The sequence below is a fragment of the Thalassoroseus pseudoceratinae genome (assembly GCF_011634775.1).
Taxonomy (GTDB): Bacteria; Planctomycetota; Planctomycetia; order Planctomycetales; family Planctomycetaceae; genus Thalassoroseus; species Thalassoroseus pseudoceratinae.
Genome location: NZ_JAALXT010000002.1, coordinates 865,072 through 922,742, shown reverse-complemented (window position 1 = coordinate 922,742; position 57,671 = coordinate 865,072). Strand labels below are relative to the sequence as shown.

Genomic DNA, 57,671 nt, shown 5'->3' with positions numbered 1-57,671 from the left:
CTGTGCCGGGAATTATTGATCTTTCCCAAGAACCAGAACACGTCCACCGCGCCTATGGTTTGGATCGTCAAGAAACAGCTGCGTTCGGCAAACAATGTCTCATGGCTCGCAAGTTGGTTGAGGACGGTGTTCGGTTTGTGCAGATCTTTGCCGGGGGTTGGGATAGTCATGACTATCTCGAACGTGGTCACTCTTCACGAATCGCCAGCGTCGACCAACCCATTGCGGCACTGATTAAAGACCTCAAAGCTCGTGGACTACTTGATAGCACGCTCGTCGTTTGGACTGGTGAATTCGGCCGAACGCCTGACAATAACTACCGGGGCGGCGTTACTGCTCTGGGACGAGGGCACAACGTGGACGCGATGAACATGTGGTTCGCAGGTGGGGGAGTGAAAGCAGGATCAATCGTTGGTGCCACCGACGAAATTGCTTCCGAAGCCGTCGATGTTGTGCACCCCATTCGCGATGTTCACATCACGATGCTGCACTTACTGGGTCTGGACGACAACAAACTAACCTACTTTCATGCCGGTCGGTATAAACAACTCTCGCAGTTTGGCGGCGAGCTTATTCCTGAACTGATCGCCTAAAGTACAGTGAATTCCCGAACATCGACAGCTACCAAGCCACTAGACCTCATCAAGACAGACATTACCGCCGCGGAGATTTAGACTATGCAGAGATTGTCGCTCGTTGCTTTTGCGTTATTGTGTTCGGTCAGCTATGCGAATGATCGCCCGAACATTCTTTATATTATGTCGGACGACCATGCGGCTCATGCGATTTCCGCGTATGGCGGTCGGCTAGCGAAAATCGCACCAACCCCGAACATCGATCGGCTAGCAACTGAAGGAGCGATGTTCACAAACGCATTCTGTACCAACTCGATCTGCTCACCGTCTCGTTCGTGTGTTCTCACCGGCCTATACAACCACACGAATGGAACATTTGATCTCAGTGGGAAGGTTGAGCCTGGTCAGCAAATGCTAGCAATCCAGATGCAAAAAGCCGGCTATCAGACAGCGATGATCGGCAAGTGGCACCTCAAGGCTGAACCGGCGGACTTCGATTACTACTGTGTGCTCCCGGGTCAGGGAAAGTATCACAATCCCGAATTTCGTGTGCGTGGCGACAAACCTTGGGGTAAGAACACAATTAAGTTCGAAGGTCATCATGTTACAGATGCGATCACAGACCTCACTTTGGATTGGCTCAAGACAGGTCGCGATCAGGAAAAACCTTTCTTCCTGATGCATCACTACAAAGCTCCGCATGACTATTTCGATAATGCACCACGCTACGAATCCTACCTTGCCGATGTCGAGATTCCTGAACCGCCGACACTTTGGAAGCGAGATGCCAAGTTTGGTTCGATTGCGACACGGGGAGCGAACGACGAATTGCTGCCTCACATCGGGACGTCAATTGGGTCACGCAACCCACGACGGTCGTACCTGCTTGATTTACCAAAGATGTACCCGGCAGAGTTCCCCAAGAACTACAACCCCGATCATTACAGTGATGAAGAAAACACAAGACTGGCTTACAACGCCTATCTCAAGAAGTTTCTTCGATGTGTCAAAGGCATCGATGACAATCTTGGTCGACTATTCCGCTATCTTGAGGAGACCAACCAACTCGACAACACCGTCATCATCTATACAGGAGATCAAGGTTTCATGCTTGGCGAGCATGACTACCAAGACAAGCGTTGGATGTACGAGGAATCACAACGTATGCCTTTCCTTGTCCGGTACCCGAAGACGATCAAACCAGGACAACGGTTCGACACGATCATCGAGAATGTTGACTATGGTCCGACAATGCTAGACTTTGCCGATGCTCAGATTCCATCAACCGTTCAAGGACGGTCGTTTAAATCTCTCCTCGAAACAGGGAAAGAACCGGACGGCTGGAAGCAAGAAGCCTACTACCGTTACTGGATGCATATGGCTCACCATGACAATCCCGCGCATCTTGGCATCCGGACAAAAACCCACAAATTGATCTACTATTACGGTTGCAACTACGACGGTGGCTATCAAACACCACCGGGCTGGGAGTTGTACGACCTGGTGAACGATCCGCACGAAACCCAAAACATCTTTCATGATCCCCAACATCGCGAATTAGTTGCGGACCTTAAGCAACGTCTATCAGACACCCGCAAGCGGGTTGGCGACGATGGGAGCCACTTCCCGGACTGCGAAGCAATTGTACAGAAATTTTGGGATTACGATGACGCCGATCAAGCCGAGGCGGTCAAAATCTCGCACCAATACTTGAGACGTCGACAGGAAGAACTCAAAGCTGGCAAAAAGTGGGTAACGACTTGGAAAGGAAACGTCACGGATGATGATTAAACCGTCTTGTAGTCTTTCGTGGTCGTGATGGCCCCTCGACAGTTATTGTCGCCTAGCGTCACCTCAAAGTTCTCGCGTGTTTAGAAGTCAAGGAGACCTAATGAGCCAAGAACGGCATAAGCGATGAAGAGCACATAGGAACCACAGAGCACAAGAGCTTTGGTGCGTGTTAGTTGGCGTTTGTGCCACATGATTCCTAATGTCGAAATCGTCAGCACGACAAGCAGTACTCGTAGTCCTACGAGGCCGCTAGCGGGGTGCCCGTCCTGAAGCAAACTGACGGGCTCCCAGCCAAGCAGGTACGAATTCACGAGCAGCGGAATCGACAAGCATACGCAAATGTCGAAGATGTTTGACCCAAACGCATTCGAGACCGCGCCTGAATCATCACCGCGCATCGCGGCACCGATCGCGAGCAATGTATCTGGCACCGAAGATGCCGCCGCCGCGATAATCACCGCCACAAAGAACGCGGGAACAGACAACACTTCTGCGGCTTGATAGGTTGATTCGACGAGAAAGTAACACGCCAACGCAGACACCAGCGTCGAACACACGATGATCGCCCAGGCCGATCGACCGTTCAAAGGCACGTCAAACATGCCGAAGAACACGCCGGCTGTCCGCGTCTGCTCTTCCTCCTCAATTCCTAATTCCCCTTCGGCGTGGGCATCGATGGAGCGTATCGCGGTCACACGTGACACGCGGTACCCCTCCGCCTTGACCGCTTCAATCACGGTTACATCTGTTGCGTCTTCACCGACCTTCTCAAGATGCCTTTGAATGGCTCGCACTTTGACACGATAAACCTGTGCATCATGGAACAGGTGATAGACGTAAACTGCATATAAGCCGAGCAAAACAACTGCCATCCACCAGGTGACAGCATCCTGAAAGAGAAAAACGACAAGAACTAAGTTGCACCCAACGAACCAAACACCGTCACGGGTGATCACCTCGTCGTCAATATCGATCGTGGGACGGCTCTGACGATAGAACGAGATGACCAACGCGCAAAACGCTGGTATCAAAATCATGTTATAGACGGCACTGCCGGCACAGGTCGCGATGGTTGATGCATACCCCTCGGCACCAGCTGCTTCCAAAGCCTTGGGGTCGCCAGGATCGACGCTCGTTAAGGCAACAATGACAAAAAACAAACCGCTAAACAGTTCCGGCATCGAACTGGCAACGGCGTCTAAAGTGGCACCACGCACGGAACCGGGAAGTTCGAACCGCTGGCCAATCCACTGAGCAGCATCTGCAAATGGATCGCAGGCTTGCCAAATTAGAATTGAGATCACGACTACGCTGGAGACTAAGAAACCAACTTCCCAACCGCCCGCGTAGCAGATGCCCAAAGTGACTAACGCAAGAACCGAAACGATGGGACCGATTGTTGAAACTTGTTCTTCGTCGGTCGGTTCAACTTCGTTCGGCATTCACTAACAATCCTAAGATGAAAAACGTGGAGTTCAGGTCACACCTGACAACTCCACTCACATGAAACGCGATGCATTAGGCGTCTTCAACACCTGACATGGTGTGGACGACGCTTGCTTCATTTGTTCTACCGAGCGACGGCGACGTTGCGAGTTTCCCGAAGAACGCTGACTTTGATCTCCCCCGGATACGTGAGCGTCTGCTCGACCGCTTTGGCAATGTCACGTGCCATCTTTGCGGCTTCACGATCATTGACCTGTCGTGCATCAACGACCACGCGAATTTCACGACCCGCTTGCACCGCATACGATTGGTTGACGCCGGGGAAACCATTGGCAAGCGCTTCTAGTTCTTCCAAGCGACGGATGTACTTTTCCAGTGTCTCGCGACGGGCACCGGGACGGGCAGCGGAAATCGCATCCGCAGCAGCCACGAGAACGGTGTAGATGTGCTCGACACGGATGTCGTCATGGTGCCCCAACGCGGCGTGAACCACTTCCGGGCCTTCACCATATCGTTTGAGCAATTCCGCCCCGACGGCGGGGTGTCCGCCTTCCATCTCATGGTCGGCAGCTTTGCCGATGTCGTGCAGGAAACCACACCGCCGGGCCAAAACCTCATCCAACCCAAGTTGCTGCGCGAGCATTCCTGTGAGATGGGCAACTTCGATCGAGTGTCGTCGCACATTCTGCGAATAACTGACACGGAAATTGAGCCGGCCCATCAAGTCAATAATCTTCTCATGCAATCCGGGAACGTTAGCTTCCTGAGCCGCCTCTAAACCCAGTTGCCGGATGTGTTCGTCCATCTCTTTCTGAGTCTCGGCAACGACTTCATCAATTCGGCTGGGGTGGATGCGACCGTCTTGAATCAACGTTTGCAGCGAGAGCTTGCCGATCTCACGGCGGACCGTATCAAACGCGGAGACAATCACCACGCCTGGCGTGTCGTCGACAATGACATCCACACCGGTCGCTTTCTCGAACGCTCGAATGTTGCGACCCTCGCGACCAATGATGCGGCCTTTCATTTCGTCGTTGGGAATGTCAACGCTGGAGACCGTCGTTTCCGACGTGTGAGCGGCCGCGTAACGCTGAACCGACATCACCACGGCTTCGCGGGCTTGCCGATCGCATGTTTCCTTGAGCTTGGCTTGATGCTCAAGAATCAACGCCCCGGTTTCGTTCGAAAGTTCACGTCCGAGTTGCTCCAGGAGCAACTCTTTGGCAGCATCTTGGCTAAGACCGGTAATTTTATAGAGCTGTTCTTGCTGGTCCTTGAGAACTCGTTCGAGTTCACGCTCTTTGGTTTCGACGACTTTGTTTTTCTCGTCGAGCCGGGTTTGCCGGGTTTCGAGCATCCGCTCTCGCTTGAGATAATCCTGAGCCTGCTCATCGAGCGTGGACTCCCGTTTCTCGAGTCGAGCTTCCAGCTTGCGGAGTTCATCTCGGGTTTGGTTGAATTCCTTCTCGACTTCTTTGCGGCGATCGAGCAATTCCTTCTCGAACGCAAGCTCCTTGCTCGTTCGTGTGTTGTTGGCTTCCGTCTCGGCATCTTTGATGATTTGTTCGCGTGTGCGATAAGCCTCTCCGCGTCGAGCCCGATCGAAGAAGTAGCCGGCGGCTCCTCCCACGATCAAACTCACAACGGCTGCGATGGCAATGTCCATCCCCATATTCCTTCAGTGTTGTTCACGAATCCCCGACCCGCCAAATCATTCTGGCAGGCATTCGTTACACCAAAAGAGAAGACGCATCAAACGGTTAAGATGGGAGGCTGCTTTCGATCGTCAGCGGCACTCGGTCGGACGAGGCGAAACCGCGTCGACGCGCGGTTCCCAAGAGGCGGAAGCGATTCCACAATTCGAAAAACGCCCCGCAGCACCGGCAAACATGCCGACGATCCTTCCCGATGTTGGGTTGGAAATGCGGATCGGGTTAACGTTGTTTGGGCGAAACCAGCCCAAACCCATTGGCGGAAGTCGGTCCTTTTCGTGAATCCTGATAGCTGCCCCTTTCCCGAAACCGGGAATGCCAACGGAGCACCATCACGATTGTTCAGCAAAAGACCCTTGCGTTCGTCCTCCATGACCGCCGTAGTGGATTGCGAGCATGGCTGGCCAAGCCAACCGTTGCGGGCAATCGCCCATGCCATCCCTATCGATACGCACGCCCACGCCGCGAAGGAAACGCGACCGTTGACGTGGAACTCCCCGCCTGCGATGGGGATCGCAAATGAATTTGTGTCCCCTCGCGTCAAATCCGTTAACCGTCTTGGTTGTTCAACGGAACCGTACATGTCTCGACTCGTACGACACAAGGCCGATCGTTTCGGAACCAAGATCACCAGACCTTGGTCCGCAAACCTACCGTCCCCGCATCAGTGCCCTCTCCGTCGTAGTGACGTGGAGGATTCCTGTCATTTTTTCTGTTGACGCCTTAGCGGTGAAGGAAAAGATAGGATGTCCGTCGGATGTCTTCGGGAGAATACGGCGTGTGACCACCCCAATTCGGCCGGGAAACAAACATCGGAAGAATAGGCCCGCTTTCTCCGTCACTGCGCAGGCAGAAACGCACGCGTATCGTATCACAGCAAACCGACTGGTCAACCGTCCGGACGGTTTCCTGCAGTTTGGTTCTTGACCTCTAACCATCGAAACCGTACGGAGAAGCGATTCCCCGCGAGGTTTCCAAAATCCCCATGATTTCCCAAGCGTTCGGCGAATCGTGGAGACAAGGTGCTCAGTATCCAGCGGCTTTTCCGTGTTTGCGGGGGTCGCTGGCTCCGCGTAGCCCGTCTTTTTTCCGCTGCGCCACTTGGCAGATGGCCAATGCGCTGCGGCGTTCTACAACGTGTCCTCGCTCTTTCATCGGGGCTTGGATTTCCGTCATCAATGGGGCTTCCGCGTAGAGAACGTCTGGCAACCATTGATGATGTACTCGCGGTTGCCGCACGGCCGCCATCGGAGCCAGCCCGAAATTCTCCACATTCAGCAGAACTTGCAACGTCGTACTGATAATTCGTGGACCACCAGACGCTCCCAACGCCAAACTTGCTTTCCCGTCACGAACGAGAATGGTGGGAGACATGCTCGAAAGCGGACGTTTCCCCGGTTCCGGGGAATTCGACTTCGATTGAATCAAGCCAAACGCATTCGGTTGGCCTGGAATAGCGGTGAAGTCGTCCATCTCATTATTGAAGACGACTCCCAAGGCCGGATCGACCACCATACTGCCGAAATACGTGTTCACGGTCTCCGTGCAGGCCACGGCGTTACCTTCGGCATCCATTACCGAAAAGTGGCTGGTGCCGGAATCGTCCCGCAGCCAGAACCGACCATAATGGGACGGCGGATAGGTTTGGTCGGTCGAAATTCGTCGTGCCAATTCCGCTGCATATTTCGAGCTGATCAGGGTTTGCGTCGGAACATCAACGAAATCGGGATCGCCGAGGTAAGCAGCTCGGTCGGCGTAGGCGTGCTTCATCGACTCCGTCAACAGATGCAAATATTCCGGACTGTTATGCTTCAACTGGTCAAGTTCCGTCTTGTTGAGCTTCGCGGCGGCGGACAGAAGATTCAACGTCTCCAACAATGCGATTCCCCCGCTGGACGGAGGCGGCATGGTGTGGACCTCAGCTTGGCCAAAGTGGCCACGGAGCGGTTTTCGGAGTTTCGGCGTGTACTTGCTTAGGTCGTCTTCACTGAGAATCCCCCCCGCAGTTTGCACCGTCTGACTCAACTGCACAGCGGTCTTGCCGAGATAGAACCCCTGGAGACCGTTCTCTGCAATCCTTTTCAACACAGTTAGTTGCGGCGAGAAAAACCTTGCATCCTTGCTCCAAATTTCCCCTTTGTTGAGATAGAGATCGTACAGCGGACGGAATCGGACTTTCCACGTCGGGTTCTCCTCAAATCGCTGCAACATCGCCCTTTGCACTGAACGCATGTGCTCATCGACTTCCACGCCTTCAGCGGCATAACGGATTGCGGGGGCAAGGACGGTTTTTCGATCGAGTTTCCCGTACAACTCATGAACGGTCAGCAAACCCGCAACAGTCCCCGGGACTCCGACGGCAAGCCCGCCATTGCGACTGGGAAACGGCACGGCCGCATTGTTCGCCAACGCATCGACGAACATATCCGGATGGCTTTTCGCGGGAGCCATTTCGCGGTAATCGTACGCAAAACTCTTCCGCTGCTTGGCATCATAGAAGACAAGAAAGCCACCGCCGCCGATGCCACAACTCGAAGGCCGAACGACAGATAACGCAAATGACGTCGCCACGGCGGCGTCGATCACGTTCCCACCTTTCTTCAACATCTCCACGCCAGCAGCACTGGCCAACGGGTGATCCGCCGCCACCACGGCATGTTGATAAACCGGTTCGACGGCCGATTCTTCCGCCGCCAGAACACGACGTGTGCTCAAAACACTGATCGTGGTGAGCACAATCAACAAGGTTTTGGTATTTCTACGATGCATCCAAATGCTCCGTAACAAAACTGAGAATCGGCTCAATTCCTTGGCCGAAGAAGATCTTTCCAACCACACGAACCTGTGCGGACGGTCATTCGCCGATTATACTCAACGCAGGGCGTGAACCGAACCCGGTGCCAAGACACTGCCCCTCAACGACGGCAAAGCTGCATCATGATGCAACGAATTGGGTAAATTGACAATGCTGACGGAAACCACGGAAACAATCGTAGAACCAAACACCGAACAGCCAACGTGTCGGATGGTAACGTTGGGCTGCAAGGTCAATCAGTACGAAACGCAGCTTGTCAAAGAGGCTCTCGTTCAGAACGGATATCGGGAAGCCACGGACGACGAACCGGCAGATTTGTGCGTCGTCAACACGTGCACGGTGACGAACACCGGCGATTCCAAGAGCCGTCAGGTGATTCGACAGCTCGCTCGACAGAATCCGGGAACACGCACGCTGGTCATGGGTTGCTACGCCACTCGCGACCCCAAAACCGTTTCCGATCTGCCGAACGTCTTCGAAGTCGTTACCAACAAACGCGAACTCCCGGACGTGCTGGATCGGCTCGGCATCCGCGATATGCCGGCTGGAATCAGCCACTTCGATGGCCGCAAACGAGCCTACGTCAAGGTGCAGGACGGTTGCATCCTCAAGTGCACCTATTGCATTATCCCGAGTGTCCGTCCGGGGTTACAAAGTCGGCCGCCAGAAGATATCGAGGACGAAGTTCGCCGATTGGTCGACAACGGCTACAAAGAAATCGTGATCAGCGGGATTCACGTCGGTCACTACGGCGTGGACACCACCCGCGGGAAATCCGGGTTGCCCCCGTTTCGATTATGGCATTTGTTCCGCAAACTCGATCGTATCCCAGGGGACTGGCGAATGCGACTTTCGAGCGTTGAGACGGCTGAGATCAACGACGATTTCATCAACGCCGCCGCCGATTGCGAACATCTGTGTCCGCAATTCCATCCGGCTTTGCAAAGCGGATCGGACACAGTTCTCCGCCGAATGCGACGCCGTTATTCCGTGGAACGCTTTCTCGACAAACTCGATCGCATGCGGGAAGTTCTCGGAAATGTCGCGTTCACGACCGATGTCATCGTCGGTTTTCCCGGTGAAACCGAAGAGGAATTTCAAGAAACAATGGCGGCCTGTGAACGTGCGAAGTTCATGAAAATCCACCTATTCCCGTTTAGTGCCCGCAAAGGGACAAAAGCGGTCGATTTTGACGGTCAGATCTCACCCGAAGTTCGAAAAGATCGGATGCAGCGGATTTCCACTCTCGAACGGGAGTTGGCGATGAGTTACTATACATCCATGATTGACCAACCACTCCAGGTGCTGGTTGAACGCCCCATTGCAGATCGACCGGGCTGGGTCCGCGGGACCGATCGGACGTACGTCCCGGTCGAATTGCCTGGAACCGACGACGATATCGGGCAATTTGTGATGGCGGTCGGTGACAAAACATGTCAAGATTCTCTGTACGCCAAACGGTTGGCATCACCCGATGCCAAAACCGAACAACGAATTGTTGTAACGTAACAGGACAAACCGTGGACGACTTTGGCAGCTTCGTTTCTCACTATTTCCGCTTCCGATTTCATCGCGATGGCGATGTGGTTGTAGCCGAATGCACCCAATCGAAGTTGTCGGAAGAGGAAAATATCGAATCAGTCGGACATGAACTGCTCACGCTGATCGAAAAATACGGTTGTCGCCAACTGATTGTCGACTTGAACCAGGTTCTGTACGTGACCAGTTCCATGTTAGGAAAACTCATTCGAGCCCATCGACAAATGCACCGGGTTAATGGTGAGATGGTCTTGATCGGCCTAACTCCCACTGTGTTGGAAACTCTCGACACCAGCCGACTGATCGACTATTTCAATGTCGCTAAGAATGACGAGGAGGCCCTCGAATTCTTCGATCAGATGGAGAGGGAACCAGACGAGAGTTCCGAACCAGCGGATTCCGAGTAAGGAAGTGTGGCAGTGCTGATCGCCATTGAAGGCATTGATGGGTCCGGCAAGGGTACCCAAGCGGCTCGCGTGACCGAGCAACTCCGTAAACAAGGCAAAACCGTTCAACTGCTGAGTTTCCCCCGCTACGATGCCACCTTTTTCGGGCGGGCGATTGGCGAGTTTCTCAATGGCAAATTCGGTTCGCTCGATGAAGTTCCGCCCTTCTTGGCTTCTCTGTTGTACGCCGGCGATCGCTTTGAATCTCGAGATGTTTTGAACGATGCGCTCGCGTCCAACGATATCGTTGTGCTAGATCGATATGTCGCATCGAATATTGCCCACCAAGGTGCGAAAGTCGAAGGGGAAGAGCGACAACGGCTCATTCGTGACATCGAGCATCTGGAATACGAAATCTACGGCCTCCCGCGATGCGACTGCACGATCCTTCTAGATTTGCCCGTCGGCGTCGCTCAGCAACTGATCGCCAAAAAAGCTCAACGCACTTACACAGAAAAAGCGGCTGACTTGCAGGAGGCCGATGGAAGTTACTTGGCGAAAGTGCGTTCGGTCTACCGAGAACTGACCCACAACGATCCGGCTTGGAGCGTCGTCGATTGTGTTTGCGAAGACAAACTGCGATCGTTGGAGGAAATCACGCAGGAAATCCTCGATCGGTTGTGATCGGCGATTCCTTCCATCACCGCTCGAATTGGGAACGCCATGAGAAAGTTCTCTCAACGGTCACGATTGACCGCCAGTCTGTGCATCGTGCCTATGTTGCTACTCCCCTGCTCGCTGACAGCAGCGGAAGCTACGAAGCCGAAAGTCGTCCGGGACATCGAGTTTGCTGTGGTCGATGGACACAGCTTGAAGCTTGATCTCCACATGCCATCAGAGACAGCAGATTCGCCGCTCGTGGTGTGGATTCATGGAGGCGGATGGCGAAACGGCAGCAAGGAACGATGTCAGGTCCATTGGCTAACCAAGCATGGCTTCACCGTGGCCAGTATCTCTTACCGCCTCTCAAGCAAGGGCACGTTTCCCGATCAAATTCATGACTGTAAGGCCGCAGTGCGGTGGCTACGAGCGAACGCGAACAAATATGGTTTTTCCACCGCTCGCATCGCAGTCGCTGGTTCAAGTGCGGGCGGTCACCTGGCAGCGTTGCTCGGTACCACTGCCGACGTCGAAGAATTGGAAGGCACCGTCGGTGGGAACCTCGATCAATCGTCTCACGTGGACGCAATTGTCGACTATTTCGGGCCAACCGATTTCGTTCTCCGCTCCAAGACACAACCTGACAAGACAACCAAGAAAAACGCTCCGGTACGACTGCTACTCGGTGGCCCGGTTGATGAGAAAATCGAATTGGCCCGATTGGCATCACCCGCGCTTCATGTCACCTCGGACGATCCGCCGTTGCTCATTTTTCATGGCAAGAAAGACAGGACGGTGCTGTTTGCACAATCCGAACGAATTGTCGAGGAGTACAACAAAGTGAACCGACTGGTGACTCTCCATGCACTGGAAAATGCCGGACATGCTGGTGGAGTGTTTTACCGTGAACCCAACCAGACGCGTTTGGTGAACTTTCTCGACAAGCACCTACGCCCAAAGAAAAAGTGATCAACCATCCTCGGCTGAAACCGTCACAATCACATTCTTGAACGCCGGCGTTTTTGAGAGCGGATCGACGGCTCGCGACACGAGCACATTCGATTCCGGGTAATACATCACCGCCGTTCCGCTTCGGACGTCGAAGGGGCGAACAATGATGTTCCGCATTTCACCCGTGTCGCTTTTGACACGGACTCGCTGATCAGCCCCAAAACCCAGGCGTTCGATGTCCGCCGGATTGAGTAGGATCACATCGCGTCGTTCTTGGCCGCGATAGAGGTCTTCCTCATCGTAGACGACCGTATTGAATTGCCCCTCGGAGCGGATCGACATGAGTCGAAACTCACCGTCAGCAAGGCTGTTTTGCGGCAACGGAACCGCGTGAAATTTCGCTTTTCCAGTCTCGGTGGGAAAGTTGTATTCCTCGACCGCTCGGCCGGGAACGTGAAACTCCTGTTTCGTCTCATCCACATTGCCCATGGCTACGTATTCGGGGATGAGTTCTCCCATCAATTTCCGAACGGCGGCATGACTTTCCATGTCCACCCAATCGACCGGCCCACCATCAGCTCCCAACAATCGTCGAGCGATTCCACAGAGAATCGAAACTTCGCTTCGAGGACCCTCGTATCGGGTTGGACCACCGTCACTATATCTCACAAAGCTGAACATCGACTCTTGCGTAGTCGGTTGCGGTTCCTCGTCGCGAGGCAGGACCGGGAGAACAATCGTTTCCCGACCGACTCCCCAAGCATGTCCGGTGTTCAACGTGGTGGAGAGATAAACGACCTGATCGATCTTCTCCATCGCATTGGCCGCGAATTGAGAATCTGGATTACTCCCGAACAGATTGCCGCCGAGACAGAAAGCGGCATCGATCTCACTTCGACCAGCGGCCTCCATACAGGCCATCGTATCGTAACCCGGCGACGAGGGCGGCGTGATGCCAAGTCGGTCTTCAAAGCGTTCGAGCATTGCTTTCTTGAGCGTGGGAGTCACACCGACAGACCCCATACCCTGCACGTTGCTGTGGCCGCGAATCGGCATTACCCCCGCACCACGTCGCCCGACCATCCCACGAAGTAGCAACAAATTGGCGATCGCTTGCACGGTCTGAGTGCCATGCAAATGATGCGTGACTCCCATCGCCCAGCCAATGACGACGTTCTTCGCCGACAGAAACTGATCGGTTAGTTTCTCGATCACCTCACGATCGACGCCACTCCCCGCCACAATCTCGTCCCACGAAATTTGTTCGATGTGCGAACGAAGCTCTTCAAATTGCAGGGTATGGTTTTTGAGAAACTCCGAGTCTTCCGCCCCGCGTTCGAGAACGGCCTTGGCAATTCCCGTGAGCAATGCCAGATCGCCGCCGCAATGCGGCTGAATGTAATCGGTTGCAATCTTCGAGCCGAAGAGCAAACTCCGCACGTCGCTCGGCACACTAAAGTTAATGAGACCCAACTCTCGGAGAGGATTGATGACAACGATCTTTCCTCCGTTTCGTCGAAGCTGCATCAACGATCGCATGAGTCGAGGATGATTGGACGCGGGGTTCGCCCCCATGAGAATGTAGAGGTCACAATGCTCCAAGTCCTCCAATCGAACGGTTCCCGCCCCCGTGCCGATGCTGCTCGAAAGCCCCACGCCGCTTGCTTGATGACAATAATAGGAGCAGTTGTTGACGTAGTTCGTCCCAAACAACCGTGCCATCAGTTGCAACAGAAAGCCGGCTTCGTTCGATGATCGTCCGCTTGCGTAGAAAAAACTTCGCTCCGGTCCGGAAGCCCGAAGTTTCTCGGCGATTTTATCGAGTGCTTCGTCCCAGCCAATGGGTCGGTAATTCTGTCGATCACCATCGAGAATCAGCGGTTGCGTGAGTCGCCCTGAGTTCTCCAATTGCCGCGGCGAAAGGCTTCGCAACTTAGGTAGCGAATACGTCTCAAAGAAGTCTCGGGCGATGGCCGGTTGTAAATCGGATGCCATTGCCTGGAAGGACTTTTTACAGACTTCCGGGAAATGGCCACCCTCGTTGACCATTCCACCGAGTTGTCCGCCCATACCAACCGCGCAAGTCTTACACGTGTTTTTTGAACGTATGCCGTCCCACATGCGTCGCCAACCGACGCGATTTGCCAGTTTCAAGCTGTAACGAATTGCTTTCCATCCGCCACCACGTTTGGGTGCTCTCATTGATTCCATTTCCTGGAGACGCTCAGAGAATCTCGGTTCTTCGGCTCGGGTTCAAACGAGGATTTCGTCGATCACACGGGCCGGCTCGGTGCCGGTTAGACTTTGATCGAGACCCTGATAACGGAAAGTCAGCCGTTCGTGGTCGATCCCCAATTGATGCAGAATCGTCGCGGACATATCGCGAATGTGAACCGGGTTTTCAACAATGTTGTAGCTGTAATCGTCGGTGCGGCCGAACTCGAAACCGCGTTTAATCCCGGCTCCGGCCATCCACATTGTGAAGCTGCGACCGTGATGGTCCCGGCCGTGATTGTCGGCCGTCAGTTTGCCTTGTGAGTAGATCGTCCGTCCAAATTCTCCACCCCAAACCACCAGCGTATCTTCGAACATGCCCCGTTGTTTCAAGTCTTTGATCAGTGCAGCCGCACCCTGGTCGATGGTTTCGCATTGCCCGCGAATCAGTTTCGGCAAACTGCCATGTTGGTCCCAACCCCGGTGGAACAACTGAATAAACGGCACGCCACGTTCGGCCAGACGGCGAGCGATGATGCAATTCCGCGTGAAGCTGCCCGGTTTCTTAGCTTCGGGACCGTAAAGATCGTATGTCGATTTTGGTTCGTCGGTCATTTCCATGAGGTCGGGGACCGACGTTTGCATCCGAAACGCCATTTCATATTGAGCGATTCGCGTCTGCGTCTCGGGATCGCCGAACTCTTCGTAATGCTGCTGATTGATCTTCGCGATTCGATCCAACATTCGGCGACGCATCTTCCGATCGATTCCTGGTGGGTCATTCAGGTACAAGACCGGTTCCGCCCCCGCTCGCAACGCCACGCCTTGGTGTTTCGACGGCAAGAACCCGCTGCCCCACAACCGAGAGTACAACGCCTGTTTCTGCCCGGGACCTTTGGAAATCATCACGATGTACGCCGGAAGATTCTTGTTCGGGCTGCCCAATCCATAGCTGACCCACGCCCCCATGGTCGCTTTTCCCGGTTGTTGGAAACCGGTGTTGATGTACGTGATTGCCGGATCGTGGTTGATGGCTTCGGTATGAACCGACTTGATAATCGTCATGTCGTCGACGACTTTGGCCACGTTTGGCAGAATCTCGCTGACCCATGTGCCATGTTTGCCGTGCTGCTTGAATTCGAACATCGGCGCAACGACGGGAAACGATTTCTGACCGGATGTCATCGTGGTGATGCGTTGATCGCCTCGCACGGAGTTTGGCAACTCTTTGCCATGATGTTCCCGGATTTCCGGATGGTAGTCGAATGTGTCAATGTGCGACGGCCCACCCGCCATGAACAGATAAATGACCCGTTTCGCCTTCGGAGCAAAATGCGGCAAGGACGGCAACCCACCGTTGGCTGCTGCCGACATGTTCGCTGGTGTTGCGGCCTGGGCTGCGGACACTCCAGCATTGCCCATGAGCGATGCAACTGCCGCTGCTCCCAACGGTCGAGTCGAGTTCATCAGCAACGAGCGACGCGTAAGATTGCGTTGGTATTCGAGAATTGGATTCATGATCAGTCCATCCGATTGTATGTCTTGTTTCCAACTAAGTTCTCGGGCCGTCTGCGGTAGACAAACCGGGATTAACCGCGGGTCACGGTTTGATCGAGATTGAGAATCATGCTCGTCACGATGGTCATTGCAGCGTGTTCGGCAGGCGAAAGTTTCTCATCGCGGGGCGCCTCGCCAACGGCAAGCAGTTTCGTCGCTCGCTCGTTCTCGCTGGTGAACGTAGCGAATTCTTCCTCGTAGGTATCTTGCAGCAACTTGAGAACTGAATCGGTCGGCCGCACACCAGTCGCCAAGCGGAATGCGTAAACGATTTGTTCGTCAACCGAATCGCCACCTTCGTGCATCGCCCGTTCCGCGAGCACCCGTGCGGCTTCCACGAACTGCGTATCATTGAGCGTTACGAGAGCTTGCAGCGGGGTGTTGGTTCGTGAGCGTTCGAGCGAACACTTCTCCCGCGTTGGCGAATCGAAAATTGTCATCGCCGGTGCCGGTGCCGACCGTTTCCAATATGTGTAGAGGCTACGACGGTACAAGTCGCTGCCGTGATCCTGCACGAACCGCACATTGCCGCTGAGGCTGACTTCATTCCACAGCCCCGGTGGTTGATACGGCTTCACGCCGGCCCCGCCAACTTCCTTCACAAGCAGTCCGCTGGCGGCAAGTGCGTTGTCGCGGATGAACTCCGCTTGCAGACGGAATCGTGGCCCCCGTGCAAGCAGTTTGTTTTCCGGATCAGCTCGGAGCAACTCCGGTGTGACCCGTGTCGATTGCCGATACGTGGCGGACATGACCATCATCTTGAGCATACGTTTGATGTCCCATCCACTTTCGACGAAGTCGACCGCGAGCCAATCGAGCAACGCGGGGTGTGTTGGCCAATCGCCTTGAGCACCGAAGTCCGCAAGCGTCTTCACAAGACCGCGTCCAAACAACATCGACCAATAGCGATTCACCGTCACGCGGGCGGTCAATGGATGCCGAGGATGAGTCAGCCATTGAGCCAACCCCAGCCTGTTCGCCGAGACGCCCTCCGGAAGCGGCGGCAACATGCTGGGCGTTCCAGGTTGGAGCGGTTCATCTTTCTTTGGCGAGGAATAATTCCCCCGGTCCAGCACGAAGGTCGGCCGCATTTTAGCGACGTCCTGCATCACCATCACATCGACTATCGGCTTCGAAAGTTGACCGATCTTCGCGTCGAGAGCAGCGACGTCGGCGGTCAGCTTCTGATAGGTTTTGTCAACACTTGTCAGATAGTGTTGCTTGAGAGTTTTGCGTTCGGCATCGGTACGTTCATCGGCGTTCTTCACCAACAACGGTGTGATGGGATCGCTCCCCGCGAGAGCTGCAACTTCGCTCTCGGAGAGAGTTCGCGGATAAATTCGCACGTCATCAATGAGTCCCTTGTAAGCTGAACCAGGATTGCGACGCCCTAAATACAACGGCACTTTCGTCCGAATGGTACCGGAGAGACGATCTTGTTCCACATCGAGCTTCTGTAACTTACCGTCAAAGTAAACTTTCACGCCGCTCGCTTTGCTGGAGCCGTCGTAAGTGACGAACACGTGTCGCCATTCGTTCGGTTTCAGTTTGCCCTTGGTGCGAACCTTCAGGGAATTCGACGGCCAAGTGTTGATCAAATGAATCTGGGCGACGCCACCGGCAATGTGCAAGTCGAAACCACGGTGCCCGTTGCCATCGTTCATGCGGGCGATTGGTGCTCCGGTCGGGTTGCCGTTGGGCTTGATCCAAGCACCGTAGGAGAATTGATCGGTGCGTTCAAAGTCGCCCACACCATCAAAGCCGATATAGTTCGATCCATTGCAATCGAACGCCTGCCCCGATTTTCCCTCGGCCCATTTGGTCGGTCCATGGATTTTGCCGGTCGTTTTTTCGACGACGAGATTGTCGGCTGCGTTGTCGAGCGACGAATGAAACGCCATCCCGCCGGGCAAAACCGGAGTTTCGCCAGCCTGTTTCGATGCCTCCGCCAGCCATGACTCGAACTTCGGTTGAACCTCGGCGGCGTACTGTTCCCGTTGTTTGACCAGAGCCTCTTTCTTCGGCTTGAGCTTGCCGGCCTCCGCAAGTTTGACGTCGTCGAACAAGTCGACCTTCGGCGTTTGATTGCCCTTCCGCGTTTGCATCCCGGGGTCAGCGGCCTGATTGAAGTACGCGAAGAAGCGGTAGTATTCCTTCTGCGAAATCGGGTCGTATTTGTGATCGTGACATTGAGCACACTCCATGCTCAACCCCAACCAAACCATCGACGTGGTCTTCACACGATCGACTGCGTATTCCACCCGGTATTCCTCGGCGATCGCTCCCCCTTCATCGGTGGTCGCGTTGTTTCGCAGGAACGCCGTTGCCACCTTCTGTTCCAATGTCGGGTTCGGCAGCAAATCCCCTGCGAGTTGCTCGACCGTGAAGTCTTTGAACGACTTATTGGAGTTGTAAGAATTGATCACCCAGTCTCGCCAAGGCCACATGTCGCGAGGGCCGTCTGCGTGGAACACGCTCGTGTCGCCGTAGCGAGCGGCATCCATCCACATGACCGCCATTCGTTCCCCGAACTCCTGGGAAGCCAACAGTCGATCGACGGCCCGTTCGTAAGCATCTTCCGAAGGATCTTTGACGAACGCATCCATGTCCTGAATACTTGGCGGCAGACCGGTGAGGTCCAACGAGACCCGTCGCAACAGCAACGCACGATCGGCTTCCGGACTCGGCTTCAAGCCTTCGCGTTCCAACCGTGCGATGATGTACGCATCAATCGGGTTTCGCACGGCTTCGGCATGTTCGACGTCTGGGACAGGCGGTTTGACTGGTGGAATAAACGACCAATGCCCTTCCCATTTTGCCCCGGCCGCAATCCACTTCTGGAGAATCTCGATCTCACTCGGTTCGAGTTTGAGATGCGAATCCGGTGGTGGCATTTTCATGAATTCGTCGTTGGACTGAATTCGCTCCCAGGCGGCACTTTTTTTCAATCCACCAGAGAACACCGTGCGGATTCCCTCTTCCGTATCAAGACGAAGATCGGCCTCGCGACTGGCCACATCCGGACCGTGACACGTAAAGCACTTCGAGGACAGAATCGCACGGACATCACGATTGAATCGGATCGCATCGTCTGTCGCTTGGCCGATGGTACCGGTCAACAGAACCAACGACGACGACAAAAGGAATTCGAATCGCATGAACATCTTTCCCAGCATTAACGTGAGATGAACGAATCTTTATTTTGCGAGACGCAAGGTCGCTTTGCAACCCGCTGTCATCTCCAGAGGTAAAGTCCCAACGCCACCAGCAGACACAAGCCAGCGACCAGATCGCGGGCGGTCCACTGATCGCTACGACGGTGAAACCGAAGGAAGCCCAACAGGGCCCCCGTCGGGCAACCGTATCGACAGTACGCCATCGGAACGAACAACGACGCCACGAGCCCCACCCCGGCGATCACCAGAGTTGCCACGCCCGCAATTTTCCAGAGGTATGCATCAAAGGGTTCGATATCGACGAGGCTGAACTCCAACTGCGACATCGCCACGATCACCACCCAGATCAGCAGTAAGCCAGGGATGATTTTCAACCCGCGTCTCAACCATTTCGGCAGATGCCATTGCCAGGGCAGACGGTTGCGAAGTAACTGCTGGGCGGCACCATGCGGACAAAGATGCGTGCAATACACATTCGATTTCGAAAACAGCGGAACGACAAATGCCGCAACGGTCAGAAAAAACAGCCCCGCAACCGCACGGATCGGCACGCCGTTTTTTGCCCAGCCAACTAGCAACGCTTGCGAAAGCATGTCGCCATTGGTCAAACCGAGATACCCCACCAAAACCAGCAAGAATGGAATTCGAATCCATGTTCGCCCCCGCAACGACGTCATTCCGATGACCAGCCCCAAAACGACGACAATCCCTGTTCCATAGTCGCGAATCGACGGGCTCCACGTTTGCGGTTCACTCGACTGAGTTTGAAGCTTTTCGACAGACTCCAAATACGTGTTTGCCGCCGTTTGCAAGCTCTGTGCAATCGCCTGGCTCGTCATCGTGGCCCCCGAGACTCCCTCGATCCCTTCGGCTTCGAGAGACATCTCAGCCAAATCCTTGAGCGTTTGTCCGTTGAAGGACTCCGGAAAGAAATAGTCTTCACGCACGTAGCCAACATACGGTTCGTTGTCGAAACTTTGTCCAATCACGAGTCCGATGACCTGATCTTCCAAGTCAAATCCGATCAATGACAACGTCGGTCCCTGGTATCCAATCACACCATCCGCAGCCGGCGACGTTCGCAAAACCCGACCGACATTCTGACCGGCTTCAACGACATGCCATAGCATCGACAAATTCGCGTCGGCTTCCAATTTGTCCGCATCGGGAAAGAGATGTTGAACTTGCTCAAGCGTCGGCGGCTCGGGGAACCGCAACGATGTTGGCTGATGACCGCCGAGTCGTTCGGAGATGGATTCCAACATGGCAACACTCGTGAGCGTGGCCCCTGAGACCGCATCAATGTCGGTAAACGGGACATCGTTCGCTTCTCGCCCGATCAATGCTTCGCGAAACGACTCATCCTGCATGATTTGTCCAACGTGTTCGTCAGTGTCGCCACTCGACAAAATCGCAATTCCGGCAATTTCATCGTCTGGGCCAAACCCGACCATGACATTTGTCGCGCCGGAGAACCCGATGTTGTCGTCTGATTCCGGAGCGGTTTGCAGCACGTACCCAAGTCGCTTGCCATCATGGGCCTGCACATCCCGCGTCCCATCCGGTGTGGTTTCCCCGAGCGAACTTGCATCGGGAAAGATGGTCCGCACGCGTTCCATCGCCACGCCAAACCGGGCCGCTTCGGCTTTCCGAGACGCATCGAATCGCGTTTGTTGCAAGTGGATCAAAATCACAACTGAGGCAAAAACCCCCGCCCGGACCATATGCACGATGAGACGCTGCACGAATGCCACCAACTCCTTGAATCGAATGAATCACCACTGCCAAACCAAAGTCCGACAGATTGCTTCAACTGCTCTCCGCCGATCAAGTTCTAGCCAAATTCTTAGTCCACGCCAATGACCAAGGCAAACCGTGATGCCACTGGACGGTGGATCGTTGCGGTTATATCCAACTGACAATCGGACGGCTCACCGATGAGAAGTCGTCCTACCCCGAGAGGTACTGCCAGGATTGACCTCTAGTCTTGCACGCCCCGTTTCGGAAGCCCATACTGCGAGTGACATGAAAACATCACGCCGTTCATCTCCGCCTATCTCCATGCGGCTCATTGTCACGAATCCAACGCCCCGTTCTCAGAACTCACCAGACCGATTTCAGGTTAGCGCTCATGAAAACTCGAAACATGTTTCCCAAGCTACTGTTGATCTGCCTTTCAGTCTTGTCGACTCAGGAACTCGCATCGGCTTTCGATCGTGATCCGATTCGTTTAACACATGGCCCGATGCTAGGCCGAGCGGACGCTCACTCGATGAGTGTGTGGGGACGTACCTCGGACCCCGGTGAATTCCTCGTTCGTTATGGTTTCGATCCAGACCGGCTTGATCAATCAAGCCAACCAGCCCAGACCACGTTAGCTCACGACAACACAGGTGTCGCGAAACTGACAGATTTAAAGTCGGATTCCAAATACTACTATCAGGCATGGGTCAATGGTCGTCCCCATGGTTTGCCAGGAACGTTTCGCACTCTTCCGAGTCCCAAGGACACTCGGAACGCGGAACACAATCCGGAAGGCCTCTACAACTTTCGTTTTCAAATCGGTTCCTGTGCCAATCAAAACCCACTCCACGGTGGTGGACATCGCCTACTAACATACGAACATCTCAACCGTGATTGGGCTGACAAAGTTCACTTTCATATCATGAATGGAGATTGGCTTTATGAGGAACTACGCGAGTACCCACCAGAGGCATGGCGACTCACTCAAGGAGTGAAAGACTATCCTCTTTCCGTCAAAATTATGCCTACGGTCGTTGGGGTGTGGGAAAACTACAAACTTTATCTCAGCCGAAGCGGCGAACTCTCAAAGTGGCATCGCAATGTTCCTAGTTACTTCACCTTCGACGACCACGAACTCGTCAACGACATCTGGGGATCATCCGAAGCCGGAAAACGCCATCGACGAACCGTATTCCGCGACATCGGCACCTATGCATGGTTCGATTACCTCGGATGGGCCAACCCCATGGAACACGAACACCCAATCCACTTCGGTCAAGGGACGATGAAATCCGAGAGCGACTTGCTAGTCGACCCGCAAACAGACTTTACGAAACTACCACTGAAAGAGATGCTAAACCTTCACGTTCACTGGGGAACACCAAAGGCGGGTGTCAACGACATTAAGTACGACAACGATGACGGCAACAAAAACTCATATGTTTACGATATCGTTGAAGTTGTTGACAAACACACTCTCAAACTACATATGCCTGCGAAAGTCGACGACAAGGTTAACTACTCGATCGGCCGTCGAAGCTATGGAAAGTTCCGTGTCTCGAACTGTGAATTTTATATGTTGGATACGCGTGGTGATCGTGACATGCACGACATTCGCCATCGAGACAAACCCGGTGTTTCGATGATCGGCAAACCGCAACGGGAATGGCTGCTGAAATCAATGCGAGAAAGCGACGCAGACTTTTTCTTTGTGGTTTCAACGGTGCCATTTATGATCCCGCACAGCGGTGCCGGTGGAGTGGCATTTAATGAAAGCAATAAAGAAGAAGCTTGGACGGGCTTCTTCGAGGAGCGTGAACTGCTCATCAATGAATGGAGCAAACTCGGCAAGAAAGTCTTCGTGATGACGGGGGATCTACATAACAGTTTCGCGATCAAAGTAACCGACGACATCTGGGAGTTCTGCTGTGGGCCGCACAATAGTGTGAATCACGTTCCCAAACTGGATGAGAGCGACCGACCCGCAACAGGAAAATGGAAATTTGGACCGCGAGAATGCGACATTCGCTGGAGTTCATACATACTACCCGACCTCCCAAGACTCGAACGCCTGTATCCACATTTCTGCGTGGTCCAAGTGAATAATGTCTTCAACATGCCCAAGAAACTTGGGGACAAACGGTGGGTGGCATACCCCCATCCACAAGTCATTTTCCAGTATTACGATGGACGGACCGGCGAACTCGACTATGCCGAAGCAATCTCAGTCGACCACTAACAACGTACTGGAATTGACCCTAGTTTAAGATCATCAACGTCATTCGAAAGTTGCCGAACTACCTCCGTAAAAAGTAGGAATCCTGTGGAACGCGGTAACGAACATCAAGGTGGGGTGTCGCTAGCCGACTTTGTCCCTTGGCGAGAGACTGTAAGCACGCTTCCACAAGGCCACTTGTCAATAGTGTCCGTTCTACAGGGTAAACTGCTTTTCCTGTGAGAAACATCGTTTCTGCATGAGCCATGAGTCCGGCCGAGTAAACGACGTTGGGCGTGGGCGGCAAATGAAACAACGTCGAGATCGGTTGTTCTGATCCTTTGAGTTTCGCAGCGAACGTAAAGTCTTCCACAAGACCATTCATCAACAACATTGTTGCCTTTGTTCCGTCGCGATATTCGATCCGGTACGCAACAGGTTCTTTGACCCATGCCCGAATCTCATCCAAATTCGGCAATTTATGACTAAACGTCTCTGGTGGACGCAAAGTCTGACTGCGTGACAAACACGCTTCCCACAATTTCGTGTCCCATCCACCACTTTTCCAATTTCCCTTGGCCATTGCCTGCCAAACTGCGTCGCCTTCCAATGCATGAACGGCGGCAACTCCAGTCTCGCCCCCGCGACGACGCTCCGCCATGCATTGCATCATTTCAAGTGCATGAAAATCGTAGATATCGGTTGGCCCATACGCGACGCCCATGATTTCCTCCACATCAGCCCCATGAGGAAGATCAATCGCTGGCATTCGCCAAGTCACCGGCAATGAGGATCCCCCTTGCAATGTGAAACCGAGCGACTTCGATGTGGCAACCATTTGCTTGGCCCATTCGAACTTCCACGACAGATGCTTGTCATTGAACACCGGGACCGACTTGCCATCCTCTTGAAAGACTTTGGCAATCTCTTGAAAGAACTCATACCTTGGGTACTGTTTCTGACCGTACTTGTTAATTGGGTAGTCACCGTGTTCGCCAATTACAAGCACGCCGTCCACGGCTAATTCTTCACCGCCGTTGCGTAGGGCATCCGCGATCGTCGGAAAGATCTTGAATCCATATCGTTGAGCACGATCGCGGCTTAAATCGTCGTCGCCAACTTGATCGACAAATGCGGAAACCACATCAATCGGCGGGGAATGCCAACCACCTTGACGCGGGTAGCCATGCATAAACCGTTCGGCCATGTGCCAAGAGTGCGAACGTTCTCGCCACACGGTTGTGACAACGGCAATCTTCTTCCGAGACTTCTTCGCATCGGCCGCAAACACGCTGCCCGTCGGTGATAGAAATAAGGATGCCCCGGTGGCGCCCACTATGTTGAGGAAATTTCGCCTGTGGATCGTCATGAGTCTTCCAGTCTAAGAATTCGTGCGAACTGCGTTCTTGAGAGTGAGCGCCATCGGAACTTCATTGTTCCGTTCCATCACAGCAGACTCAAGTCGCTCGACCGTCCTCATCAGAATTCGTATGGTACAAGAATTCCGCACAGAGCGTTTGCGTTCTATTCCGCCGCCCTCAGCAATGAGTCACCGTATGATCACATACAGAAAAACGTTTACGACATGGTTCACTGGACTATTGACCGGACTACTGGTCTCACTAACAACTCATCCGGGACTTGCTGAAGAGCGAGACTTGCTGATCGTGGCTGGTCAATCGAACGCGGTTGGATACGATGCCAAACCGAGTGAACTGCCGAGTGATGACAATGACTCTCGGATTCTGTTCTGGTGGCGAACAGGCGATCCGCCGCCCGATGTCCATGATTCAAGTAGCGGACAGAAATGGACTCACCTGCAACCTCAGTCACTCGGAAATCCGAAGCGTCCCAAAGAGGGGCGACAATACGGCAACTTCGCCCAGAAGGAGGGAGGATTTGGCCCGGAAATTGGTCTCGCACGCACACTGCAAACGCGGACGAAACGACCGCTCGCGATCGTCAAAGTGGCTTTTAGCGGCACGGGGTTGCGACAGGATTGGAATCCCAACGATCCCGGTGACGGCGGCAGTTGTTACCGCGCGTTGATTGAAGAAGTCCGCACTGCCATTGAAGCCGGTCGGGAGCAAGGTATCACACTGAAACCGAAGGCATTGGCTTGGGTTCAGGGCGAGAGCGATGCCAACTCCCGGGATGCGGCGAATTACGCCAATGCTCTCCGTGAAATGTTAGCCGCACTGCGTCGCGATCTTGAAACCCCAGACTTGCTAGCGTTAGTCGCGGTCAACACACGTTTCGGGAATGGTGAAAACCAATTTATGCCGATCGTTGTCGAGCAACAAAAGCGTGTTGCCGCGACTGATCCGCTCTGCGAATACATGGACACCTCATCTGCGACGATCGCCAACGCCGCTCATTTCGACTCGAGTGGGACGCTTGAAGTTGGCCGAATGTTCGCTGACTCGCTTCTTCGACTTGAATCAAAACTCACTAAGAATCACCGTCATCTCACAATCGTCACCTTGGGTGACTCCATCACCAAGGGAGTTCGGTCTGGAGTGACATCCGATCAAACGTTTGCCGCGTTGTTAGAGTCTCAACTGCCGGAAGGCGTTTCCGGTCAAGTTGTAAATGTCGGAATTGGCGGAGAGCGGACCGACCAAGCGATTAAACGTTTGGATCGCGTGCTCGCGAATCAACCGGACATTGTCACGATCATGTATGGCACAAACGATAGCTACGTGGACCAAGGGAAATCCGAAAGCCGAATTTCCGTCGAAGCCTATCGGAAAAACTTGACAACGATTGTCTCGGAAATGCTGCGTCGAGGTGTTCAACCGATTCTGATGACCGAACCGCGTTGGGCGGACGATGCACGTTCCAATGGTCTCGGAGAGAACCCCAACATCAAGCTTGAACCGTTCATGACCGCATGCCGAGAGGTGGCAAACGAATGGCGAGTTCCTTTGGTCGACCACTTCGCAAAATGGACCGCTGCCGAAACCGACGGTACAAACTTACGAGACTGGACGACGGATGGCTGCCACCCCAACCCCACTGGGCACAGGAAAATTGCCGCGACGATCAAACCTGTCCTTGATCGAGTCATTGGTCCCGCGTTGAAAACCCGTGCGAAGTTGATGGCGGGTGATCCGATTCGAGTCGTGTGTTTCGGTGATAGTGTCACAGGCGTGTATTATCACACCGGAAGTCGACGGGCCTATACCGACATGCTAGGAATCGCCCTGCAGCGAGTCCAACCAAGTGCGAAAATCGAGATGATCAACGCCGGGATCAGTGGCCATACCACTGTGAATGCCTTGGCTCGAATCGAGCGTGATGTCTTGGCCCGAAAGCCAGACCTTGTGACCGTCATGTTTGGACTGAATGATATGACGCGAGTCCCGATCGATCAGTATCACGAAAATCTGACACAGATCGTGACGCAATGCCGAGAGATCGGTAGTGAAGTGGTTTTGGCAACTCCCAACAACGTCGTCTCCACAGATCGGCGACCGACGCAAAAACTGATTGAGTACTGCGATGTGATTCGCGAAGTTGCACGTGAACTGAATGTGCCTATTTGTGACTGCTATCGAGAACTGGATGCGGTTCGTACCCATAGCGAGTTTCCATGGCGACTCCTGATGAGCGACGAAATCCACCCTAACATGGACGGTCATCAACGCATCGCAACAGCGTTGGCACAAACAATCACGGGGCTAAGAATTTCGTTAGACGACGTCCCCCCGCCGAAACCAGCACTCTCACACTTGCGTGCGAAACTCAAAGAAGGACAACCAATTCGAGTGCTCGCAATGGAACCGTTTGATCAAATAGTTGAGTCAGAATTGCGGGCTGTCTATCCAAAAGGCGAAATCACGGTACAACCGTGGTCAGTTGCCGATCAATCCTTATCGGAAATTCGAAGCGATGCAGAAAAGCGTGTCCGGGCAACGAAACCGGACCTCGTTGTGATCGCAGTTCCTCGATCAGCAACCGCGGCCTCTGATTTGGAATTTGCAAACTCGTATGCCTGGATCATGAATTGGTCACTGAATTTTGGCCCCCCAACCTGGGATTGTCTGGTGATACACCCATCCATCGGGGAACCACTTCCAGAACCGACTTCACACGATGAACTTATTCGAACGCTAGTGAACGCACAAGATCTCCACCTGCTCGACCGTCCAACTAATAGTCAAGAAAATGCCGAAACGATCATCAAGGATTGGTTCCGGCAAATGGCAATAGAATAGTATAGGAAGAAAGATCACTAGCTTCTCGAACATTCTACTATTTTTCTGAAGACGCATCGTTAATAAGCGTCTCGGCAAATGCTCGACCGATTCGGCCATAACACTTGTGGCTTCCCAAATAATGATAGGGGTAGTCGGACCCGACACGGTTCCATTCGTCAATGTGGTTCCGCCACCCCTTATCAAACACGGCTTGGGCTTCCCAGTCCCAGTACTGGTCCGTCTTGACCACGAGCACATTGTCACGAAACTCCGGCAACTTCGCCGGTGCGATTTGATTCGCTTTGAATTGCTCTCGCCGAGAGTCGGAATCATTATCGCGATCACCACCGACGCCTAGCTGACCAATCACAAAAGGCAGTTGGGGAGCCTGCAATTCTTGTCGCACGTCTCGAATGAAGTTTGCCATATGCTTCGGATAGGCTGCTGAGTACTGTTCATTGATCATATCATTGAAGCCCTGAAACCACACAAACCCAGCAAGTTCCGGCTTCTTGTTTTTGAGTTCCGGGAAGTGAGTCCCCAAGTTTTCGAGAGTATCTTGCACGTCGCTGATCATGAGTCGATAGTACTTTCCATACGACTCACGAACCTCTTGTTCCGAAGTACTAGGACGACGTTTGCGTGCACGTTCCAGGTCGTCAGCGAGAACACTTGCATCGGGCATCCCGGATGACGGCGGACGAAAATCTCGAAACAGGCTTTTGCCGCCCCATGCAGTTTTGATTATCAAGACCGGCTCGTCGTAGTGATCGCCGACTGTGAATCCAAACTCTAGTTCGACACCGCATCGTTTGGGGCTACCATAACCGACCGTCAAACGCCCCTTCCTTCCAAGAAACTTGATCCAGACGTCGTCACGCACTATGAACTCGCCATCACGGTGCAAATGGGCAAAAATACCCTTCGTTTCCGGTGCAGTAATTTGGTGTTGCAGGAGGGGTAACTGGGCCTTCCCCTCCATATTTGATTGCCCAGCGAGAATGAACACCTTCACAACATCCCCTGAAACCTCGTCGGCCCAGATCGTCTGCGTTGAGATAGCAACGAACAGTGACATGAAGAACACAAGAGTTCGACGCAACATTTGACTGACCTCTTCTAGGGTTGTGTTGCTAGTATCCAGAGATAGGTTGTGCTGTGAGCATGCAAGATGCCAGCTTGGATTAGTCGATGTAGACGAACTCATTCGAATTCAACACTGCCATGCATGCCGTCAGGAGGCTATCACGAAGCTGCAACTCGTCTTGACTAAGAACGTTGCAAAACCGATCGCGTTCCTGAGGACTCGGATGCCGTGACAGAGTGATCAGAAACAAGCGATCGACTAGCATTTGATATCCCGTCAATGAACGATCGAACTCAACCGCCAGTAGTCGATCACACAGTCCGGCCGCGGCTTGTAACGTTAATTCACTATTGAGCATTTGCAGCGACTGAATTGCCGTCGTTGATTGATTACGACGCGCACACGAAGCGCCGGCATCGGGTCGATCGAACACATCGAAAATTGGGTATCTAAGGTTTCGCCGTGCAAACACGTAGATACTGCGTCGATGATGACTCCGAGAATCAGAGTCGGTTTTCCATTGCCCTTTCAACAGAGTCTTCAGCAACTCGGGTGGTAGCGGTGGCATAACGCTGGGGCCACCAAATTCCAAGTTCAATTGCCCACTGACGGCCAAGAGTGCGTCGCGAATCACTTCGCCCTCTAAGCGTTTCCGTGGGAATCGACTATAGAGATTGTTGCTTGGATCGACTGAAAGTGCAGACTCATAGGCAGGTCGATCCGCCAAACGATCGGAACCAAGATAACTCGCTTGCTGATATATTGCCGATGTCAGGATGAGTCTGTGAAGATGTTTCAAACTCCAGCCACTTTCACGGAACTCCAACGCCAGCCAATCGAGCAACTGAGGATGTGACGGACCTACCGCAACCACTCCGAAATCACTTGGGTTTTCGCAAAGACTCTTGCCGAAATGATATTGCCAGACGCGATTGACCATCACTCGGGCAGTTAGTGGGTTGTCTTCGTGAAAAAGCCATCTGGCAAATGCTTTCCGGGGATGGTCGGTATCAAAAGTTTCATGAACACGCCCCAAACAAGCGATCCGCGGTGGCTTGGGTTCAACTTGCGGTCCTTGATTCGACAACTCACCGCGACGGTAAAGATAGGGTGAAACCGATTGCTTTTGTTTCGTCAACTGCAACACCGGGCGATCTCGTTTCATCACGGGAACTGCTGACTCGAAAATGCCTCGCAACCGATAGAAGTCGGCTTGGCTGATGGGGTCGTACTTATGGTCGTGGCATTGGGCACAGTGCATCTGTAATCCGAGCAATGTCGCCCCGATAGTCGATGCAATCTCATTGAGTTTGTCGTGACGACGAAGGTCTTGCTCATTGATATCCGGCATATCCGGACCTGCAAGACAAAACATCGTTGCGATGGCATCGTCTTTGTTGCCGGTTTGATCTCCCACGAGTTGCAGTTCAACAAACCGATCATATGACAGGTCGTCATTGAGCGCATTGATGACCCATTGCCGATATTTCCATGCACCGGTTCGGACCTTGTCGTGCTCAAAGCCATCGGTCTCGGCGAAGCGAGCTAAATCAAGCCAGTGCTGTGCCCAACGCTCTCCGTAGGCGGGTGAACTTAGGAATCGTTCGACGAGTCGGTGATACGCCCCTGGTTTCTGATCGGCCTCAAACGCGGCTAGTTCGTCTGGAGTGGGTGGCAACCCAAGGAGATCATACTTGAGCCGACGCAGCAATACGGTTCGGCTAGCTCGCGGTGTCGGTACGAGGTCGTTTTCTTCTAGTTGCCTTAGGATGAAGAGATCAATCGGATTCTCGACCCACTCACTTGCCTGCACCGTTGGTAGTTTAACGGGCTTTAGCGGTTGGAACGACCAATGATCACGGTCGAATTCGTCGATTTCCGGTTCCACGACTTCCTTCGTGGCGATGGATTCGTTCTCTGTCGCGACGAGCGATGCCGGTGATATCAAAGCAAATATCAAGGCGGTGATCTTTAGAGTCGAACGCTTCATGCGAGGATTTCCTGGACAGTTTCAACGTCGTCGGTGGGACCGATGAGGCGTTCATCGAGGCCGTTGTGATAGTATGACAGGGCTTCCGGATCGACGCCCAGAATGTCCAATAGCGTTGCGTGCAGATTGCGAATGTGGACAGGTTTTTCCGTTGCACGTAGTCCGACTGGATCGGTGGCACCGTAAGCCATTCCCCCTTTGACGGCACCACCCGCGAGCCAAATGCTATAGCCCCAGGGATTATGATCGCGACCGGTGCCGGATTCACTCATTGGCATTCGCCCAAATTCGCCACCCCACACGACGAGTGTGTCGTCCCAGAGTCCGCGTTGTTTGAGGTCTTTCAGTAACGCTGCGACTGGGGCATCGGTCGCGAGACAATGGCTGGTGTGGTTCGATTTCACATCCTTGTGAGCATCCCATCCATTGGTGTCGCCGGAATACACTTGCACGAACCGCACACCGCGTTCGACCATCCGGCGAGCCAGCAGACAGCGTTGCCCGAAGTCTCGTGTTTCCTTACGGTCGAGACCATAACTTTGCTGAGTTGCTTTGGTTTCCTGCGTGATATCGACTAATTCAGGTGCCGCTGACTGCATCCGAAAAGCAAGTTCGTAGGCTTGAATCCGAGCATTCAATTCGTCGTCGCCATTTCGCAGAGCTTGGTGTTCCCGGTTGAGAAATCCGGTCAATTCCAACGTTGCACGTTGCTGCCTCTCCGAGACCCCTTGTGGTGGCTTGAGGTGTAGAATCGGCTCGGCACCGGCTCGCATGGTCACGCCTTGATAACTCGCGGGCAGAAATCCGTTGCCCCACGCGGGTGGACCACCTTTCAATCCGCCTTTCGGATCAGGCAGCACAACGAACGCCGGCAAGTCTTCGTTATCGGAACCGAGCCCGTAGGACACCCAACTCCCAACGCTGGGACGCCCCATGAGAATGCTGCCGGTATTCATTTGGTACACCGACTGCGGGTGGTTCACGCTGTCGCCATGCATACTGCGAATCACGCATAAATCGTCGGCGTGTTCGGCGATGTTCGGCAGAAAATCGCTGATTTCGATTCCCGATTCTCCACGGGGTCGGAACGGTTTGATCGGACCGAGCAACGGGTTCTGCGCGACTTTTCGACGACTGCGGATCATCCCGAAACTATCCGGAACCGGTTGCCCCGCGAGTCGTTTGAGTTCGGGTTTAGGGTCGAACAAATCGACGTGGCTCGGTCCCCCATGCATGAACAGCCAAATGATTCGTTTTGCCCGTGCCCGTTGCGGATCGAACCAGGTTCGCTCTCCTTCGGTCGCCAACGCCGTCGGAGCGAAACCGTTGGGCTGCATTGCCGCCAATGCGACTGCACCGAAGCCGGAACCTGCGGTTGATAGAAATTGCCGTCGATTCACGGGATTCTCCGCCTGATTGTGAAGTTCGATTCGCAGTGACAGTAGCCCGACTTGGGGAAGCGGTTCAGCGGCAAAGACTGAAATCCAGCAGATATCAGTCTCGGTAGTCCTCACCGTTGAAACTATGCATGACTGACGTTTGCCAGCGGTGCAATTTTCCTGTCATCTCTTTGCCTGCGTTGACCTGAGCCCCAAGGATGTCGGTTGTTTCTTTGGGGTCGCTAGCGAGGTCGTAGAGTTCGTAACGAAACTGATTGCCTTTCGTGGGAATTCGATGAAGCTTCAAATCGCCCTCAATCCAAGCAGCATGGCCGGGGAATCGCTCGGGGAGTTCGATGGGTTCGATCTTCCCAGCATCGGCGTCGAGTTTTTCCGGGTCGTCAAATGCGGTCCCTGCTTGCAGTTCCTTCCGGTAGTCGACCAACATTTCACGACTCCGCCGTCCGTTGCCCCGCGTTGGATATTGCCAAAACCCAAAGCCCGGTCGCGATTGCTCGTTTCCGGAAATTGTCGGTTGCAAGCTGACACCATCAAGGACTGGAATTTGCTTTTCGATTTCACCGAGATCTGTGTCCACGATGTCGAGCAGCGTTGGAAAGATATCCACGGTGTTGGCTCGCATCGCAATTTGACGCGGTGACTTCACGACGGCTGGCCACTCGATGATGGCGGGCACCTTCAAACCGCCTTCCCAGACACTCCCCTTTTGACCACGCAGACCGCCCGTCGATCCCGGTTTCCGACCACCGTTGTCGCTGGTGTACCAAAGTAGCGTGTTGTCGGCGATGTTTAGGGAACGAAGTTGCTTGCGAAGGTGCCCCATCGCCTGGTCGATGCCGGTGACCTCGCCGTAATAGTTCTGTAATGCCGGTTTCTGTTTGGGGTACAGCTTCTTCAAATGATCCTGTGCCTGATGCGGAGTGTGCGGATTGCCGAACCAAATGACGGCCAAGAACGGTTGATCCTTCTTCGTCGCAGACTTCATGAAATTCAAAGCGAGATCAATCGTGACCATCGAGCTCTCGCCCTCGGTTTCGATGACGTCGCCGTTGTGGCTCAAGAGCGGACTGTTCTCGTAGAAGTTCGGGCTGGAGGCCCATTCGTCGAACCCACTCTGACCGGGATTGACCGGACTATTCTTTCGGACCGATCCCAAATGCCACTTGCCGAAATGTCCGGTCGTGTACCCCGCTTCTTTCAGTGCTTCGGCGATGGTGATTTCTTGCGGCCGAAGTGTGTGACCCCAGCTAAAACAACCGAAACGGTTGGGATGTCGCCCGGTGAGCACGCTTCCTCGCGTTGGCGAACACACGGGACAGGCGGCGTAGAAATTATCGAATCGCAAACCGGTTCGGGCCATTTCGTCCAGCACCGGCGTTTGCAGCACGGGATGCCCATTGTAGGCCACGTCGCCCCATCCTTGATCATCTGCCATGCAGAGGATGAAGTTCGGCCGAGAATTATTCTCTTCAGCCGCGACCGTCAGCGACGACTGCCCCAAGAACAACACGAAAAAACACGAGAAAAGGAAAGACTTGAACAGTCTACAATTCATACCAATGGTTCTCCGATTGCGGTCAATGTGTGTTCATTTCGCCAACGATCAGTGTAGCCTGATGGGTTAAGATGATGCCAGTCAGCAAACTGATTCAAACCGCCACTACGGTTGATGAATCGTGCCAATGGTGCGAAAACGGTACTCACGAATTCGCACATCCGTTTCGGATCGAACTTCTGTGTTCACATTTCCTCGTCCACGAAAGTGTCTCGCTCGATGAAGATATCACTGTGTTGGGCTCTGCTGCTGTCTTTGACGGCAAGTGCTGGTTTGGCGGCGGAACCGAGTGATCGGTTGGTCCTGGTTGGTGCTTCCTATGGGAAAAACGTGCTTGCTATTTGCGATATCGACGGAAACGTTTTGTGGAAGCACAAGACCGCCGGACCGAAACGCGGACATGCGGGACATCACGACGTCCATCTACTGCCGAATGGGAACATTCTGTTTCACGACTCTTGGACGAAGCTCAAAGAGATCACGCTCGGCAAAAAAATCGTGTGGGAATACGACAGTGCCAATGCAAATGGCAATCGCGATCGTCGGGTGGATGTGCACGCGTTTGATCGGTTGGCAAACGGCGAGACGGTGATTGTCGAAAGCGGTGTGGGACGAATCATCCACGTCGATCGCGATGGAAACTTGGTGAAGGAAATCCCACTGGGTGACGGCGGACGGAAACACACACGATTGATGCGAGTCTTGAAAAACGGTCACTATTTGGTGTGTGCAGAGAATCCTGGCACAGTCACGGAATACGACGAAGCCGGTGACATTGTGTGGGAGTACGAAATCGGCACCCGCGTGTTCGGTGCAATTCGCTTGGACAATGGCAACACCATGATTTGTTCGGGCAACGGCAACAGTGTCGTGGAAGTCTCGCCGGAGAAGAAAGTCGTCTGGGAGATATCGAAGACGGTCCCGCAGACCGACATCACGTTGGGGTGGATGACGTGTCTCCAAGAATTGCCGAACGGGAATATCGCTGTCGGGAACTGTCATGCGGGCGAGAACAATCCGCAGATTTTCGAGATCACGAAAGACAAGCAAGTCGTCTGGCAATTCGATGAGTGGGACCTCGTTGGCAATGGTTTGGCATGTTGGCAGATTCTCGATGCCAAGCAGTCCGCCCTGGTTCGTCGCCAATTGGAACAACTCGACCCATAGAAATTGACCACGATTATGTCACGGCTTTTCATCCAATTCGTTGTTCTCGTCGCTTGCTTATCGACAGCGACAATCGCGATGTCGGCGGAGATCGACTTTGTGCGGGATGTGCGTCCGATCTTCGAGAAGCATTGCTACTCATGCCATGCGGGAGAGAAACAAAAAAGCGGTTTTCGGTTGGATATCAAGTCGGAGGCGTTCGCTGGTGGTGATCTGTACGATAGACCGATTGTGCCAGGGAAAGCGGCGGCGAGTTATCTCATTCAGTTCACCCGCGACCAGGATGGCGAACTCGTCATGCCTCCCGACGGCGAAGGACTGAACCCGACCGAAGTGGCCACGCTCACCAAATGGATCGACAGCGGAGCCAATTGGCCAGACGGAGTTGACCTCGCCGAAGCGATCGACAAACGTGATCACTGGTCGTTCAAACCGATTTCCAATCCGACACCGCCGAGTGTCAAAACGCAAAGCTGGCCGCGGGATGAAATTGACCGTTTCATCCTGGCCCGCTTGGAACACGCCGGACTCGCACCGTCGCCACCGGCCCACCGAGCGGCATGGTTGCGTCGAGTCACTTACGACTTGACTGGTCTTCCCCCGACACCAGCGGAGTTATCGGCATTCCTTCAGGACGACCAACCACACGCCTTTGAAACCGTTGTCAATCGGCTGTTGGGCTCACCGAAGTATGGAGAACGTTGGGCGCAGCATTGGTTGGACGTGGTCCGCTACGCCGACACACACGGGTTCGAAGTCAACACGGAACGACCAAATGCGTGGCCGTATCGGGACTATGTGATTGACGCATTCAACCGTGACACACCTTACGATCAATTCATCAGAGAACAATTGGTAGGCGACCGACTCAGCCAAGACGCCGCCACAGGGTTTCTGGTGACGGCCTCCGTTTTGCTGCCGGGGCAGATTGGGAAGGATGAAGAATCGAAACGTCTTGCCCGCCAGGATTCTCTCGATGAGATCGTGACGAACATCGGGCAAACATTTCTGGGCATGAGCATCGGCTGCGCACGCTGTCACGATCACAAATTCGATCCGATCTCGCAGAAGGAATACTACGCGATGCAGGCGTTCGTCGCCGGTGTCGAGTACCAAGACCGTGACGCTCAGACGCCCCGAGCGAACAGGGCACGAACGCAGATTCGCGAGTACCGAAAACGGATTGAGGCAATCGATCGTGAGCTACAGTCTCTCGCTCCCTTGGCGAACGTGCAGTCCGCCCCAACCACCGACACACCAAAACGGCCAAGCATCAACTCGGAATTGAACATCGACCGATTCCTGCCAGTCGTCACTCAGAAAGTTCGATTCACGATCAACGCAACAAACCGGCTTGAACCATGCATTGACGAACTGGAGATCATTTCAACTGCCGGTGAGAATGTCGCGTTGACGAGTTTCGGAACCGATGTCCAAGCATCCGGCAGCCGCACTCAACCGAATCGGCATCAGTTGGAATTTGTGAACGATGGCCAATATGGAAACTCCAGGAGTTGGATGTCCAACGAGAACGGCGGAGGATGGTTGGAATTCACATTGCCCGAACCAATCGAAATCGAACGGATTCAATGGGGAAGAGACCGCACGAAAAAGTACAAAGATCGACTCGCGACGGACTATGAAATCCTCGTGTCAACTACCTCCGGCGAATGGCAACGGGTCGCCAGTTCGGGGGATCGTCAGACGTATAATCCAAGCGACAAGGGTTGGCAACTCAACCTGCAAATTCTCGATGCCGGTCAGAAGCAACACGCCAACCGAATCATTCGAGAGAAGACACAACACGAAGCAGCCATTCGACAGCAGAACAACTCGCTCAAAATCTTTGCCGGTCGATTCCGCGAGCCGGATGAAATCCACCTGCTGCGTCGTGGCGACCCCGAGCAACCGCTCGAGCCAGTGTCCGCCAACATTCCCGATGTCTTTGGAACGCTGCCGTCAGGTCAACCGGACACTGAGCACGATCGACGTCGTGCGTTAGCGGATTGGATCGTCGATCCCGCGAATCCGTTGACCGCCCGCGTGATGGTCAATCGAATTTGGCAATCACACTTTGGTATCGGGTTGGTCGATACGCCGAACGATTTCGGTCGGATCGGAACACCGCCCTCGCATCCGCAATTGCTCGACTATCTCGCGCGGGACTTCATCAAATCCGACTGGTCGATCAAAACTCTGCACCGTCGGATCGTGCTTTCGGCGACTTATCGGCAGTCGAGTTTGTCCCGATCAGAAGGTTTGGCTCAAGACGCAGACGTGCGTCTGTTATGGCGATACCCGACTCGCCGTCTCGATGGGGAATCCATCCGCGACTCGATTTTGCAAATTAGCGGGCAACTCAATTCCAAGGCGGGTGGTCCGGGCTTCAATCTGTTCGACAAACGTGGCGGACTCACGGGGTTTACGCCTGTTGAAGTGTTTCCCCCGAACGGTCTGCGACGAATGATCTACGCCCATCGTGTTCGACGAGAACGCGACCGCGTCTTCGGAGCCTTCGATTGCCCGGATGGTGGTCAAAGTGCCCCGAGACGACGAAACTCGACCACACCAATTCAAGCGCTCAATCTGCTCAATAGTCGGTTTGTGATCGATCAATCCAACGCGTTTGCGAAGCGAGTCGTTGCGACGTATCCAGACGATGTTGCCGAGCAAATCCGTGCGGCGTATGTATTGGCCCTTAGTCGGGAACCGAGCACCGATGAGGCCCAGGAACTTCGCGGCATCGTCGAGCAACACGGGTTGCACACGCTGTGTCGGGCGTTGTTCAATTCCAACGAGTTCTTGTTTATCCCTTGAGGTTTTCGTGTCCCAATCCAATATGCCCACCAATCCAATTTCTGGCCGAGCGTTCCTTGATCGCCGTGGTTTCCTGGGAAACGCCGCCACGGGATTGGGTTCGATTGCGCTCGCGAATTTGCTAGGGCGTGATGGTTTGTTGGCCTCGGATTCGTTGCAGATCAATCCCGATCACCCCTACGATTCCCGACCTGCTCATTTTGCTCCGAAGGCGAAGAACGTCATTGTGATTTTCTGTGCGGGAGCCGTCAGCCAACTGGAAACGTGGGACTACAAACCGGAACTGATCAAGCAAGACGGCAAGCCACTCGCCGATGGACCAGCGGTGACGTTTCAAGGTCCGGCGGGAAACTTGGCACGACCGCAGTACCGATTCCGACCGCGTGGCGAAACCGGGATGATGGTTTCGGACATGATCCCGCATCTTGCGGAACTCACCGATGATATTGCTTTTGTGCATTCGCTCACCAGCAAAAGCAACACGCACGGACCGGCGGAAAATTTCCTTTCCACGGGTTTCGTGTTGGATGGCTTCCCGAGTCTCGGATCGTGGGTGACTTACGCCCTGGGCAGTGAAAACCAGAATCTCCCTGCCTATGTGGCGATCCCCGATCCGCGTGGCGTCCCACAAAACGGTTCCAATAATTGGGGCCCCGGTTTTCTCCCGGCGGCATTTCAGGGCACAACGATGTCCTCGAAAGAACCGATCCGCCATCTCAAACCGAACGGCGTATCCCCCCAAGCCGACAAAGCAACACGGGCCATTCTCGATCGACTCAATCGTCGACACCTGGAAGAAAATGCCTCGGACAGCAAACTTTCCGCCCGAATTGCCAGCTATGAATTAGCCGCTCGCATGCAACTTAGCGTGCCGGAGGTGACGGATCTGTCGTCCGAACCGGCTCACATTTTGAAACTTTACGGAGCGGACGATACCGAAAACGAAACCAAAGCTGCCTTTGCCCGCAACTGCATTCTTGCGCGACGTTTGATCGAAAAAGGCGTGCGGTTCGTGCAACTTTTCAATGGGGCTTATGCCAGTGGTGGCCGATTGAACTGGGACGGTCACAGTAAACTCAAGGAGCAGTACGATGTCCACGCGGCCGTGCTCGATCAACCGGCTGCCGGTCTGATTCGCGACCTCCGCCAACGGGGATTGCTAGAAGACACGCTCGTCGTGTGGTGCACTGAATTCGGTCGCATGCCGATGTTCCAGAAAGGAGCGAAAGGCCGCGATCACAATCCCGACGGCTTCACATGCTGGCTCACGGGCGCCGGCGTCCGCCCCGGTGTTCGTCACGGACGCACAGACGATCTCGGTCGCAAGGCCATTGAAAATCCGCGTCCCCTGTACGATTTCAACGCGACCATTCTCCACCTGCTCGGTCTCGATCACGAAAAACTCACCTTCCAGTACAACGGAATCGAGCGTCGGCTCACGAACGTCGAGGGTGATGTGATTCACGAAATCCTGGCGTGACGAACGCCCCCATGCACTAGGCCATAGATATTTTTTGAACAGCCACTTGCATCCACAGCCTTTGATTTGTTACGGTGAATACACTTTTGAGAGATTCGGCGTAATGCGAAACGGGGAAATTCCGTATCTGCTGGTTGATAGATTCTCGGAAGTGACCACAACGAATATCAAAGTGCCCGCCTAATATCCTTCCACCGATCCCTCGAGGATCGAAAACTTCGATTGGGCCCAATCATGAGTTACGAATGGTTGGCAACTCCTCGATTCTTCTCGCTGCTGTCTGCATGCGTCTGGATTTCGGCGTGCGTACCGATAACTCGCGCAGACGACACTGCGGTGAGTTTCGTCAATGATGTCATGCCCATCTTCACCAAAGCGGGCTGCAACACGGGGGTTTGTCACGCGAAAGCCGGTGGCGGTCAGAATGGGTTTCAGTTATCGCTGCTGGGATTTGAGCCGGCTGAAGATTACGACAGCCTCGTCCGCGAAGCCCGCGGACGGCGAATTTTTCCCGCAGACCCCGCACAGAGTTTGATTCTACAGAAAGCCACCGGCCGCATGCCGCATGGTGGTGGTGTTCGATTGCAAACGAACTCCCCCGGCTACGACCGTTTGATTAGTTGGATCGAACAAGGAATGCCGTTCGGGAAATCCGAGGAAGCCGTATTGGAATCGGTTTCTGTCGAGCCGGAACGTGGTGTTATCGAACGTGGTCAGAATGTGCAGTTAAAGGCATTCGCGAAGTACTCCGATGGCAGTACCCGCGATGTCACTGATTGGGCCCTGTTTGAATCGAATTCCGATGCGTTGGCAGACGTCTCGGAAACCGGTCTTGTGCAGGTACACGACTTGCCCGGCAAAGTGGCGATCATGGTGCGATACCAAGGCCAAGTGGCTGTCTTCACCGCTGCGGTGCCGTTAGGCGCTCCTGTTCCCGATGAGAGTTTTCCACCTGTCAAGAACTTCGTCGACGAATTCGTCTTCGCGAATTTGAAGGAAATCGGGATTCCCCCGTCATCGGTTTGCGACGATGCCACCTTCTTGCGACGCGTTTCATTGGACATCGCAGGGCGTCTCCCAACTGCCGAGGAAACCGAATCGTTCTTGGCAAGCGAGGACGCGAACAAACGTGATCAAGTCGTCGATCGACTCCTCAAAAGCCCCGGGTATGCGGATTACTTTGCGAATAAATGGACGGCGTTGCTGAAGAATCGTCGGGATGACGCCAGCGATATCACATCGAACTTCGCGTTCCACGCCTGGATTCGGGACAGTCTCCTTGCAAATGCCCCATATGATCAGATCGTCCGGGAACTCTTGGCTGCCACGGGCACCGTGATCGCCAATCCACCGGTTGCCTGGTACAAACGAGTCAAAGACCCGAAGCAGCAGCTTGAAGATGTCTCGCAGTTGTTTCTTGGTGTACGGCTTCAATGTGCACAGTGTCATCACCACCCGTTTGAACGGTGGAGCCAAGACGATTACTACAGTTTGCAAGCGTTCTTCAGCCAAGTCGGTCGCAAACCGACGGCCATTCGTGGCGAAGACCTTATCTTTCACAAACGCGGCAAAGCGACCGCGAAGAACGTCAAGACCGGCGAGATGCTTCCCCCCGTGGCTTTGGGGGATGACGTCGGAACAATCCCGCCTGATGAAGACCCGCGACTTCGACTCGCCAACTGGATGAGCCAACCAGAAAATCCCTTCTTCGCCAAGGCATTAGTCAACCGGTATTGGAAGCACTTCTTCACTCGCGGCCTCATTGAGCCTGAAGACGACATCCGTGACACCAACCCGCCAACCAATCCCGAATTGCTCGCCGCTCTTGAAAAGCACTTCGTCGAAAGTGGCTTCGACCTGAAAGAACTCGTACGGGTAATCACCCAATCGAACGCGTACCAACTCAGCGCCTCACCAAACGAATTCAACTTGGTTGATCGTCAAAACTATTCACGATTCTACCCACGACGTTTGGAAGCCGAGGTGCTGTTGGATTCGATCAACGATCTCACCGGTGCCACCACATCCTTTGCGAATTTACCCCCCGGCACACGAGCCGTCGCACTGCCTGATAACAGCTACAATAAAGCCTCGAAATTCTTAGACGTGTTCGGTCGCCCAGAGAATCTGAGTGTCTGCGAGTGCGAGCGAGTGCAGTCGTCGAGCTTGGCTCAAAGTCTGCACTTGATCAATTCTTCCGAGATCAAGTCGAAACTCACAACTTCCAGTGGACGAGCTGCCGAGTTAGCCAAATCCGAATTGACGGACGAAGAAATCGTTCGTCAGTTGTATCAGTCGGCATTCTCACGACAGCCACGCACGGATGAACTTGAAACGGCGACCGCATACCTTCGCGAACCGTTGATCGATGCCAAAGGCCAACCGCTCAACGAAAATGCAGCGTTCCGTCAGAACTTGCAAGACTTGATTTGGGCGTTGATGAATACCAAGGAATTCCTGTTCAACCACTAAGCCACTGCATTCGTCTTCGCATCGGCACTGTTCCGAGATCTCCGGGGAAATGATGAAGATATCTCGCAAGACCTTCGACCAGAACATGTATCGAATCAGCATCCTTGCACTGGGGTGTTTGATCGGTTTGGCCGAATCATCGGCAGTTTGGGCGCAGGCGGTTTGTTTACCCGCCCCCCGGCTTCTGAACACGGTGCCGATGGGTGGGCAAGTCGGCACCAGCGTGGATGTCCGCATCAGCGGTGATCACATCGATGACGCAGATGTGTTGACCTTCTCACATCCCGGCATCACAGCCGAGCCCAAACGGGATGCGGACGGCCAACCGATTGCGAATCAATTTACCGTCACAATTGCGTCCGATTGCCCGCCAGGAATTCATGAAGCGCGCGTGATGACGCGGCTCGGTGTTTCGTCATCACGGGTCTTCAATGTCGGAACGCTGCCCGAGACAATCAAAACGAAACCCAATACATCGCTCGAAACCGCGATGCCCTTGGAAATTAACTCAACCTGTAACGCAGTCATGTCCGCCAGAGCGGTTGATTTCTACACCGTGGCTTTGCAGCAAGGCCAACGCATGGTTGTCGACTGCGCCGCCAAGGGAATTGATTCCAAGTTGAATCCCGTGATCATCGTCGCTGATGCAAACGGAAACGACTTGGTCGTCGAACGACGTGGTGGTGCTTTGAACTTCACGGCACCAGAGACCGCCCAGTACGTGATCAAAGTTCACGACCTGACGTTCAACGGTGGCCGCTTTTACTTCTATCGCTTGGTCTTGCAAGAAGCCTCCGAGGACGAAGTGATTGCCAGACTGCCCTCAACGCGATCAGTTAGTTCCTGCTCCTGGCCGCCAGTGGGTCTGACAGCCGTTGCGTCCATGACGGAAGCCGAACCGAATAACAATCACGAGAACGCACAGGCTATTACGTTGCCATGTGATATTTCCGGTCGTTTCTTTCCCGCGGCCGATGTCGACACCTTCGAGTTCACCGCGAAGAAAGGTGAAGTTTGGTGGGTGGAAGTCGCCTCGGAACGTTTGGGACGTCCAACGGACCCGTCCATCATCGTGCAACATGTCGGGGAAGCAAATGGCGAAGAATCACTCACGGATGTTGTAGAACTGACGGATATCGCCAGCCCCGTCAAAGTCTCAAGCAACGGGTACTCATACGACGGCCCTCCCTACAATGCCGGCTCGACGGACATTCTTGGCAAGCTGGAAATCAAGCAGGATGGCGTGCATCGGCTGCAACTTTCCGACCTGTTCGGTGGCACGCGAACTGACTCTCGCAATGTGTATCGACTCATCATTCGCAAAGCGGCCCCCGATTTTGCGTTGGCGGGTTGGGCGTTGCATATGAATCTCCGCAACGGCGACCGCAATGCATTGTCAAAGCCAATCGCTCTGCGAGGTGGTGCCACCATGCCGATTGAGGTCGTTGCAATCCGACGCGATGGTTTCAAGGGTGACATTGAACTCAAGATGGACAATCTTCCCGAAGGCGTGACCGCAACGGGGCTCAAAATTCCTGCCGGCCAAACGCGAGGAATGATGCTTGTCACGGCGGAGGAAAACGCTCCTCGTGGTTTGTCGCGAGCATCGTTTATTGGTGAAAGTCTCATCAACGGCGAGACCATCCGTCGCCCCGTGCAGCTGGCATCGATGGCTTGGCCTGTGAAGAATGCTTGGTCTGAAATCCCCAGCCCCCGCCTAGTCGCTGACGTTCCCGTATCCGTCAGCGATTCCGAGCAAGCACCGATCACCGTCACACCGGTGAGTAATGAGCCGCTCATCGCCACTGCAGGTGAGAAGCTCACCATTCCACTCAAGCAGATTCGTCGCTGCGATTTTTCGGGCACCAAACTGAAAGTGAAAACGTTTGGTGCAGGGTTTGATCGGAATCCTGCCTTCGACGTTGCACTCGACGCTGATGAGTCCGAAGCGGTGCTCGACTTGGCGAAGCTGAAAACCCCACCGGGTGATTACACAATCGCTTTTTGTGGAAGTGCGGTGGCAAAATACCGTGACAATCTGGCGGCGGTCGACTCAGCGAAAATCGCTCTGAAATTAGCTGAGGAAAAAGCGAAGACAGCCGCCATGGAAGCGAGCCAACTTGCCGAAGCAGCGAAAACGGCCACCGAAGAACAAAAGCCCGAATTGACGAAATCCGCTGCGGCTGCGGTGTCACGTCAGAAATCGGCGGAACAAGCCGTCAAGTTGGCACAAAAACAATTGCAATTGGCGACGAACAATGCCAAACCCAAAGACATCGTTGATATTGTTGTCTCGCGCCCAATCAACATTCGCGTCCAACCGGCGGAGAAAAAATGAGCAGCCATCCGTTTCACGCGTCCCAATCGCCTTACTGTCCGGGACCGCAAAGTCGACGTGGATTTCTGAAAATGGGCTTGGCGGGGTTCGCCAGCTTGAGCTTACCGGGTGTTTTGCGATTGCGGGCGGAAACCGCCGCAGCAAGCGATCGCAAACGGAACGCCGTCATCATGGTGTGGAAGCCGGGCGGATGCTCACACATCGACACCTACGACCCCAAACCCAACGCTGAGTCGGAATACCGCGGCCCGTTCGGGACCATCCCAACGGCAGTGCCGGGGATGCAATTCACCGAACTCCTGCCAATGCAGGCGAAAATCGCTGACAAGTTCACGGTTTTGCGGTCAATGCGACAAGGAGCCGGCGGGCATCCAGCCGGTTCGATGCAAATGCTCTCCGGCGATTCCGACCGCCGTGACAAACCAAAACCGAAGTATCCCGACTGGATGTCGATTGCAAACTACTTGCGGTCGAAAGAGGGTTCACGGGAAAACCCATTGCCTCGGTACGTGGGTGTCAACCCACCAACGACATACAACGGACCGGCATATTTGGGGGATACTTACTCGCCGTTTTCCGTCACCGGCGACCCGAGCAAACCAAACTTTGTCGTGCCGAACATCGGCTTGTCAGATGCGTCGGAAGTTCGTCATCTGAGTCGACGATCTTCGTTGCGGGAAAACTTGGATACGCTGGAACGCTCCTTCGACCAAGTTGGTGAACTACAGGCTCTCGATGAATTCGAAATGCAAGCGATGACCTTGCTGACGAATCCCAAGGCGAAGCAGGCGTTCGATCTTTCTTTGGAAGATGACCGCACCCGCGACCGCTACGGCCGAAACTCGTGGGGACAGCAACTGCTTCTCGCGCGACGGTTGGTGGAAGCGGGTGTCGACATTTTGACAACGAGTCTCCGCGGGCCGTTGTGCGGTCGTGTGAACAATTGGGATGACCACGCCGTCAATCACCATGTCTTCGACGCACTTCGTTTTCGGGCACAAGCGTATGACCAAGCCGTGTCCGCGTTGATCGAAGACATCTACGAACGCGGATTGGATGATCGAGTGTTGGTAGTGGTGACCGGGGAATTTGGTCGCACACCAAAAATTAGCTACCAGCCGAGCACCGGTGCGGGCAACGCCAGTGCTCCGGCGGGAACGCGGCAGCCAGGTCGCGATCACTGGCCGCGAGCATTTTCCAACATCTGGGCTGGTGGCGGAATCGAAACCGGTCGTTACATCGGAGCGACGGACAAACGCGGCGAAGATTCCATCGAACGCATCTGCACGCCTGGTGATTTTCTATCAACGATCTATCACCATTTGGGAATCGATTCGTCCAAAATCTTTATCAAGGACTTGAACGGCCGCCCCACGCCCATCGTTGACCATGGGCACCCGATTCCGGAACTCATGGGTTAACACTCACCAGCGAAGACTTTCCCGTGCGGACATCCACTCCGCCGGGATGCCTTCACGGCCAGTGTTCATCGCGACGATTCCGCCGATGATCGCGCAATTGGTATCAATGTCTCCGCCGATTCGTGCAGTTATCCACATCGCTTCGGAATAGTCGTCGATGAAGGCCGCTGCCATCCAAAGGCAAAACGGAACGGTGTCCTGAGCACTGATTTGCTCGCCACATCCAACTTGCGATGCCACTGTGAATGGCCATGTGTCCAATGCGTAGAAACTGGCCCATTCCAGTCGTGTCCGCACCTCCGATGGCTCGAGTTGCGAGAGAATCCAAGGCAGCAATTCGCTTCCGCTTGGTTTTCGACTGTCCATAGACCGGCGTGTTGTCCAACCAGCAGCGAGAGCCACTGCAATCGCACCGGCGATACCTTCCGCGTGAGTATGCGTGACTTCCGCGGACAATCGGGCTTGTCGAACGGTGGCGTCGACATCGTCGGCAAACCAAGCCCCAAGCGGAGCAACCCGCATCGCGGCACCGTTTCCATAGGACCCCGACCCGCCGAACATGGCGCGACTCTCATGCTGCCACGAGACACCATCGTTGATTCGGCGAAGAAGTTGTTGGGCTCCGGCACCGTAGGACCGATACGGATTCACCGCATATCGACTCGCAAAACGCTCGGCCAGTGAGTCCTGATCAATCTCTCCATGCTGCTCAAGCGTCTGCACCACCGAAATCGCCATTTCGGTGTCGTCCGTATAATTCCAGGGCGATGGTGGAAGATTGTCGCGTGTGGCGGTTTCCAGCGTTCCGGGGTAAAAGAACTGTTGGCCAAACGCATCTCCCACAGATAGCCCATCCAACGCCAACCGAGCCCGCATTCTAGGAGTTGTCGACATCGCAAATTCCCGTCGCCGATTCTTGTTAGATTGGTGAAATTCCGAGAAACGGAACGACACCAATTTGGCGAGAAGGTTCGCAGATTGGGACTCGCCCGATGTTACTTGCTCTTGGGTTTCTCAAGTGTTGGTTCACCGCTGAGCCACCCCAGTGATTCCAGAAACCGATCGGATGCCATCACGGTTTCGTAATACCACCGATTGCCGTCACGGCCATGATTGAAGAAGCCGTGCGGTTGGTTTTTGTATATGTGAATCTCACAGCGATTGCCGGCTTTCTCCATCTCGTCTTGAAACTTCTCGACCGTCTTGACGGGAATCAGCTTGTCGGCTGAACCGAGAAACACAATTGCCGGGGGATCGTCGGCCGTGATGTTGTGCATTGGAGAAAATTCTTGGTAGCGTTGGCCAACGCGTTTCTGTCCCCACCCGTCTGGTCCGTTGTCGAAGACAGGATTAAACAACAACATCGCATTCGATTTCGACGAGACAACGGTTTTTGCCGACGTGTCTTGAGCATGGTCGACCATCCCAACGAATGCCGCCAAATGTCCGCCTGCCGATCCGCCCGCTGAGGCGATCCGTTGGGGATCAATGCCCAACTCGTCGGCTCGGTTTCGAACCCAAATCATTGCAGCACGAGCATCCTCGATGCAGATGGTCGGTGGATCATTCGACTTCCGATCAAGCAACCGATATTGAACCTGGATCGCCACCATTCCACGGGAAGCGAAGTACTTGGAATGTTCGGTAAACTGCCCCGGCGCTCCTCCCACCCAACCACCGCCGTGAAAGAATACCACCGCCGGTCGTTGATCACTCCGTTTCCAACCATCGGGCTTAGTCACATACAGCGACAATTCTCGGTCATCCACAACTCGATAGATATGCCGTTTGCCAACCGGCTTCGCTGCCATCGCGAAGTTCACGAAGAAGCACGAAGTTAGCAGGGGCATCAGAAGTTTGAGTGAGCGTCGTCGTTTCATGGTTGGTCTCTGTGTCGAGGGCATCGTTGAAGGTTCACGCCCATATCTTGCGATGACTCGACCACAGTTCGCAACCGTCACACTAATTCGGGAAGCGGGCGGGCATTGCCGTCAACCAGGTATTGTGGTCGACCATTGAGGTCGGTGAGGGTGGTTGTTTGGCTGTCGATTCCCAAGTTGTGATACAGGGTGGAATAAATCATGGGGAACGTGACCGGACGAGACACCGCCTCGCCCCCGAGTCGATCGGTCGCGCCGATTACCTGTCCGGTCTGCATGCCGCCACCGGCCATCAGTGCACTGTTGACGCGTGGCCAATGGTCGCGGCCGACTTGGGCACTGATCTTTGGAGTTCGCCCGAACTCGCCCCAAATGATGACCGTGCAATCTTCCGCCAAACCACGGTCATGGAGATCGGTCACCAACGAACTCACACACTGATCGAAAATCGGGAAATCTTCGGCTTCTCGTTTGAAGATAGAATTATTCTTCCCGCCGTGCCAATCCCATTTACTGTAGTTGAGTGTGACGATTCGCACGCCAGCCTCGATCAATCGGCGGGCAATCAGCATGCTTTGTGGCACTCGTGGGGCACCGTTGCTGTCGATGAATTTCGTCGGGTCTCCCGTGCCGTAGCGTTCCACGTTTTTGGGATCTTCTTTGGAAAGATCCAACGCATCCGCGAGCTTGGAAGATGTCAGCAGGCCCATCGCTTGTTCGGTGTAGGCATCGAGACCGTCCATCATTCCCGATGAGTCAGCGGTTCGGCGAAAGTTGTCGACGTTGGAAAGAAGAGCCCGACGGTCCGCAAGCCGATCGAGTGTGATCCCGTTGAGCACCATATCCTTTCGCGTGGGTCCGGTCGGGCGGAATGGATTGGCTGCCGGTCCGAGGAAACCGGGGCCGGGTTCGTTGTAAGGCCCGTGCGTACATGGGTAGCAGAGACTCACAAACGGTGGTGATGTTGTTTCGCCACCGCCCAGGACTTTCGCAGCGGCTGAACCAAATTGCGGCCAACCGCCGGATGGTTTGGCCTGCTTAGGATCGAAGCCGTTGAAAACTTGGATTGCGTCGTGACCGCTTTGCGATCCCACGATGGAACGAATCGGCACGAACTTGTCCATCATTCGGGCCATCTTCGGGAACGCTTCGCAGATTTCAATTCCCGGAACATTGGTTTCGATCGGTCGCCACGGGCCGGCAATCTCCTTCGGTGCTTCCGGTTTGAGATCGAACATATCCTGATGTGGCGGCCCACCGACTAGGTAAATCATGATGACCGACTTTGGTCGCGACGATCCGGTAACCGATTCCGCCCGTAGTAACTGCGGCAGTGTCAATGCACCGAGTCCCAAAGTGCCGATGCGAAGAAAGTTTCGCCGCGAAACGCCATCGCAGAATTGACCAACACGATCCGACGAGGTGGGAATAGAGAGCATGCGACATCCTGCCTAGCAATGATCTACGGACGAGCAGTTCGATACCTAGAAAATCATATCAACAAAACCTGATGGAAACTAGCGGCAACTAAGAATCATTGTCAAATGACGTTCGCAAGTCGCATCGTCTCACGTTACAGTGAACACTGATATCTTCTCGTCGAATCGTTCGATCATTCCATGATTGCCGCAATGATTTCCACTTCACGAATACACTGCTTGGGTTCTGTTTCCCTTCGAATCTTGGCTGTCAGTGCGTGTCTGTTTTCCTTATTGGAGGGCATGGCCGAAGCCGCGGACTGGCAGAGAACGGAATTGGCCCGCGAACAGTTTGTCATCTCAGGAACGGAAGCCCGTAGCAATCCCCTCAAGCAACGACTCGATGCTCCCGTCGATGCGAATGAAATCTTCGTGCGGTATCGGCTCCGCTATGATGGTCGAACTCTCGACACGCCACCGAACGACGAAGGCGAATTCTTCGTGCTTTGGTTGGACGACGTGGACGGCGGCAATGCGAATAACCACAGCGGCGGTGTCCCCAATATTGGGGTGCATGTTTCAGGATCGAAGAATCGATTCATGGTGCGATACGCATCCAACGTCGAACGCTACGCAGCGGAACTCCAGGGCGACCGCGAATTCCTTCTGGTGGCTCGATTGTGGAAATCGAATCCTGGGCCAAAACAACCATTCGATCAATTGGATTTGTGGGTCAATCCTGCCGCCCATGCCGAGAAGTCTCCTGATGCCTCCACACAATCTGCGCGTGCCATCCATCGGGTAAGTTGGATCGGCTTCTCCACCGGTCGGAAGACCGAGCCCGAAGATCGCATCGTGGTAGGAGATATCAAGCTAGCGAAGACATGGCACGAAATTCTCGATCTCCCTGCACCGATTGTGCTGCCACCGGCGATGGCGGAGTCGGCGATTCATCCGACCGTCTCCTTTCACAACGACATCATGCCACTCTTAGAAGCACGCTGTTTCGCATGCCACTCGGGAGACGAACCAGACTCGGGCGTGCGGTTGGATGTGTGGGACGAAGTCATCAACCAAACCACGCCGCGGAATGCCCATGCCAGCCGTTTGTTTGATGTCGTTAAGACTGGTGAGATGCCGCCGGATGAATCGTTGTCCGATGCAGAGCTGCACACCCTTCAAGCATGGATTGATGAAGGCGTGGCCTGGGATGAAGACGAACTTCCCACACCGACACCAAAATCGACCCATTGGGCATTCCAGCCGATTCAACGTCCGTCGGTTCCAACCGTTCAAAACACGAATTGGGTGAGAACACCGGTGGATGCGTTTATCGCACGGCGACACGAGCAACTCGGCATTCAGCCCGCACCGGAAGCATCACCAGAGATTCTCGCACGTCGGTTGACGCTCGATCTCACCGGTCTTCCACCGTCGTCATTTGCAACCACGATGACCGTCGACGATTTGCTCGCCCATCCCGCCTACGGAGAGCGGTGGGGACGGCATTGGTTGGATGTCGCACGTTGGGCGGAAAGCAACGGCCATCAGCACAACCGAGATCGGCCGCACGCGTGGCGATATCGTGATTGGGTCGTGAAGGCGTTCAATACCAATATGCCGTTCGATCGCTTCGTCCGCGAGCAACTCGCCGGGGACGAACTTGCCAACGAGGGCAACGACAAGATTGTCGCGACCGGCTTTCTTTCGGCTGCTCGTTACAGCGGAAACGAGTTGGACAAAGAGATTCAACGAAACGATATTCTCGTCGATATCACCAACACAACGGCCAAGGCGTTTCTCGGACTCACGATGGAATGCTGCCAATGTCATACGCACAAATTCGATCCGATCTCAATTCGAGATTACTACCGCTTCCAAGCATTCTTCGCGAAGGGTCAGCCTGGAAATGTCGTGTTGGTTGAGGATGAATCGACACGAACTCTCATCGACGAACGCTGGCAAATTTTCAACGCCGTTCACGATCGGCTGGTGAACGTCAAACGGAAACAGGGCCATCCGGAACCGATTTATATTCTGCCGAAGAACGTCGTAAAGGCGATGAAGCCGGCGGAAAAATCCCGGTTTCAGCAGTTGGAACAACAAATCGCGAAGTTTCCGCAAAGCTGGAGTTTCTATCCCTACGTCAGTGGGGCCACTCAATTGGCAGTTGCTCCGCACGAGATGCGTTGGCCGTTGCCGCACAAACCTGCGACTCCCGGATCGGTACGCACGCACATGCTGATTCGGGGTGATGTCAAATCGAAGGGTCCACGAGTTCAAGCGGGATGGCCCGCCGTCTTCGGACCAACGCCGGATGATGTCAGTGGTTCTCGACTGCGGTTGGCCGATTGGATGACCGATGCTGAACATCCACTAACTGCGCGAGTCTGGGCCAATCGGATTTGGCAATGGCATTTCGGTCGGGGGCTCGTTGAAACCAGCGGTGATTTCGGCACGCAAGGCACCGAACCATCGCATCCGGAATTGCTGGATTATTTGGCGAGTGAATTGATCGAAAGCGGCTGGGACACAAATCATCTTCACCGCTTGATCGTGAACTCGTCGACGTATCGGCAGTCATCAACTATCTCGGAGGCGAATGTCGCGATCGATCCGGAAAACCACGCGATCTGGCGATGGACACCGCGACGATTGGAGAGCGAAGCCATCCGCGATTCGATTCTTGCGGCCAGTGGTCTGCTCGATCGACAAGCCGGTGGGCCGAGTGTTCCCGCGTCATCCACTCGACGCAGCTTGTACCTCCGCCAAAAACGGAACAGTTTTCCAGCACAGCAAACCCTCTTCGACGGCGCCACAGCTCTTGTGAGTTGTACCCGACGGGAGACGTCAACAACACCGATTCAACCTTTGTGGCTTTTGAATAGTTCCTTCGCTCAAGAAGCCGCGTCAGCGTTGGCGAAGCGAGCCGGTTCCGTAGCGACCGCGTTTGAGATTTGCTTCGGACGGACTCCACAAACGACGGAACTGCAACCGCTGCAAGAACTCGCCGACGAATACGGTTTGAGCAGTGCATGTTTGGCGTTACTGAACTCCAGCGAATTCCTGTATATCCCATGACCCACCATCGAACCAATCGACGGCAATTTCTGACTTCATCCGGCTTGGGTGCGGGAGCAGTCGCGTTGAATTCGTTGCTCGCCAGCGAACCATCGACGCCGTCCGACGCAAAGCGTCCGTATCATCCGCCGACTGCGGATCGAGTCATTTTTCTATTCATGGCGGGTGGCCCGAGCCAAGTCGACACGTTCGATCCCAAGCCTGAACTCGACCGCCTCGCCGGCAAAGATGTGCCGGAATCGATCGCGGCAAACGTGCCCAAAATCAAACGGGCTGGACTGAAAAACCTGATGAAGTCGCCGTGGAGTTTCCATCAGCACGGTGAATCGGGACTCTCTGTTTCGACACTGTTCCCCCAAGTTGCGCAACATGCGGATGATCTTTGTGTAATCCGTTCAATGACGCATCGAAACCCGGTTCACGGTCCTGGCGAATGCGTCGCACTCACGGGATCGGCCAACGGCGAACGACCAAGTCTGGGAGCCTGGTCCGTGTACGGTCTCGGTCGGGCTACCGACAATCTGCCCGCATTCGTCACGATGAACCTTCACAGTGATGGCATGCAATACCCGCAGGCAGCAGGTTGGAAAACGGGATTTCTCCCCGCACGGTTTCAAGGAACCGTTGTTGATCCCAGTCGCGGAATTCAGCACGTGCAGATGCCAAACGGAACCACGCCAAATCAACGTCGCAAAGAGTTGGACGTCATCGAAAAATTGAATCGACAGTTCGCACGTTCAACGGGTGGGCACAGTGAACTGGAAGCCCGAATTCATAGTTACGAAATGGCGTTTCGGATGCAGTCAGCCACGCCGGAACTGTTCGACATTGGCGGTGAAACACGCGAGACGCACGAACTCTACGGGCTTGCGAACAAGAGTTCGGCTACCGTCGGACGTGGCTGCCTGCTCGCCCGTCGGATGATCGAACGCGGTGTGCGTTTCGTGCAAGTTCGCGTGGGCGGATGGGACGCCCACGGAAACATCCAGGGCAACCACGAACGGATGGCCGCACGCACAGACCAACCGGTCGCCGCATTGCTGGACGATCTGCGTCGCCGCGGTTTGTTGGATCGCACGCTGGTCGTTTGGGGTGGCGAATTCGGTCGCACGCCGACCATGGAAGGACGTGGAAAAGGACGCGATCACTCCCCCGCCGCGTACTGTTGTTGGCTCGCCGGAGGTGGTGTGCGTGGGGGGCAAACCATCGGGCAAACTGATGCCCTCGGCTATACCGTTTCCGAACGCCCCGTGACTCCGCAGGATTTTCACGCCACGATTCTCCACGCACTCGGACTTAACTCCGATCATCTTGTCTTCAACCATCACGGACTACGCGAAACCCCACTCGGCGTTGTCGGTGGTGGCCCCGTCTTGGAAGCATTTCTCTAAAAAAGGCTGATCGCTGAACGGAAGCCAATCGACGACCGCCTCCATCTACTAATTTTCTAGTTGACATCTACTAAAGAATTGGTAGATTGATTGAAGCTTCGATTGAAAGTCTTCATTGAGGTCCAGTAATGCCGCGTCACCGACAGTCAACGCCCACCGATGTCGAGTTGGAAATTCTGCACGTTCTCTGGGAACACCAACCGATGACCGTGCGGGAGGTCGTCGATGTGCTGAATCAAACGCGACCGCGGGCATACACATCGATCCTCAGCATGTTGAACGTCATGTTTGAGAAAGGGCTCGTTCAACGGGAACTGCAAGGGCGTGCTCACCTCTATCGCGCTCAGAAATCGAAGGAGCGCACGCTGGGAACGGTCGTCAAGGATTTGCTCGGGCGGGCATTCCAGGGTTCGACGACATCGTTGATCACACACGTTTTGGAACAGTCGAAACCGTCTGCCGAAGAACTTGAAGAGATTCGGCGAGCTATCGAAGACTGGCAGGAGGGTGAAGAATGATCGACCCCCTATCCACTCCCGTCGCCACCGCCTTCGCTCAAACTTTGATTCACTTTCTTTGGCAGGGAATCCTGATCGCAGCCGGTTATTGGATCATCCAACGAGCACTCGGTGCTCGCTCAGCTCATCATCGGTATCTAGTCGCGTTGACGGCTCTTGGGGTGATGGCCGGTTGTCCGCTGCTGACGTTCTGCTTTGTGTACTCAACACCTGCTGCAAACCATGTGGACCGAGAATCAATCACGGCAACGAGTGGCGCGATTTCGGACAATTCCACACCGCTGCGACACAATGCCGACTCGACTCACCCCACGTTTAGTCATTCTGCCTCGATTGGCGAGAAACCGCATCCCGACGAAGACCGTTCGGCCGAGTTATCTTTGATGCTGATGTTTTGGTTAGCCGGCGTTGGGCTCTCCGGAACGCGACTGCTGGCGAGTTATTTCAGTGTCGCATGGCTACGGTGGGGACGAACCGAAGTGGACTCGCAACTTGCAGTTCGTTCGCGGTATTTGGCGGAACGCGTGGGGCTACATACCGCTCGAGTGTTCACAACGGATCGCATTCGTGAGGCGGCAGTCGTCGGGTTTTGGCGACCAGTGGTGCTGCTTCCGACCTCATGGGTCGCTGGCCTCCCCGCTGATATTCTAGAAGCGGTTATTGCCCACGAGTTGGCTCACATTCGACGACATGACGTCTGGATCAACCTGGTTCAGCGAATCGTCGAAACTCTGCTCTTTTATCACCCCGCCATGTGGTGGTTGTCGAATTGCGTGCGACTGGAGCGGGAAATGTGTTGTGATGAATTGGCCATTCAAGCCACCGGCGAACGCAAACTCTACGCGATCGCGTTGGAACGCATTGGACGACTTCAGCTGGATGGTAGTTACCGTCTGGCACCTTCTTTTCGAGGAGAGCGAAAGATGAACTTGTTGCGTCGTGTCAAGCATGTGTTGCAGATCGGTCAACCGGATCGGGAACCGACTTGGCTGATTGGTGTCCTTGCCGTCGTGGTTCCGGTGGCGTTTCTCTGTGCGTTGGGGGGAATTGGTGTCACCGAATTCCAAGCGGTTGCTCAGGACCGGGAAGGCGGACGATCGGCCGAAGCCGACGCCGGTCCACGTCGGTCGCCGGAAGCGGAAGCGGGCCCCCGGCGTTCCGCCGAACGTGACCGAAACGCGAGAGGCGATGAAGAAGACGAGAGTCGTGGCGAAGCTGACCGCCAACTCCGTGACTTCCGCCCACAAACTCCTCGGGAAGCCGCTCTGCTTCAGATGATCCAACAGCTACAACGCGAGATGGCTCAATTGCGACGCGAAGTTCGTCGTCCGGAACCTGGCGAGCGACTAGATCCCGGCGAGCGACCAGTGCGTCGTGACAGCGATCGAGATGCCTTCTGGGATACGGAGACACACCGATTGCCTGCCGGGTGGGAGCGTTCGAAGGCGGGACGCGTTTTCCAAGCCTATGATAAAAACAGTGACGGTATGGTCGTGCTAGAGGAGTGGTTGTCGATGACCAACGGCAACATCAACGATGCTCGTCGAGCACTCCAAACCCGGCGATTCCGGGATGCCGAGCCAAGTGGCGACGGAAAGTTCATGCCCGCTGAGTTCATTTGGTGGTACAAAATCGGTCGCTATGCCGACGTAGAAGGCGGACAGCGAGACCGAGACGGTGATCGTCCTCGACGCGGAAGCCGTGACGATGATGCTCGTGAAGGTGATCGACGGGACGGGGACCGCCGTGATCGCGAAGATGAAAAAGCCACCGACCGCGTGCAACGCGACAGCGATGTTGAGAAACGCGGCCCTCGCGATGGTGACCGCGAAAAAGCCGGACCTCGCAATGGCGAGCGCGAAAAAGCTGGTCCTCGTGATCGAGACCGTGACTAGAGATACGTCGCCCGACGCCATTGGGCGTGCGTGGATCAGAACTCCTGTTCTTCCCAGATAGAATGGTACGCCTGCAGAAGTTCGAAATAGGATAACAATGACGCATAGAAATCGTGTCCGCCGAGTGTCGCGCTATCGCCGACAATCACGAGCTTTCGGCGGGCACGTGTCAATGCCACATTCATGCGGCGGGTGTCTGCGAGGAAGCCAATCTCCCCCTTCGGATTACACCGGACACAGGAAATAATCACCGCTTCTTTTTCGCGTCCCTGGAAGCCGTCGACCGTATCAATTTCCAACTCGTTTCGGTTGGATTGCTCACGCAGCCAGCGGACCTGTGCCGCATATGGAGTGATGATTGCAATATCCCGTGGTGGCAATCCCGCTGCGATCAGCTGCTCGGCTTTCCGCAAAACGAATGCTCCCTCGTTCGGGTTCCGCTTGCTAGCTCCGTGCGACTCCGCTTCCTCATGCCAATCGGCACCGGCGGTGTCGATGTAGGTCAACGGTGTTTCCGTCAGCGAAGACGCTTGGACATTCGGCAAGTCGTTCAGCGTATGTGCTGATACCGTTTCATCGGCGATCAGTGAATCCTGATAAAACTCCTGGGACGAAAACCCCATGATGTCGGTATGCATCCGATATTGGACTTTGAGCTGCCGGGTGATGCACTCCCCAAAATTGGCGTTGAGTCGCTCGAGCAAGCTGGTGGTCAATCCTTCGCGGGCGGCGACTGCGGAGATCACGGTGGGGGGCAATTGACAGTGATCCCCCGCGAGCACGATGCGATCAGACTTCAGAACCGGAATCCAACATGCGGGTTCAGTGCTTTGACAGGCTTCGTCGATCACAGCCAGATCAAACCGGCGATCGCCTAATAGCGATTCGTCGAATGTTAGAGTCGCACAGACGACGTCTACACGATCAAGCACCGTTTTCACCGTTTGTTGTTCCAACAGACGAGCATCCGATTTGAGCCGCCGCGCCTCGCGACGCATCTCAGGCTTGGCTCCCGGAGCGGGCTTGGCTCGTGTGTAGCGTCCGGCTTTTCGGAACAACGAATCCGCCTCTCGTAACATATCCCGTGCGACGCTCATAAGCTCGTGCTCGGCAACTTGCGCATCAAGCGTGTAGCGACGGAGTTGCTCATCCACCCGCGCGGGGTGCCCCAACCGGACAACATTGTTACCGGACGCAACCAACCGCTCCAGAAGATTGTCCACCGCCGTGTTACTTGGGGCACATGCCAGCACTTTCTGCCCGCGTTTCACCGCTTGCCGAATCAACTCGACCACAGTGGTTGTTTTTCCGGTTCCCGGTGGACCATGAATGATCGCAACATCTTCCGCCGTCAGAGCGAACCGGATCGCGTCTTGTTGGGTGGCATTCAGCGAGTCCGGCAGTGCCATGTCGATGTCGTCTGTGAACTTGGGGTCACGCTGGCCGAGCAACAATTCTCGGAGTTGCCCTGTTCGCCCTGTTGCCTTCTGAACGCGATTGAGTGCCTTCTCTTGCCGTTTCCGGGTGACTTCATCGGTGGAGAGATCGAGTCGGAACCGTTCCCCTTCCGGCCAATCCGAGACCGCCACCTCGATGGAATCCCGATTCTGAGACGTCACCACGCCACGCTGTGGTTTTTCGCTGGCATCGTCCGTAGAGAGAACCACAGGCGACCCCACTCGCAATCGTGTCCATGGCAGTCGGAGCGTGCGATTGCGTTTCACTAGAGTTAGCAAGGTCTGCCCACCAACACCAGATTCGTGTTGAGTCACCACCAGATCCAACAGAGCTTCCCCGGAACGCTCTGCGTCTTTGTTTGAACCACGCCGCCGCCGTTCGTCGAGTTGTTGGGCCTCGGCTTCGGACTCCAACTTCAGCCATCTCAACAGACGCTGAAAATGTTCCTGGCTGTCACTCACGATATTTTGCTTTCAATAGCCATGATGCGTCGATGCCCCGCCCGACGAGAAATTGATTCGAACAGCAGAATACGTTCACTCGTTTGCGTCTGCAAAGCCGTGCCCCCTAGAATCTGCCAAGTCCCAAACCGAAATTCTGTTTTAGCCGAAGTGTCAGCATTCGCCACACGACGAAAGAAACGATGAAACATATCACACCATCAATCGCGATCAGTTGCCTTATCATCGCGATGTCTGCGGTTGTTGCTGCAGATTCCCCGTCCCGACCAGCGACGCCGGTCACACCGGAACGAATTGATCCCTCCACCTATGCCGAGTGGGTCGACGGCAACGAACGTCAGTTGGATACGCAACGACGCGAATTGGCTCCGCAATGGGTGCTGTGGACGGACGACCCTCGCACGACGCCAGGACATAGCGGCGTGGTATTTGGAGACTCCAAGTCGCCGGGAAAACGGCATCTGCGAATTGGGTTTCGAGAAGCCATCCCAGTCGGTTCGGTTATTGTCCGTGGCGGCGGGACCTTGAGTGTTCTCAAAAGTGACGCAGAATATCCTGGCGATCTCAGCGACGAATCCCAATGGATTCCCGCAAAACGACTCGTGGACGCACAGCCCACGCAGAAGCCGATTCTTGAGACTCGCGTTGGGAAATCGATCCAGCAGGGCGTTGGCATTTGGACATTGCCCCCGGATATAAAGACGCGAGCGATTCGGTTCACCCATGTGGCTCAGCCAGCTGATGCGAACTACGCCGGTCGTGTTGGCGGCGTGCTGGTGCTCAAGGACCGACTCTTCGATCTCGCACCATTGGCAACACCGGCGGCAGCATCGAATCAAAAGCATGTGGCGAAGATCGTC

At 54.5% G+C, this 57,671-nt stretch carries 36 protein-coding genes (2 of these 36 only partly in view); 19 read left to right on the top strand and 17 right to left on the bottom strand.

Annotated elements, in window-relative coordinates:
• Positions 1 to 593, top strand: partial view of a DUF1501 domain-containing protein gene (locus G6R38_RS09110; protein ID WP_166823210.1) — the end only. 796 nt of this gene lie to the left of the window's left edge; 593 of the gene's 1,389 nt are visible here — the last part of the coding sequence; its start codon lies beyond the left edge, outside the window; it ends in the stop codon at positions 591 to 593.
• Positions 594 to 677: 84 nt separating this feature from the next.
• The gene (locus G6R38_RS09105; protein ID WP_166823204.1) at positions 678 to 2,366 is read left to right on the top strand and encodes a sulfatase family protein; all 1,689 of its coding nucleotides are present in this window, start codon (positions 678 to 680) and stop codon (positions 2,364 to 2,366) included.
• Between the two features lie 80 nt (positions 2,367 to 2,446).
• Here the strand turns inward: G6R38_RS09105 and G6R38_RS09100 are convergent, their stop codons facing one another.
• The 4 genes from G6R38_RS09100 to ggt all read right to left on the bottom strand — a co-directional run bounded on the left by G6R38_RS09100 (position 2,447) and on the right by ggt (position 8,293).
• The gene (locus tag G6R38_RS09100) at positions 2,447 to 3,808 is read right to left on the bottom strand and encodes a sodium:calcium antiporter (RefSeq protein WP_166823195.1); all 1,362 of its coding nucleotides are present in this window, start codon (positions 3,806 to 3,808) and stop codon (positions 2,447 to 2,449) included.
• A gap of 128 nt (positions 3,809 to 3,936) precedes the next feature.
• Positions 3,937 to 5,484, bottom strand: coding sequence for a ribonuclease Y (gene rny, locus G6R38_RS09095; RefSeq protein ID WP_206028516.1), 1,548 nt, complete (start codon positions 5,482 to 5,484; stop codon positions 3,937 to 3,939).
• A gap of 80 nt (positions 5,485 to 5,564) precedes the next feature.
• The gene (locus G6R38_RS09090) at positions 5,565 to 6,107 is read right to left on the bottom strand and encodes a hypothetical protein (RefSeq protein WP_166823183.1); all 543 of its coding nucleotides are present in this window, start codon (positions 6,105 to 6,107) and stop codon (positions 5,565 to 5,567) included.
• 443 nt (positions 6,108 to 6,550) lie between these two features.
• Positions 6,551 to 8,293 (bottom strand): gamma-glutamyltransferase, encoded by a 1,743-nt coding sequence (gene ggt / locus G6R38_RS09085; protein ID WP_166823178.1) that lies wholly within the window; start codon positions 8,291 to 8,293, stop codon positions 6,551 to 6,553.
• 196 nt (positions 8,294 to 8,489) lie between these two features.
• Here ggt and mtaB point away from each other — a divergent pair, with 196 nt between their 5' ends.
• From mtaB to G6R38_RS09065, 4 genes are read left to right on the top strand one after another with little or no spacing between them, the layout of a single operon-like run.
• Positions 8,490 to 9,848, top strand: a complete 1,359-nt coding sequence (mtaB, locus tag G6R38_RS09080) for a tRNA (N(6)-L-threonylcarbamoyladenosine(37)-C(2))-methylthiotransferase MtaB (RefSeq protein WP_166823175.1) — start codon at positions 8,490 to 8,492, stop codon at positions 9,846 to 9,848.
• Between the two features lie 11 nt (positions 9,849 to 9,859).
• Positions 9,860 to 10,285 (top strand): STAS domain-containing protein, encoded by a 426-nt coding sequence (locus tag G6R38_RS09075; RefSeq protein WP_166823172.1) that lies wholly within the window; start codon positions 9,860 to 9,862, stop codon positions 10,283 to 10,285.
• A 12-nt stretch (positions 10,286 to 10,297) separates the two neighbouring features.
• The gene (locus G6R38_RS09070) at positions 10,298 to 10,948 is read left to right on the top strand and encodes a thymidylate kinase (RefSeq protein ID WP_240928128.1); all 651 of its coding nucleotides are present in this window, start codon (positions 10,298 to 10,300) and stop codon (positions 10,946 to 10,948) included.
• A 39-nt stretch (positions 10,949 to 10,987) separates the two neighbouring features.
• A complete protein-coding gene (locus G6R38_RS09065; protein WP_206028515.1) occupies positions 10,988 to 11,893 on the top strand; it encodes an alpha/beta hydrolase in 906 nt (301 codons plus the stop codon).
• Here the strand turns inward: G6R38_RS09065 and G6R38_RS09060 are convergent, their stop codons facing one another.
• The 4 genes from G6R38_RS09060 to G6R38_RS09045 all read right to left on the bottom strand — a co-directional run bounded on the left by G6R38_RS09060 (position 11,894) and on the right by G6R38_RS09045 (position 20,567).
• Positions 11,894 to 14,077, bottom strand: a complete 2,184-nt coding sequence (locus G6R38_RS09060; RefSeq protein ID WP_166823166.1) for an FdhF/YdeP family oxidoreductase — start codon at positions 14,075 to 14,077, stop codon at positions 11,894 to 11,896.
• 51 nt (positions 14,078 to 14,128) lie between these two features.
• Positions 14,129 to 15,607 carry a DUF1501 domain-containing protein gene (locus tag G6R38_RS09055; RefSeq protein ID WP_166823163.1) on the bottom strand — a complete coding sequence of 493 codons (1,479 nt, stop codon included), beginning with the start codon at positions 15,605 to 15,607 and terminating at the stop codon, positions 14,129 to 14,131.
• Positions 15,608 to 15,678: 71 nt separating this feature from the next.
• Positions 15,679 to 18,804, bottom strand: a complete 3,126-nt coding sequence (locus G6R38_RS09050; protein ID WP_166823160.1) for a DUF1553 domain-containing protein — start codon at positions 18,802 to 18,804, stop codon at positions 15,679 to 15,681.
• Between the two features lie 77 nt (positions 18,805 to 18,881).
• Positions 18,882 to 20,567, bottom strand: a complete 1,686-nt coding sequence (locus G6R38_RS09045) for an FMN-binding protein (RefSeq protein ID WP_166823157.1) — start codon at positions 20,565 to 20,567, stop codon at positions 18,882 to 18,884.
• Between the two features lie 500 nt (positions 20,568 to 21,067).
• Between G6R38_RS09045 and G6R38_RS09040 the strand changes: the two genes are divergently transcribed.
• A complete protein-coding gene (locus G6R38_RS09040) occupies positions 21,068 to 22,804 on the top strand; it encodes an alkaline phosphatase D family protein (protein ID WP_390881386.1) in 1,737 nt (578 codons plus the stop codon).
• Positions 22,805 to 22,862: 58 nt separating this feature from the next.
• Here the strand turns inward: G6R38_RS09040 and G6R38_RS09035 are convergent, their stop codons facing one another.
• Entirely contained in the window at positions 22,863 to 24,071 is a 1,209-nt protein-coding gene (locus tag G6R38_RS09035) for a hypothetical protein (protein WP_166823151.1), read from the bottom strand.
• Between the two features lie 265 nt (positions 24,072 to 24,336).
• Here G6R38_RS09035 and G6R38_RS09030 point away from each other — a divergent pair, with 265 nt between their 5' ends.
• Positions 24,337 to 27,000 carry a GDSL-type esterase/lipase family protein gene (locus G6R38_RS09030; RefSeq protein ID WP_166823148.1) on the top strand — a complete coding sequence of 888 codons (2,664 nt, stop codon included), beginning with the start codon at positions 24,337 to 24,339 and terminating at the stop codon, positions 26,998 to 27,000.
• Positions 27,001 to 27,037: 37 nt separating this feature from the next.
• Here G6R38_RS09030 and G6R38_RS09025 read toward each other — a convergent pair whose 3' ends face one another.
• The 4 genes from G6R38_RS09025 to G6R38_RS09010 all read right to left on the bottom strand — a co-directional run bounded on the left by G6R38_RS09025 (position 27,038) and on the right by G6R38_RS09010 (position 33,014).
• Positions 27,038 to 28,087, bottom strand: a complete 1,050-nt coding sequence (locus G6R38_RS09025; RefSeq protein ID WP_166823145.1) for a sialate O-acetylesterase — start codon at positions 28,085 to 28,087, stop codon at positions 27,038 to 27,040.
• Between the two features lie 79 nt (positions 28,088 to 28,166).
• The gene (locus tag G6R38_RS09020; RefSeq protein ID WP_166823142.1) at positions 28,167 to 30,059 is read right to left on the bottom strand and encodes a DUF1549 and DUF1553 domain-containing protein; all 1,893 of its coding nucleotides are present in this window, start codon (positions 30,057 to 30,059) and stop codon (positions 28,167 to 28,169) included.
• Positions 30,056 to 31,501, bottom strand: coding sequence for a DUF1501 domain-containing protein (locus tag G6R38_RS09015; RefSeq protein WP_390881385.1), 1,446 nt, complete (start codon positions 31,499 to 31,501; stop codon positions 30,056 to 30,058). The genes G6R38_RS09020 and G6R38_RS09015 overlap by 4 nt, the downstream gene beginning before the upstream one ends.
• Before the next feature lie 52 nt (positions 31,502 to 31,553).
• Complete coding sequence (locus G6R38_RS09010) at positions 31,554 to 33,014, bottom strand: sulfatase-like hydrolase/transferase (protein WP_166823139.1); 1,461 nt, start codon at positions 33,012 to 33,014, stop codon at positions 31,554 to 31,556.
• Between the two features lie 219 nt (positions 33,015 to 33,233).
• Here G6R38_RS09010 and G6R38_RS09005 point away from each other — a divergent pair, with 219 nt between their 5' ends.
• From G6R38_RS09005 to G6R38_RS08980, 6 genes are all read left to right on the top strand, one after another.
• Positions 33,234 to 34,181 (top strand): PQQ-binding-like beta-propeller repeat protein, encoded by a 948-nt coding sequence (locus tag G6R38_RS09005; RefSeq protein WP_166823136.1) that lies wholly within the window; start codon positions 33,234 to 33,236, stop codon positions 34,179 to 34,181.
• A 15-nt stretch (positions 34,182 to 34,196) separates the two neighbouring features.
• A complete protein-coding gene (locus tag G6R38_RS09000) occupies positions 34,197 to 36,998 on the top strand; it encodes a DUF1553 domain-containing protein (protein WP_166823131.1) in 2,802 nt (933 codons plus the stop codon).
• Positions 36,999 to 37,020: 22 nt separating this feature from the next.
• Complete coding sequence (locus G6R38_RS08995; RefSeq protein WP_166824143.1) at positions 37,021 to 38,478, top strand: DUF1501 domain-containing protein; 1,458 nt, start codon at positions 37,021 to 37,023, stop codon at positions 38,476 to 38,478.
• A 234-nt stretch (positions 38,479 to 38,712) separates the two neighbouring features.
• Complete coding sequence (locus tag G6R38_RS08990) at positions 38,713 to 40,950, top strand: DUF1549 and DUF1553 domain-containing protein (protein WP_166823127.1); 2,238 nt, start codon at positions 38,713 to 38,715, stop codon at positions 40,948 to 40,950.
• A 49-nt stretch (positions 40,951 to 40,999) separates the two neighbouring features.
• Positions 41,000 to 43,288 (top strand): serine protease, encoded by a 2,289-nt coding sequence (locus tag G6R38_RS08985; protein WP_240928125.1) that lies wholly within the window; start codon positions 41,000 to 41,002, stop codon positions 43,286 to 43,288.
• A complete protein-coding gene (locus tag G6R38_RS08980) occupies positions 43,285 to 44,709 on the top strand; it encodes a DUF1501 domain-containing protein (protein WP_166823121.1) in 1,425 nt (474 codons plus the stop codon). The genes G6R38_RS08985 and G6R38_RS08980 overlap by 4 nt, the downstream gene beginning before the upstream one ends.
• Before the next feature lie 3 nt (positions 44,710 to 44,712).
• Here G6R38_RS08980 and G6R38_RS08975 read toward each other — a convergent pair whose 3' ends face one another.
• The 3 genes from G6R38_RS08975 to G6R38_RS08965 form a co-directional block, all read right to left on the bottom strand.
• Positions 44,713 to 45,603: an ADP-ribosylglycohydrolase family protein gene (locus G6R38_RS08975; protein ID WP_166823115.1), complete on the bottom strand. Its 891-nt coding sequence runs from the start codon at positions 45,601 to 45,603 to the stop codon at positions 44,713 to 44,715.
• Between the two features lie 101 nt (positions 45,604 to 45,704).
• A complete protein-coding gene (locus tag G6R38_RS08970) occupies positions 45,705 to 46,589 on the bottom strand; it encodes an alpha/beta hydrolase (protein ID WP_240928124.1) in 885 nt (294 codons plus the stop codon).
• 77 nt (positions 46,590 to 46,666) lie between these two features.
• Positions 46,667 to 48,028 carry a DUF1501 domain-containing protein gene (locus G6R38_RS08965; protein ID WP_166823112.1) on the bottom strand — a complete coding sequence of 454 codons (1,362 nt, stop codon included), beginning with the start codon at positions 48,026 to 48,028 and terminating at the stop codon, positions 46,667 to 46,669.
• Positions 48,029 to 48,310: 282 nt separating this feature from the next.
• Here G6R38_RS08965 and G6R38_RS08960 point away from each other — a divergent pair, with 282 nt between their 5' ends.
• The 4 genes from G6R38_RS08960 (at position 48,311) to G6R38_RS08945 (ending at position 54,892) form a co-directional block, all read left to right on the top strand.
• Positions 48,311 to 51,088 (top strand): PSD1 and planctomycete cytochrome C domain-containing protein, encoded by a 2,778-nt coding sequence (locus G6R38_RS08960; protein ID WP_166823109.1) that lies wholly within the window; start codon positions 48,311 to 48,313, stop codon positions 51,086 to 51,088.
• Entirely contained in the window at positions 51,085 to 52,479 is a 1,395-nt protein-coding gene (locus G6R38_RS08955; RefSeq protein ID WP_166823106.1) for a DUF1501 domain-containing protein, read from the top strand. The genes G6R38_RS08960 and G6R38_RS08955 overlap by 4 nt, the downstream gene beginning before the upstream one ends.
• 128 nt (positions 52,480 to 52,607) lie before the next feature.
• Positions 52,608 to 52,997, top strand: a complete 390-nt coding sequence (locus tag G6R38_RS08950) for a BlaI/MecI/CopY family transcriptional regulator (RefSeq protein WP_166823103.1) — start codon at positions 52,608 to 52,610, stop codon at positions 52,995 to 52,997.
• Entirely contained in the window at positions 52,994 to 54,892 is a 1,899-nt protein-coding gene (locus tag G6R38_RS08945) for a M56 family metallopeptidase (protein WP_166823100.1), read from the top strand. The genes G6R38_RS08950 and G6R38_RS08945 overlap by 4 nt, the downstream gene beginning before the upstream one ends.
• A gap of 35 nt (positions 54,893 to 54,927) precedes the next feature.
• On the opposite strand, the gene G6R38_RS08940 is transcribed toward G6R38_RS08945, so the two are convergent.
• The gene (locus tag G6R38_RS08940) at positions 54,928 to 56,811 is read right to left on the bottom strand and encodes an AAA domain-containing protein (protein WP_166823097.1); all 1,884 of its coding nucleotides are present in this window, start codon (positions 56,809 to 56,811) and stop codon (positions 54,928 to 54,930) included.
• A gap of 182 nt (positions 56,812 to 56,993) precedes the next feature.
• On the opposite strand from G6R38_RS08940, the gene G6R38_RS08935 reads away from it, so the two are divergent.
• Positions 56,994 to 57,671 carry the start of an NHL repeat-containing protein gene (locus G6R38_RS08935; RefSeq protein ID WP_166823094.1) on the top strand. It continues 3,738 nt past the right edge of the window, so 678 of the gene's 4,416 nt are visible here — the first part of the coding sequence; its start codon is at positions 56,994 to 56,996; its stop codon lies beyond the right edge, outside the window.

Excerpts from the sequence above, each read along its gene's own strand:
- G6R38_RS09105 (WP_166823204.1), top strand. The coding sequence starts at position 678 with ATGCAGAGATTGTCGCTCGTTGCTTTTGCGTTATTGTGTTCGGTCAGC.
- G6R38_RS09100 (WP_166823195.1), bottom strand. The coding sequence starts at position 3,808 with ATGCCGAACGAAGTTGAACCGACCGACGAAGAACAAGTTTCAACAATC.
- rny (WP_206028516.1), bottom strand. The coding sequence starts at position 5,484 with ATGGGGATGGACATTGCCATCGCAGCCGTTGTGAGTTTGATCGTGGGA.
- G6R38_RS09090 (WP_166823183.1), bottom strand. The coding sequence starts at position 6,107 with ATGTACGGTTCCGTTGAACAACCAAGACGGTTAACGGATTTGACGCGA.
- ggt (WP_166823178.1), bottom strand. The coding sequence starts at position 8,293 with ATGCATCGTAGAAATACCAAAACCTTGTTGATTGTGCTCACCACGATC.
- mtaB (WP_166823175.1), top strand. The coding sequence starts at position 8,490 with ATGCTGACGGAAACCACGGAAACAATCGTAGAACCAAACACCGAACAG.
- G6R38_RS09065 (WP_206028515.1), top strand. The coding sequence starts at position 10,988 with ATGAGAAAGTTCTCTCAACGGTCACGATTGACCGCCAGTCTGTGCATC.
- G6R38_RS09060 (WP_166823166.1), bottom strand. The coding sequence starts at position 14,077 with ATGAGAGCACCCAAACGTGGTGGCGGATGGAAAGCAATTCGTTACAGC.
- G6R38_RS09055 (WP_166823163.1), bottom strand. The coding sequence starts at position 15,607 with ATGAATCCAATTCTCGAATACCAACGCAATCTTACGCGTCGCTCGTTG.
- G6R38_RS09050 (WP_166823160.1), bottom strand. The coding sequence starts at position 18,804 with ATGCGATTCGAATTCCTTTTGTCGTCGTCGTTGGTTCTGTTGACCGGT.
- G6R38_RS09040 (WP_390881386.1), top strand. The coding sequence starts at position 21,068 with ATGCTAGGCCGAGCGGACGCTCACTCGATGAGTGTGTGGGGACGTACC.
- G6R38_RS09030 (WP_166823148.1), top strand. The coding sequence starts at position 24,337 with ATGATCACATACAGAAAAACGTTTACGACATGGTTCACTGGACTATTG.
- G6R38_RS09025 (WP_166823145.1), bottom strand. The coding sequence starts at position 28,087 with ATGTTGCGTCGAACTCTTGTGTTCTTCATGTCACTGTTCGTTGCTATC.
- G6R38_RS09020 (WP_166823142.1), bottom strand. The coding sequence starts at position 30,059 with ATGAAGCGTTCGACTCTAAAGATCACCGCCTTGATATTTGCTTTGATA.
- G6R38_RS09010 (WP_166823139.1), bottom strand. The coding sequence starts at position 33,014 with ATGAATTGTAGACTGTTCAAGTCTTTCCTTTTCTCGTGTTTTTTCGTG.
- G6R38_RS09005 (WP_166823136.1), top strand. The coding sequence starts at position 33,234 with ATGAAGATATCACTGTGTTGGGCTCTGCTGCTGTCTTTGACGGCAAGT.
- G6R38_RS09000 (WP_166823131.1), top strand. The coding sequence starts at position 34,197 with ATGTCACGGCTTTTCATCCAATTCGTTGTTCTCGTCGCTTGCTTATCG.
- G6R38_RS08995 (WP_166824143.1), top strand. The coding sequence starts at position 37,021 with ATGCCCACCAATCCAATTTCTGGCCGAGCGTTCCTTGATCGCCGTGGT.
- G6R38_RS08990 (WP_166823127.1), top strand. The coding sequence starts at position 38,713 with ATGAGTTACGAATGGTTGGCAACTCCTCGATTCTTCTCGCTGCTGTCT.
- G6R38_RS08985 (WP_240928125.1), top strand. The coding sequence starts at position 41,000 with ATGATGAAGATATCTCGCAAGACCTTCGACCAGAACATGTATCGAATC.
- G6R38_RS08980 (WP_166823121.1), top strand. The coding sequence starts at position 43,285 with ATGAGCAGCCATCCGTTTCACGCGTCCCAATCGCCTTACTGTCCGGGA.
- G6R38_RS08975 (WP_166823115.1), bottom strand. The coding sequence starts at position 45,603 with ATGTCGACAACTCCTAGAATGCGGGCTCGGTTGGCGTTGGATGGGCTA.
- G6R38_RS08970 (WP_240928124.1), bottom strand. The coding sequence starts at position 46,589 with ATGAAACGACGACGCTCACTCAAACTTCTGATGCCCCTGCTAACTTCG.
- G6R38_RS08965 (WP_166823112.1), bottom strand. The coding sequence starts at position 48,028 with ATGCTCTCTATTCCCACCTCGTCGGATCGTGTTGGTCAATTCTGCGAT.
- G6R38_RS08960 (WP_166823109.1), top strand. The coding sequence starts at position 48,311 with ATGGCCGAAGCCGCGGACTGGCAGAGAACGGAATTGGCCCGCGAACAG.
- G6R38_RS08955 (WP_166823106.1), top strand. The coding sequence starts at position 51,085 with ATGACCCACCATCGAACCAATCGACGGCAATTTCTGACTTCATCCGGC.
- G6R38_RS08950 (WP_166823103.1), top strand. The coding sequence starts at position 52,608 with ATGCCGCGTCACCGACAGTCAACGCCCACCGATGTCGAGTTGGAAATT.
- G6R38_RS08945 (WP_166823100.1), top strand. The coding sequence starts at position 52,994 with ATGATCGACCCCCTATCCACTCCCGTCGCCACCGCCTTCGCTCAAACT.